Below are 56227 nucleotides of genomic sequence, written 5' to 3'. Positions count from 1 at the left end.
GCCGCCGCCCGAGGAGGAAGACGATGACGAGGACGACGAGGACGAGCTCGACGAAGAAGACGAAGACGACGAGCTGGAGCTGGAGACATTGCCCGAGGAGCTCGACACATTGCCGGACGAGCTCGAGACATTGCCCGAGGAACTGGAGACGTTGCCCGACGAGCTGGAGACGGCACCCGTCGAGGACGAGACCCCGCCAGTGCTGCTCGACACGTTGCCCGAGGAGCTCGACACCCCGCCGGTGCTGCTCGAAACAGCGCCGGTCGACGAGGACACGTTGCCGGACGACGACACCGCTCCGGTCGAGGACGAGACATTGCCCGACGAGGACACCGCGCCCGTGGACGACGAAACATTGCCCGAGGTGCTGGTGCTTGAAACCTGGCCAGTGCTGCTCGACACCTGTCCGGTGGAAGAGGTCACCGTGCCCGACGAGGAGGTGGTGGTCGAGCTGATCTGACCCGAGGACGAGGTGGTCGAGGTCGAATTGTCGATGTCGATATCGACCACGACGCCGCTCGATCCGCTGCTGCTGCTGCCGCCCGAGGTCGAGGTGGTGGTCGAGACCGACACATCGCCCGACGACGACCCGCCGCCGCCGAAGAAGCCGCCGAAGAAGCCACCGCCAAAGCCGAAACCGCCGCCAAAGCCGCCGCCGAAGCCGCCACCCCAGCCGCCACCGGCACCGCCGCCGCCCGAAATCGGCGGGAGCGGGGGAAGCGGCGCGGGCATATAGGCGACCTGCGCGATCGGCGGACACTCATTGGCGTCGTAATAGGCTTCGACCGCACCGGCCGGACGGCTGGCCGCGCCCGCAGCCACTGCGCCCGCCGGGCCAACCGGCTGACACTCGATGGTGCGCTCGACAATGCGGCGACGGCGCTGCTCAGGCTCGGGGATCACGCGTTCGCGCGTCTTGATGTAGCGTGCGCCCGTGACCGGATCGACCTTGACCAGCTTGGGGTCGATGTTGGTCGAGAAGTCCGGCGCGGTGGTGTTCATCGGCTCGGCCATGCGCACGGCGCCGCCTTGCAACAATGCCACACCCGCAGCAGCGGCGGAGAGCTTCGCGATGGCCAGTTTGAGCGACATAGTCGTTAACCCTGTTGTCTGTGCGGTGGGTGCGGACAGCCCGCACCTCCCCCAAATCCAGCCTTCTATTGATGTCAGATGCCGCCGAGGGGCAATCCGGTTAACCGTGTTGCAGCCCGCCGGAGTCCCGGAATCGGGCCGGAATCATGGGATTTCGGGCGGGCTGTCCCGAACTGGCACCGAAAAACGGGGTGTGTTAGCCGCAGGGTTAACGCTGCGCCGGCTGGCGGAGCAAACGACTCAGTCTTCGAACAACCCGGACTGGGCCGGGGGTGATTCTCTGGGCGGTTGCAGTTCCAGATGCGCCCATCCGGCATCGTTGAGCACCCGCCCGCGCGCGGTGCGGGCCACCAGACCCAGCTGGATGAGGTAGGGTTCGACCACCTCCTCCACCGTGTCGCGCGGTTCGGCGAGGCCCGCCGCGAGGGTCTCGATTCCCACCGGGCCGCCCTTGTAGGTCGTCGCGATCATGGTGAGGTAGCGCCGGTCCATGAGGTCAAGGCCCAGCCGGTCGATCTCCAGCCGGGTCAGCGCCTCGTCCGCCACCGCGCGGGTGACGGTGCTGCTGCCCGCGACATCGGCGAAGTCGCGCACGCGCCTGAGCAGTCGGCCTGCGACCCGCGGCGTCCCGCGCGAACGGCGGGCGATCTCGTGCGCCCCGTCGGGCGCGATGGCGAGGCCCATCAGCCCCGCCGCGCGGGTGACGACGCGCTCCAGCTCTTCATGGGTGTAGAAGTTGAGCCTGACCGGGATGCCGAAGCGGTCGCGCAAGGGCGTGGTCAGCAGCCCCTGCCGCGTGGTCGCCCCGATCAGGGTGAAGGGTGGCAGGTCGATGCGGACGCTGCGCGCACTCGGCCCCTCGCCGATAATGAGATCAAGCGCGCGATCCTCCATCGCGGGATAGAGCACTTCCTCGACGACAGGCGAGAGGCGGTGGATCTCGTCGATGAACAGCACGTCATGCGGTTCGAGATTGGTGAGCAGCGCGGCAAGATCGCCCGCCTTGGCGATGACGGGGCCGGAGGTGGCGCGGAAGCCGACGCCCAGCTCGCCCGCAATGATCTGCGCCAGCGTGGTCTTGCCGAGGCCCGGGGGGCCGAAGAACAAGGTATGATCCATCGCCTCCCCCCGCGCGCGCGCGGCGGCGATGAAGACGGCGAGGTTGCCCTTGGCGGCTTCCTGCCCGACGAACTCGGCCAAGCGGCGCGGGCGGAGCGCGGCGTCGGGGTCGCCGGGTTGGCGGGTGGGGGAGTGGAGGGGGTCAGTCACGAACAGGCGGCCACCAGGGGCGTTGGACTGATAAGAAGATGTCGCGCATTTTCTGAAAATCAGGATCTTCCTCAGCATCATCATCGATGAAGAGCAGTGCTTCTACAACCCGCAGCCTCGGTAGCACTTTAGGCAATTCAGCAGTCTCATCACGAGCAAAAGGGAAAAGAGCACCACAAAGCTGCTTCACCTTTGAAGCTTGCAACTGGTATTCTGCAATGTTCCTAAGGATTCCGATGCGATAAACGTCCTCCTCACTTACGAGAGACGATAATCTCGAATCTAGCGTTTGTATTTGACGCAAAAGCTCGGCCACAAGTCGGTTGGCACCTTCATGATCCGAAACCTCAATGAACGATCTTAGCTCGCTAGGAAGGTCACCCGGAAAAACGGGTGGAGACCACTGGCCGGTCAACCTTCTCGACCCGCTCCCTTTCATGATCCGACGCGCCTCGGACAACGCCCGCACAACATCGTCGGCATAACTTGTAGCGCTTGAAAGCACCAATGGCAGTGTGGCTAGCCGCCCTTCGTAGGCGCGACGCACTCGGCGGCTTTCCACTTTTTCGCTGTGCTCGATTTGCTGAGAAATCTTTGAAACAGTCCAATAAGCACCAATCAGGGCCAAGACGGAACCAATCAAAGCCTGCCACTTCTGGAGCCAATTACTCAACGAAGGCGAATGTGGCGCTGACCCAAAAATAGTCAACGCAACCAAAAAAAGACACCCAGAGACGATGTATATGGGATTGATTTGCCGCATCACCCAGCCGCCTTCTTCAGTGCCACGCGGATCAGCTCGCCCTCGCTCGCGCCTTCGCCCAGTTCTTCCAGCGCGCGGGCCACGGCCTGTGCCGCGACGGCAGGCTTGAAGCCGAGGTTCTCGAGTGCACTCGCCGCATCCGCGCCCTTGCTGCCTGCAGGGGCGGCGGCAGCCGAGACCGCAAACCCACCCGAGCCGCCCGGCATCCCGCCCGCCTTGTCCTTCAGCTCGTTGACGATCCGGCCCGCGAGCTTCGGCCCCACGCCCTGCGCCCGCGCCACCATCGCCGCGTCGCCCTTGCCGCAGGCGTCGCGCAGTTCTCCGGTGGAAAGGGCTGACAATATCGCGAGGCCCACCTTGCTACCCACGCCCTGCACGCCCGTCAGCAGCCGGAACCAGTCGCGCTCAGCCTGCTCGGCAAAGCCCAACAGGCGCATGTCGTTCTCGCTCACCTGCAATTCGGTGTGGACGGTGCAGGCCTCCCCCACCTCGCCCAGCGCGGCGAGGGTGCGGCTGGAGCAGTGCACCAGATACCCCACCCCGCCGACATCGACGATCGCCCAGTCCTCGCCGGTCGCATCGAGCCTGCCTGAGAGCTTCGCAATCATGTTTTGTTCCTGACCTAAGCTTGCCCAAGCGTCCAGCCTTTATGGACAGATGCCCACACTTGCGCCAAATGCGCGGGCCATGAGCTGGAACACCTTCGGGCGCGTGCTGCGCTTTACCACTTGGGGAGAGAGCCACGGGCCCGCATTGGGCGCGGTTGTCGACGGGTGCCCGCCTGGACTGGCGATCTCCGAGGAGTTCATCCAGCCCTTCCTCGACGCCCGCAAGCCGGGCACCAGCCGCTTCACCACCCAGCGGCGCGAGGATGATCTGGTGCGGATCCTCAGCGGCACCTTCGAGGGCAAGACCACCGGCACGCCCATTTCGCTGATGATCGAGAACACCGATCAGCGGAGCAAGGACTATTCCGAGATCGCCCAGCGCTACCGCCCGGGCCATGCCGACTACGCCTATGACGCCAAATACGGCATCCGCGACTATCGCGGCGGCGGACGCTCCTCAGCGCGCGAGACGGCGGCGCGGGTGGCGGCAGGCGCGGTGGCGCGGCTGGTGATCCCGGAGGTCACCATCACGGCTTACGTCTGCGAATTGGGCGGCGACCGGATCGACCCGGCGAACATCGACTATGCCGAGATCGCCAACAACCCCTTCTTCTGCCCTGACGCGGCGGCGGCAAAGCGTTGGGAAGAAAAGGTCGATGCCGCGCGCAAGGCCGGCTCCTCGCTCGGCGCGATCGTCGAATGCGTGGCGGAGGGCGTCCCCGCAGGCTGGGGCGCGCCGATCTATGCCAAGCTCGACAGCGACCTCGCCGCCGCGATGATGAGCATCAATGCGGTGAAAGGCGTCGAGATCGGCGACGGGTTCGAAGCCGCGCGCCTCACCGGGGAAGAAAACGCCGACCGGATGCGCCCCGGCCCCGATGGCAAGCCGATCTACCTCGCCAATCACGCAGGCGGCACCGCGGGCGGCATCTCGACCGGGCAGCCGGTGGTGTGCCGCGTGGCGTTCAAGCCGACATCCTCGATCCTGACCCCGGTGGAATCGATCAATTCCGCCGGTGAAGCAGTGGAAGTCGTCACCAAGGGCCGCCACGACCCCTGCGTGGGAATCCGCGGCACCCCGGTGGTCGAGGCGATGATGGCGCTGGTGCTGGCCGATCACAAGCTGCTGCACCGCGGGCAGGTGGGTTAGCGCCCCAACTCCTTGGGCGGCACATAGCCGGGATCGTGAGTGAAGGGGAGCGGCCTACCCTCGCGCAGAGCCGCCAGCACCGCCGCGAAATCGGTCCGGCAGCGGAAGCCGAGGTCGCGCTCAATCGCGGTAGGGTCGTAGACCCGCCCGATGCTCTGCGGCAGCACCCAGCCGCGAGCGGCGTAGAGCGCAGGCGCCTCGGGGAAGCGTTCCGCGATCAGCCCCGCCGCGTCGGTCTTCAGCCGCGCGGCATCGGCGCGGGTGAAGGGCGGCGGGGCGCTCACAACATAGAGCCCCCAGCCCAGCCTCGGCGCGGCGTCGAGCGCGGCGAGGTGGGCGGCGGCGCAGTCCTCCACCGTCAGGCGGCGGTTCAGGAACTCGTTGGCCTTGAGGTTCTCGCCCGCGGGGACGGCGTGGGTGTCGTCGTCCTCGGGGAAGAAGCGCGAGACCCTGAGGGCGATCACCGGCAACCCGTGGAGGTCGTGGTACAGGCGGCACAGTTCCTCGGTCGCGCGCTTGGTCACACCATAGATGTTGCGCGGTTGCAGGGGCCCGCTGGTCTCGTCGAGCCACACCGCTTCTGCCGCCACCTCGTCGCGGATCGCGCGGGTGATCATCAGCGAGGTGGTGGAGGTGAAGACGAAACGCCCCGCCCCGTGCCGCACCGCCGCCTCGAGCAGGTTCAACGTTCCGGTGACATTGACGTCGACGAAGGCGCTCGCCGGGTAGCGCACGATATCGGGCTTGTGCAGCGCGCCCGCGTGGACAACGGCCTCGAAGCCGCTTTCGGCGAATAGCCGTTCGATCAGACCCGCGTCGGCGACGCTCCCAAGCACATCGGTGTGAAGCCCCGGAGCAATGTCGAGCCCGGTCACCTCGTGCCCCGCGCGTTCCAGCAGCGGCGCAAGAAAGCGGCCCAGCCAGCCCGACGATCCGGTGAGGAGAACCCGCATGGCCCACGCCTATCATCGCCCGCGAGCGGGGCAAGAGCATCAATGAACGTCAAATCCGATTGGTTCCCGCCGCACTCATTGAAAAAACCGATTTTCGCAATCGCACAAATCAACTTTTGTGCGGCGCAGCAGGCACTATGTAGGCGGCGTCAAGTTTCCTCTCAACCACCCAGAACAAGGACAAACTCCCATGGGTATCATCGGTTCGACCCTCAAGCCGTTCACCGCCACCGCCTTCCAGAAGGGCAAGGACTTCTTCACCGTCACCGACGCGGATCTCGCGGGCAAGTGGTCGGTGTTCTTCTTCTACCCGGCCGACTTCACCTTCGTGTGCCCGACCGAACTGGAAGACATGGGCGAGAAGTACGCCACGCTTCAGGCGATGGGCGTCGAAGTCTACGCCGTCTCGACCGACACGCACTTCAGCCACAAGGCGTGGAGCGACACTTCGGACAAGATCGGCAAGCTGACCTTCCCGTTCCTGGGCGACCAGAACCACGTGCTGTCGAACAACTTCGGCGTGCTGCGTGAAGGCGTGGGCCTTGCTGACCGCGCGACCTTCGTGGTCGATCCCGACGGCGTGATCCAGATCATGGAAATCACCTGCGAAGGCGTGGGCCGCAATGCCAACGAACTGACCCGCAAGATCAAGGCCGCGCAGTATGTGCGCGCCAACCCCGGTCAGGTCTGCCCGGCGGCGTGGGAAGAAGGCGCGGACACCCTCGCCCCCTCGCTCGACCTGGTCGGCAAGATCTAAGCCACAAGGCTGACACGATCGGCAGGGCGCGCCGTCTCCCCCTCCCCCAAGGCCGCCCTGCCGTCAAATCCCGAGGTTCTCCAATCCCCTCGGGTCGTAGCCGGAACCGGATGTTCCTGCCCCTCCCCCCCTTTGACGGGCACAGCATCCGGTTCCGCGTTACCTATCGACGGATCGCATCAATTTGACTGCGCGGCCGCTTTGCCCGCGCCCGGAGGATTCCCATGCTCGACGCCGCCATGCAGGCCCAGCTCAAGACCTATCTCGCCAACCTTCGCGAGGGCATCGAACTGGTCGCTTCGCTCGATGAGAGCGAGAAGTCGCGCCAGACCCGCCAGCTGATCGAACAGATCGCGGGCCTCCACGACCTCGTCACCGCGCGCTTCGACGGCGCCGACGCCCGCAAGCCCAGCTTCGTGATCCGCCGCGCGAGCGATGCGGAGAAGTGGGTGCGTTTCGCAGGGCTCCCGATGGGCCACGAATTCACCTCGCTGGTGCTCGCGCTGCTGTGGGCCGGCGGGCACCCGCCCAAGGTCGATGCCGACCTGATCGAGCAGGTGCGCGCGCTGGAGGGCGATTATCACTTCGAGATGTTCTTCTCGCTGTCGTGCCACAACTGCCCCGACGTGGTGCAGGCGCTCACCCTGATGGCGCTCGAAAACCCGCGCATCACCGCCACCCTGATCGAAGGCGGCACCTTCCAGCAGGAAGTCGAGGCGCGCGACATCATGGCCGTGCCCGCGACCTTCCTTAACGGCGAGCCGTTCTACAACGGCAAGATGGAACTGGCCGAGATTCTGGCGAAGCTCGACAAGAATGCTGACGCCAAGCAGGCCGAGAAGCTCGCCGCCAAGGCGCCTTTCGAGGTGCTGGTGATCGGCGGCGGCCCGGCGGGTGCGGCAGCGGCGGTCTATACCGCGCGCAAGGGTTTCCGCACCGGCATCGCGGCGGAGCGCTTCGGCGGCCAGCTGATGGACACGCTCGGGATCGAGAACCTCCCCGGCACACCCTACACCGAAGGGCCGAAGCTGACCGACAGCCTGAAGAAGCACGTCGGCGAATACGAGATCGACCTGATGGACTTGGCCCGCGCGGTGGAGCTGCGCGCGGCGAAGGACGTCGGCGGCTACCATGAAGTCGTGATGGCTAACGGCGCGAGCCTCAAGGCGCGCTCGCTGATCCTCTCGACCGGCGCGCGCTGGCGCAACCTCGGCGTGCCGGGTGAGGCGGAGTATCGCAACAAGGGCGTCGCCTATTGCCCGCACTGCGATGGCCCGCTGTTCAAGGGCAAGCGCATCGCGGTGATCGGCGGCGGCAATTCGGGCGTCGAGGCGGCGATCGACCTTGCCGGGATTGTCGGCCACGTGACGCTGATCGAGTTCGACACCAAGCTGCGCGCCGACGAAGTGCTCCAGCGCAAGCTGCGCTCGATGCCGAACGTCGAGATCATCACCAACGGCCAGACCACCGAAATTCTCGGTGAAGGCGGCAAGGTGAGCGGCCTCGTGGTCAAGAACCGCGCCAATGGCGACGAGCGGCGCATCGACCTTGAAGGTGTGTTCGTCCAGATCGGTCTTGTGCCGAATACCGAATGGCTGCGCGAGACGGGTCTCGAATTGAGCAAGTTCGGCGAAATCGTGATCGACGATCACGGCGCGACCTCCATCCCCGGCATCTACGCCGCGGGTGACTGCACCACCGTGCCGCACAAGCAGATCGTCGTCGCCATGGGCGAAGGCGCAAAGGCGGGTCTGGGAGCGTTCGACTTCCTGATCCGCAACGAGCCGGTCGAAGAGGTAGCGCAGGCGGCTTAACTAGCCGCGGGCCCACCCCCGGCCCCTCCCGCAGGCGGGAGGGGAGAACCAGCGCTACGCAGTCCCCCTCCCGCCTGCGGGAGGGGTTAGGGGTGGGCCCGAAACAGCCTGCCCTTTTTCTTTGCCCTCCGCCCCACTAATCGCCCCAATCAATCAAAAAACGCGCATTAATCGATTGGACGCACCATCCCGAAAGCGTCATCCTCTCCCCATAGACTTTGCCCCAAGGGCGAGTCTGACCGTTCATCGTTGAGAGGAGAGAACCATCATGGACGCCAAAACCGGAGATATCAGCGGCGGTTGCCCGTTCCACGGCAGCACCGAAATGCGCAGCCTGCTGGGCCGCACCAACCGTGACTGGTGGCCCGAGGCCATCCAGCTCGACATCCTCACCGAAGGCGGGCGCAGCGCGAACCCCTATGGCGAGAATTTCGACTATGCCGAAGCGTTCAACGCGCTCGATTACAAGGCATTGAAGGCCGATCTCACCGCGCTGATGACCGACAGCCAGCCGTGGTGGCCGGCGGATTACGGCCACTACGGCCCGTTCTTCATCCGCATGGCCTGGCACGCGGCGGGCACCTATCGCACCGGCGACGGGCGCGGTGGTTCCTCGAGCGGGCAGCAGCGCTTTGCGCCGCTCAACTCCTGGCCCGATAACGGCAACCTCGACAAGGCGCGCCGCCTGCTGTGGCCGATCAAGCAGAAATACGGCAAGAACATCAGCTGGGCTGACCTGTTCATCCTCGCGGGCAATGTCGCGATCGAAAGCATGGGCGGGCCCGTCTTCGGCTTTGGCGGCGGCCGCGCCGACGTGTTCGAACCGGAGTCGGTCTACTGGGGCACCGAGGAGCAATGGGTCAACGAAGGCGTTGCCACCCGCATCCAGCCCAAGGAAGGCAAGGCGCTCGATAACCCGCTGGCCGCGATCCAGATGGGCCTCATCTACGTCAATCCCGAAGGGCCGCAGGGCAACCCGCATGACCCCGAAGGCATGGCCCGCGATATGCGCGAGACCTTCGCCCGCATGGCGATGAACGACGAGGAAACCGTGGCGCTCACCGCCGGCGGCCACGCCTTCGGCAAAGCCCACGGCGCGCACCCCTCCGACACCTTCGGCGGCGCGCCGGAGAGCGAAGCCCTGCACCTGATGGGCTTCGGCTGGCTCAATGACGAGGCCGAGATCGCGGCGGGCAACATCACCACCTCGGGGATCGAGGGCAGCTGGTCGAACAACCCGACCAAGTGGGGCGGCGACTATTTCCGCATCCTGTTCAAGTACGACTTCGAACTGGTGAAGTCGCCCGCCGGTGCCCACCAGTGGACGCCGATCAACCCCGATCCCGAAGACATGGCCCCCGACGCGCGCGATCCCAACAAGCGCGTGCCGACGATGATGACCACCGCCGACATGGCGCTCAAGAACGATCCGGAATATCGCAAGATTTCCGAGAAGTTCCTGAACGATCAGGCCGCGCTCGACGATGCCTTCGCCCGCGCGTGGTTCAAGCTGTGCCACCGCGATATGGGGCCGAAGATCCGCTACCTCGGGCCGGAAGTTCCGGCGGAAACGCTGATCTGGCAGGATCCGGTTCCGGCGGGCACCACGCCTTCGGATGCCGATGTCGCCGCGTTCAAGGCCGCGATCCTTGGGAGCGGGCTGACCGTCAGCGAACTCGTCAAGGCAGCCTGGGCCTCGGCCTCGACCTATCGCAACTCCGACCATCGCGGCGGGGCCAATGGCGCGCGCGTCAGGCTTGCCCCGCAGAAGGACTGGGCGGCGAACGATCCGGAGGAACTCAGCCGTGTGCTGGGCGTGATCGACGCCCATCGCGGCAACCTTTCGATGGCCGATGCGATCGTGCTGGCAGGCAGCGCGGCGGTCGAGAAGGCCGCGCGCGATGCGGGGCATGACGTGACCGTGCCGTTCCTCGGCGGGCGCGGCGATGCCGGTGACGAACACACCGATGCGGCGAGCTTCGAACCGCTGGAGCCGTTTGCCGATGGCTTCCGCAACTACCTCAAGACCAAGGCCGATGTCCGCACCGAGGAAATGCTGATCGACAAGGCGCACCTGCTCGGCCTGTCGATCCCCGAAATGGCGGTGCTGGTCGCAGGGATGCGGGTGCTCGGCGCGAACAGCGGCAACCGCAAGCACGGGGTGCTGACCGACAGCGTCGGCACGCTCACGCCGGACTTCTTCCGCAACCTCCTCGACATGGGCACCAAGTGGGCGCCGGTCGAAGGCTCGGGCGACGAGGAATATGTCGGCACCGACCGGGCAACCGGCGCGGAAAAGTGGCGCGCGACCCGGGCTGACCTGGTGTTCGGCTCGAACTCGATGCTGCGCGCGCAGGCCGAGGTCTATGCCGAAGCCGGGAACGAGGGCAAGTTCGTGTGCGACTTCATCTCGGCCTGGAACAAGGTGATGAACGCCGACCGCTTCGACGTGAGCTACGCCAAGTATCACTGACGCGCAGCGCGCCTGAAACACGAAAGCCCCCGGCAGCGATGCCGGGGGCTCTTGCTTTGTCTCAGCCCGCGCTTTCCACCCAGTCATCCCCCAGCTGGCTGGTCGACACCATCGCGCCCAGTTCCCAGACGTTGGTGTAGCCATAGCCGTGCAGGTTGATGAAGGTCTGGATGTTCAGCGCCATGTCCACCCGCTTGGTGACAATCGGCGCGCGGTTATCGGTGAAGTTGTTGTTGCAGTAGATGTAGATCGGCCGGTCGGGGTTTGCGCCGATCACCTCGGCGAGCGCGGCATCGGTGAAGTCGCTGATCGGCAGATTGACAGCGCCCCTGATATGGCCCTGCGCAAAGGCCCAGGGCGACCGGGCATCGAGCAGCAACGCGCCCTCTTGCCGGGCCTTTTCGGCGAATTCTTCCCAGCTTAGCAGCTTGTCGCGGCGCACCGGCTCCAATGCCGCCGCGCGGGCCAGAAAACCGGCATAGTCGATCTGCGGATTGCTGGGCGCGGCTTCCTGCGCCAGCGCGGGGCCGGGCAAGACAAGGCACAGCGCGCCTGCGCAGGACAGGGCCGCCTTGCGAAACTCGGCGATGGGCGGTTGGGCACATGTCATGCGGCGGCTCCCCTTGCGTCAGAAGCACAAGCTGCCGGGCCGCCGATGAGCGCGCGCTGAACGCGGGGGATCTCGGCGCGGCCTGCCGCTGCGCGCCGCTCAGATCCAGCGCGCGTCGCGCAAGGGCGCAACCTGCGCGCGGGCGACCGGGGCTTCGATCCCGCGCGGCAAGCGCAGGCGGACATTGCGCCCCTCGCGCAGCACTTCCTCGACCGCGCCGCGCGCGACCCACCAGCTGCGGTGCACCTGCATCCCCTCGATCTCGCCCACCAGCGCCACCGCATCGCGCAGCCGCATCAGCACCAGCGCCGATCCCAGCATGGTGTGCACGCGGACGTAGTGATCTTCCATCTCCAGCGCGATGATCTGGCTCCCCAGCTCGGGCGGCAGCTGGTCGAGCAGCGGATGCGGCGCGCTTGCTGCCAGTGGGGGCGGGGCGGTCGGCGCGGGGATGGTTGCGGGTTCGCTGACCGGCGCAGGCGGGGCGGCTGGCTGGGACACGGGCATGGGCGCGGCGGCAGGAGGTGCTTCGGCAGGGCGGCCCTGCACCACATTGAACAGCACCGTCACCGCGCTCCCGATCACCAGCACCGAGAAATAGGTGCCCACCAGCACCTCCAGCCCCGGCCAGCGCCATTCGCCGCTCGGCAACATATTCACCGCCAGCACCGCAAAGGTCATCGGCACTGTCGCCACCAGACAGGTCGCCGTCAGCATCCCCCAGCGCGGCAGGGCCAGCGCCCGCTCGCCCCAGCAGACTATCGCCTGCATCGGGCGGTAGCAGGCATAGCCGAGCCAGGCGAAGCCGAGCCAGGTCACCAGCCGTTCGGGCAAGGGTGCTGCAATGCTGCCGAAGGGGCCGATGATCGCGAGGAACACCCCGATCACGCTCATCACCGCCAGATCAATGATGATCCGGCGCAGCAGCGCGTGGCGGGGCGAGGGCGTTGGGGCCGTCATGCGCCCATTCCTGACGGCCCGTTCGCGCTTCGTAAAGTGGCAGGCCGCAGGAAAGGCGGACATTTCACGCATGGGAGAGCCCGCCCGCGAAGGGACGATTGCCCGCGAGCGGGGCTGCGGCACTCCGGGGGTCAGACACAGCCACCAGCTATCGGGAGCCTGACCATGACCACCCTCGCCCTGCCCTTTGCCACCCGCCGCACGAATGCCGCCGCTGCCGCCAAGCCGGGCTTTGACATTGGCCCGGCTGCACGCACCGCGATCAGCCTCGCCTGCTTCACGATGAGCTTTGCGATCATCTGGGCGCTGGGCCGCGCCGCGCTGGGGCTGGCACCGGATGTCAGCGCCTATGCCAAGCTGCCGATCATCATCCACGTTGCCGCCGTGCTCCCCACCATCCCGCTGGGCGGCTGGCTGCTGCTCGCGAAGAAAGGCACCGCGCTCCACAAGCAGCTCGGCAAGCTGTGGCTGGTGCTGATGCTGGTTACCGCCAGCTCGGCGATCTTCATCCAGTCGAGCGGGAGCTTCAGCTGGATTCACCTCTTCGTGCCGCTGACCTTTCACGCCGCCTGGAAGGTGATGGCGACCGCGCGGGCCGGGAACATCGCCGCGCACAAGGCGCACCTGGTGCGCACCTATCTGACCGCGCTGATGATCCCCGGTATCGCCGCCTTCCTGATCCCGGGCCGACTGATGCAGGTGCTGCTGCTGGGCTGACACTTGCGCCGCGCGAAGCGGGGGTTAGGGTGCGCAGCCATGCGTATCCTGACCCCCCTGCTCCTTGCCGGAGCCGCCTTGCTTCTCCCCGCCGCGCTCGCCGCCGAGGAGACCCCCAACCCCGCCGCGACCACCCCAGAGGCCACCCGCGGCATCGGACCCGGCGCGCGGCCCGTCGGCGCGCCGTGGAGCCGCTCGCCGGTGGTTGCCCCGCATGGCATGGCCGCCACCGCTCACCCGCTCGCAACGCAAATCGCGCTCGACATTCTCAAGGCCGGCGGATCGGCGGTCGATGCCGCGATTGCCGCCAATGCCGCGCTTGGGCTGATGGAACCGACCGGCAACGGCATCGGCGGGGATCTGTTCGCGATTGTCTATGATCCCAAGACCGGCCAGCTGATCGGCATCAACGGATCGGGCCGCTCGCCCGCCGGGCAGACGCTCGATCAGCTCAAGGCCAAGCTCCCCGCAGGGGCGACCTCGATCCCTCCGGTTGGCCCGCTTCCGGTGACGATCCCCGGCACGGTCGATGCGTGGTTCGATCTCCACGCCCGCTTCGGCAAGCTGCCGATGGCAGACGTGCTCGCCCCCACCATCCGCTACGCGCGCGAAGGCCACCCGGTCGCTCCCGTGATCGCGATGTACATGGAACGCGGCCTGAAGAATTACGAACGCCAGCTGAAGAAGAACCCGTTCGAATTCGACAATGCCCGCAAGGTCTATTTCAAGGATGGCCGCGCGCCGCGCGCCGGAGAGATGTTCCGCAATCCCGATCTGGCCAGCACGCTGGAAGCCATTGCCACAGGTGGGCGCGATGCCTTCTACAAGGGCCAGCTTGCCAAGGTCATGGCCGACTACCTCCAGCGGCAGGGCAGCGCCTTCACGCTCGCCGATTTCGAACGCCATGACAGCGCCTGGGTCGATGTCGCCTGCGTCCATTATCGCAAGGGCTACGAGCTGTGCGAGCTGCCGCCCAACTCGCAAGGCTTCGCCGCGCTGCAAATGGTCAACATCCTGAAGAATATCGACCTTGCCCAGTGGGAGCGCGGATCGCCGGAGGTCATCCACTATATCACCGAGGCCAAGCGCCTCGCCTTCGAGGATGCCGCGCGCTTTTACGCCGACCCGGCCTTTGCCAAGGTGCCTGCCGAGCTGCTGACCGATGAATATGGCAAGCAGCGCTTTGCCCTGATTGACCCGGCCAAGGCGACCGACAAGTTCTCCCCCGGCGCGCTGGTCGCCCCCAAGCTGGAGGGCGAAGGCGACACCACCTACCTCACCGTCGCCGACAATTCGGGCATGATGGTGAGCCTCATCCAGTCGAACTATCGCGGCATGGGCGGCGGGCTGGTGCCCGATGGCCTCGGCTTCATGTTCCAGGACCGGGGCGAGCTCTACAGCCTCGATCCCGCGCACCCCAACGCCTATGCGCCCGCCAAGCGCCCGTTCCAGACGATCATCCCGGCCTTCATCAAGAAGGACGGCAAGCCGTGGATGAGCTTCGGGCTGATGGGCGGCGGGATGCAGCCGCAGGGCCATGTGCAGGTGCTGATCAACCTCGTCGATTACGGGATGAACCTGCAAGAGGCGGGCGATGCCGCGCGGCTCCACCATGATGGCGGCCGCCAGCCGACCGATGCGTTGGCGGGCAGTGAGACCGATACGGTGGCGCTCGACACGCTGGGCGTGTTGCAGGTCGAGCCCGGCATCTCCGGCGCGACGGTCGCTGCGCTGCGCGAAATGGGCCACAATGTCGAAGTGGAGACCACCGGCATCCCCTTCGGCGGCTATCAGGCCATCGCCCGCGATCCGGTGACCGGGGTCTACACCGGCGCGACCGAGATGCGTAAGGACGGGCAGGCGAGCGGTTACTGATCGCTCGCCCTTTGCCCCAAAGCGTTAACGGGGCTTTCACCGGATGCGGCTAAAGCGCTGAAATCGAGTAGCGATTTCTGACAGGGCCGCATCCATGTCGTTGATTGACCCGCTTTCGGTGCCACAACTGGCGGCGCGCTATCCGCGAGCGCCGGGGCGTGTGCGCCACACCCTGACAGGCCACCGGCTGCTGGGCTACGACGCGCTGGCCGAAGCCGCACGCGCCATGCCGCCCGCGCACGTCGAGACGCGGGTGGGCAACGCGGTTGACGGCGAGGGCTTCCGCAAGGTGGAAGGCGCTGCTCCCCCGGACGAGACAATCGCCGCAGGCGGCACTTTGCCGCAATGGACGATGCTACGTTATATCGAGCAATTGCCGGCCTACCGCGCGCTGCTGATGGAGCTGCTTGGCGAACTGGCGCCGGTGATCGGCCCGGCAACCGGCGCGCCGCGCGATGTGAAGGGCTTCATCTTCATCTCCGGCCCCGGCACCCACACCCCGTTCCACTTCGATGCCGAATACAACATCTTGTTCCAGATTGCCGGCGACAAGATCTTCGCGGCCTATCCGCCCGCTCCGCCCTTCCTCGATCTGGCGCAGCGCGAGGCCTATCACCGGGCGGGCGAGAATATGCTCGACTGGACGCCTGACTTTGCCGCAGCGGGCGAGCAGCACCTGCTTGGCCCGGGTGATGCGCTGTTCGTTCCCCACGCCGCGCCGCATTGGGTGCGGGCGGGGGATCAACCCTCCGTCTCCCTGTCGGTGACCTGGCAGTGCCGCACCAGCCGCGCGGTGGCCGATGCGCTGCGGCTCAACCCGCTGCTGCGGCGGGTGGGCCTGCCCCCGTTCGATCCGGCGCGGCGCCGCTCGGCCCCGTGGGTGCGGGCGGCGGCGGGGCGGGTCGGGCACAGGGTCGGCCTGCTGTGAAACCGCTCGGCGCATCCGAATTGGCTATCGATCCGGCCCCGGTGCGGCGCTCCGCCAGCGCGGTCTGTAGCGTTGGCAGCCTGTCGGTCGCGCTGTTGCGACCCGCCGGGCTGACGCCTGCCGACCGTGCCCATTGGGCCGCGCTTTCGGCTTGCGCTGCGCCGGGCAATATCTTTGCCGCCGACTGGTTCATGGCGCCCGCCATCCGCCACTGCGCGCGCGACTGGTCGTTGCGGCTTGCCGTGGTGCGCGAAGCCTCGGGCGTGTGGCTCGGGGTGCTGCCGTTGACACAGGAGGCGCAGATCGGGCGCTGGCCTGTGCCCACCTTCCACAGCTGGAAGGCCGCCAACCAGTTCATCGGCACCCCGTTGGTGCGCGCCGGGGCGGAGCGGGCGTTCTGGCAGGCCTTGCTCGATCACCTCGACCGCCATCCGGGGCTGGTGCTGGGCCTGTGCTGCGATACCCTGCCGCTCGACGATCCGGCGCATCTTGCGCTCGTCAGCCTGTGTGCGGAGCAGCGGCGCGCCTTGCACACCTGCCACAGCTTCACCCGCCCCGCGCAGCTGGCCAGCCCCGCGCCCGATCCGGCGGCGCGGCGCAAGCTCGACAAGCGGCTCGACACGCTCGCGCGCAAGCTGGCGCAGGCCCACGGCCCGGTGCGACTGGTGCGCCACGATCATCCCGAGGATTGCGAACCGTGGCTGGCCGCCTTTCTCGCGCTGGAGCGCGCCGGATGGAAGGGGCGCGCGGCCTCCGCGCTGGCGTGCCAGGCGGCAACCGCCAGCCTGTTTCGCGACGTCATCCGCCGCAGCCAGCGGGCGGGCGCGGCGCGGCTTGTCAGCCTGAGCGCGGGCGAGAAAATCGTCGCGATGTCGAGCTGGTTTGTGGCCGACGGCCATGGCTATGGCTTCAAGATGGCCTTCGACGAGAGCTTGCGCGCCTTTGCGCCGGGACGCTTGCTGATGCGGGAGGTGGCCGGGATCGCGCAGGGCGAAGGCCTCCGCCTGTTCGACACCTGCGCTGCGCCGGACGCGCCCGGCGATCCGCTCTGGCCCGACCGCCGCGCCTTTGCCACGCAGGCCGTGGCGATCGGCGGGCGGGCGCGGCAGGCCGTGTTCGACCGGCTGATGCGGGCGCGTCGTCTGGCGCGTTAGGCGGGAAGCGCGAGGTGTTTCGCCCCCGCCACGGCCTGCCAGCTGGCGATTTCCTCGATCACCGCTTCATCGAGCGCATGGATCAGATCGGCGGTCGCGGCATAGGTCAGCGCGCTGGGCGTCCCCGACACAAGCAGCCGGGTGCGCGCCTCGATCTCGCGCAGCTTGCCCGCCGCCACCCGCGAGATCGCGCTGAAACGCTCGAATTCGCCGAAATAGCGGATGCCCGAAAGGTTCGCGCCCAGCGTCGGGAAGGCGACCCCGCAGAAGGTGAAGAACGGCGACAGGTCGCTGGCGAGATGCTTGGGCACGATGCCCATGACCCCCGCCCCCTTCAGCACCAGATAGGCCGTCACCGCCAGCACGGCGAAACCGAAACAGGCCTCGGCCGCCTTGTCGAGCCGATGGTGGACCCGCGCCAGCCGCTGGGCCTTGTCTTCGTGGTAGCGGGCCTGTCCGCCCACATAGGGCAGAACCACGCCGCACAGTCCGGCGCGCAGATAATCGCGGGTCAGCGCCACTTGCGGAAGTCCGACGTCGCGCAGGGCATGACGGGCGAAATGTTCGGGCCAGGCCGCGCCTGGCGTTCCCCCGTGCCCGTGCCCGTGCCCCGCGCCGTGATCCCCGCGCGGCCAGCGCCCGGTTGACCGGGCGACCCCCAGCAGCAGCAGCGAGGGCGCGTGGCGCAGATATTCCGCCACGCGTCGCATCGCGAACCAGCGCCGGTGCCATCCGCGCCGGGCGCCCGCGGCGGTCACCCCGAGGATCGCGCCGAGCAGCGCCAGTTCGACCAGCGCGAAGACCCATTTGTAATCGGCCATGCCCGCCGGCAGGAACAGGATCCCGACCATCACCGCCAGCGCCGCCAGCACGAAGTTGACGATCATCCCGCTGCGATAGGCATCGGCCAGACGGTTGGCGATCCCGTCGGCCCAGACGAAGGTCGGCAGCAAGGCATCGGCCAGTTGCCGCGTCACCGCCGGGTCGGCCCCCGGCATCGCCGCCGCCGCGGCGATCACCTCGGCACCGGTGCCGCTCGCAATCGCCTCGGGGGCTTCATAATCGACCCTGACCGAGCCAAGCCACCCGCCGCCGCCGAACCCCCGTTCGATCCGGCGGTAGAGCCCGAAAGCGCGGCTGGAACGGGGCTTCCAGGTCTCGCCCGCCAGCGCCGACGGCTCCCACCCCTCGACCACCACGGCGGCGCGGATGATCGCTTCGAGCCGGGCCGTATCGGGCGCTGCCTCGGGGTCGAAGGGCTGGGCAAGCTCTTCGGGCCGGGTCAGGATGCGCCATGCCGCAGGCCGGGCCGGGTCGATCAGCAGCACCGGCGCGCCCATCGCCAGCGCGGCAGCGACGGTATGCCCCGTTCCGCCCGGCAGATTGGCGACCTTGCCGTCCCACACCGCAATCACGAGATCGACCCGCTCGATCATCACCCGCCCGGCGAGCGCGACATTGTCCGATGCCAGCGCCGTAAAGGCGCGCGCTGTGTCCTGATCGGACGGATCGGCAAGGCTCGCGCGCCATAGCGCTGCAATCTCGGCGTCGCGGTCGGCGAGCTCGAACCGCTGCGCGCGGTCAATCACGGCGCGGATCGCCGCCGCCTTGGCCTCGACCGCAGGGTCTTGCGCCGGTCGCCCGGCGAGCAGCGCCTCGGCATCGGCGAGCGAGGCGGGATGGGCATTGATCGCGCAGTTGAGGCTTGCGCCAAACGGCAACGGCACCGCCAGCTCCCAGCCCTGCGCCAGCGCGCATTCGGCCGCGACCTGATCGGTGCCGTCGACCAGCAGGCTGTGCAGCCGCACCGCCCCGCGCGTACCGGGCAGGGCGGCGGCGAGCCTGTCGATCTCGGCAAACAGCGCTCTCAGGGCTTCGGCAATCGCCGGGGCGTGGGCGCGGTAGGCGGGGTTGGTGGCGCGGTGCCCGGTCACTCCGAGCGCCAGATGCGGCTGCCAGCTGTCGCGGATCAGGGCGGGCAGGCCAGCAGCAGCATTCGGCATGGTTGCACCCCTTCCCCCCAAGCCCCAGACGCGCCGCGCATGCCGCACCGGGACGGCCTTGCTTAAGCGCGAGACCGCACCCGACACAAGCGCGCAAGTGCGCCCTCGGCAAGGTTTGACCCTTCCCCGGCAAAAGCGCATAATCGCCAGCGGCTTGGGGGAGCGAAATGATGGGCAGACTGGCGCGCAAAATCATGGGGGGATGGCTCGCTCTGGGTCTCGCCATTGCCCTGCCCTCCGCCGCCGCCACCGCACAGGATGCGCCCGTGCCGCGCGTCTATCCGCCGACCGGCTTCGAACGCGCCCCCACCAACCCCGATCCCGAACGCCTCGCGCGCGATACCGCCGCCGCCGATGCCGCCGAGGCGGCGTGCGATGCAGGCGATCTTGCCGGATGCACCCGCTACGGCGCGGCGTTCGAGACCGGCGCAGGCCGTGCACAAAACCGCCCGGTCGCCGAACTGCTCTACCGTCAGGCCTGCAACGGGGCCGAGGCCGAGGGCTGCTATCGCCTCGCCGAATTGCTGCGCTTTGCCGATAATCGCGCGGCGTGGCGGGTTTCGGCCGATCTCTATGTCCGCGCCTGCCAGCTGGGCTGGGCGGCGGGGTGCGACGAGCAGGCCAATGATATCGAGGGCGGCGTGTTCGGCGTCTCCGATCCCGAGGGCGCTGCGGCGATGCGCCGCGCCAATTGCGCGCGCGGCAGTGCCGCAAGCTGCCAGCGGCTTGGCGAGCTGCTGACCGCCCCCTTCGCCACGCCCGCCGAAAAGGCCGAAGGTCGCGCGCTGTTCGATCGGGAATGCCGCGCCGGGGCAGTGGAGGCGTGCAGCTCTGCTGCGGGCTTTGCGCAGGACGACGAAGGCGGCCCCGGCCCGCGCACCCGCACCTATCAGGGGCTGGGCTGCGGCGCGGGCAATGCCTGGGCCTGCGACGCACTGGGCAAGGCGGTGCTGCGCGGCGAGTGGGACGGCGGCGCGGCACAGGCGGGGGTTGATCCGCGCCTTGTCGCCATCCGGTTGTTCGACCGCGCCTGCGCCATCGACAGCTGGCGCTGCGACACCGCGCGGGCGGTGCGCGACGAAGCGGCGCTGAACGCCGATTGCCTGCAAGGCGCGGTAGTCGCCTGCCTGCTGCTGGCGCGGGTCTATGAACAGGAGGGCGGCCCTCTCGAAGACCTGCCGCGCGGCGCATGGCTGCGCGGGATGGCCTGCGAAGTCGGCGATCCGGCTGCCGACCGAGGCGAGACCTGCGCCCGCGCGGGCGAGCGGGCGCTGGGGCATATCGAGGCCGGGGTCACCGCCTTCGACCCGCGCCGGGTCGAAAGCTGGCTGGTGAGCGGATGCGACGCCGGATCGCGCGAGGCCTGCCTCAAGCTTGGCGACGGGCTGGCGCAGGGCACGATCCTTGCGGCAGACGTGCCGCGCGCGCTGACGCTGTTCGGGACGCTGTGCGAACAGGGCTATCGCGATGGCTGCGACCGGCTGAGGGGCGCCAGCCGTCTTACGCCCGACGCACCGCTTCTGGTGGCCGCAGACGATAGCCCCCCGCCCGAATATTCCGACGAGGAAATGGCGGCGATGGCCGCGGCCCACATGGAAGACCAGCGCCGCCGGGAAGAGGAGCAGAACGCCAGAGCCTGCACCACCACCGACGTCGAATTTCGCGGCACGCGCTATATCGATGTGATCTGCGTGCAGGTGACGGCGGTGATCAACGGCTTTGTCGCCAAGGTCGGCAGCGCGCCGTGGCAGGCGCTGCTGTGGCGGCCCGAAAAGATGGGGCAGCGCACACTCACCCGCGACCAGCGGGTGCTGTGCGGCGGCGCGGTGATCCGACCGGGCTGGATCCTCACCGCCGCGCACTGCCTGACCGACACCGTCGACGGGGTGCGCTATCCGGTGCGAACCAGCGGTCACCGCATCCGGCTGGGGGTGTTCAACCCGATCGCGGACGAAGGCTTCAGCTATCCGATCCTGAATGTGATCCAGCATCCCGATTACAAGCGCGACAAGTTCGTCTTCGACATTGCGCTCGTCCAGTATGATCCGGCCCGCGGCCAGAAGCTGGGGGTGGTGCGGCCGGTTGCGCAGATCCGGCTCGATCGCAAGGCCGCCGAAGCGCGCCCGATCCCGGCGCGGATGGCGGTCTATACTTTCGGCTGGGGCCGCACCGCGCTGGAAGGCGGCGCACCGCCCGACCGGCTGCGCGGGGCGCGGCTCGAACTGCTCGACAATCAGGCCTGCGGCAACCTCACCGGCTTTTCCGCCGATCGGCGCGACATCGTGCTGTGCGGCGCAGGGCCGCGCGGCCAGCAGGCGTGCTACGGTGACAGCGGCGGGCCGCTCATCACCTATGGCGAGGCCGACAAGGTGCCGACCGTGATCGGGGTGGTGAGCGCCGGAATCAAATGCGGGACGACCGGAGTGGCGAGCCGCTTCACCCGCATCGGCCATAAGCGCGTGCAAGCGTGGCTTAGGTCGATCCTGCCGGATCTTATGCGGCCCTAAGCCACGCCCGCGCGGTGTTTCACGTGAAACATCGCGCGGGCGGGACTGGTGTATCCTTGGCGAACTTACTCGGCGGCGGCGGCGGTCGCGTCGGCAGCGGGCGCGCCCATGCCGATCGGGTTGCCGGTGGGGTCGAGCTCTTCTTCGGCCGGAGTGGCCGCATCGGCCGGCGCCATCATCTCGGGCTCGGCTGCAGTCGGCTCGGCAGCGGGTGCTTCTTCCTTCTTGCCGCCACAGGCAGCGAGCGCCAGCGAACCGGCGGCGACCAGAGCGAACTTCGCGATCATCTTCATAGCTGTACCCCCTCGAACGCGCCCCCGATTGGGCGCGGATGCGAGTGCTATCATGACCCGAGGCGGGAAAGCAATTCGCCGAATGCAGGCTCGCCGCGCAGCGGATCGAGCAGCGGATCGCGCGGCGCCCACAGCAGCCCCGGATCGCCCTCGCCAACCGCCCGGTCAAGCAGCGCCAGCGCCGCCGCCTTGTCCCCCTGCTGCGCCTTGACCTGCGCCTGCTGGTAGAGCGCGGCATCGCCATAATCGGCAAGGATCTGCGCCATCGCCTTGGCCGAGCCGGCGGTATCGCCCAGCCGCGCAGCGGCCGCGGCAGTGGCGGTCAGGCGGAAGATCGGCGTGCGCTCCTTCTCCGCCAGCGCCAGCGCGCCCGCCGCATCGCCCTGCGCCAGGCGCGCCACCGCCATCGCATAATAGGCGCTGGCAAGCGTCGGGTTGAGCGCCAGCGCGCGCTCCATCCGGCTGATGACCTTGGGATAATCATGCGCCATCAGCGCCACGAAGCCCGCCGAACGGAAGGCGCGGGCGTTGAGCGGGTCGAGCTCCAGCGCGGTCTCGATCAGCCGCCCGGCGCGCTCGTGTTCGGCGCCATAGGAATAGAAGGTCGCCACCTGTCGCAGCACATCGCCATCGCCCGCGCCCAGCCGCTCGGCTGCCTGATAGGACGGCAGGGCCGCCGCGCGCTTCAATTGCCCGTTGTTGAGCGCAAAGCCCAAGGCAAGGTGCCCCTGCGCCAACCGCTCCTCCAGCGCGATGGCGCGCTTGGCGGCGGTGATCGCCTCGGCAAACAGCCGCCGCGTCTCGCCCGCATCGCTGGCTGCCACCGCGAGGTTGAGCAGCATCGTCGCGCGCATCGCATGGGCGGCGGCGTAATCGGGATCGGCGGCAATCGCGGCCTCGAACTGGGCAAGACCGCTCAGGTCGGAATCGCCGCCCGCGCCCAGATCATAGAGCGCCATGCCGCGCAGGAAGGCCTCATAGGCCTCGACGCTTTGCGTGCCGCCAATGTCGGCTTGCGTGGCGAGCGACTGCTTGGCTTCGGTTTCGGAGGCGATCTTCGCGACCAGCGACAGCGCCACCTTCCCCGCGATTTCGGACTGCACCGCGAAGACATCTTCGAGCGTGCCGTCATACTGGTCGGACCAGACCACTTCGCCGTTCTCGACCGTTACCAGATCGGCCTGAACCCGCACCTTGGCGGTGTCGCGTTGCACCGCGCCGCGCAGGACATGGGCCACGCCCAGCTTTCGGCCGAGGGCGAATTCGTCCTCGCCCTCCACCGAGGATGAGGTAGGCGCGACGACCTTGAGGCGCGGATTGCGCGCGAGGATAGTGCGCAATTCGCGCGCGAGACCATCGGAGAAATACTTCTTTTCCGGGTCGCCGGTCTCATTGGCGAAGGGCAGCACCACCATCGAGGTTGTCGCATTGGCAGGCGAGCCGAACAGGCCGAACTGCCACGCGCCCAGCAACCCCGCCGCGCCGACCGCGCCCGCGCCGCCGATCATCACGGTGCGCCGGGATATCCCGGCACGCGGCGCAGGTGCCGCAGGGGATGGGGCGCGCACAGGTGTCGTGGCCGGTGCGCCCTCGCCCACCCGCGCCTTCACCGCCACCAGAATCCGCGCCGCCTCGGGGCTGACGGGCGATCCGTCCCAGCCGGAGATGTCGAGCAACTGGAACTGCCGGAAGCCGAGCGGGGCCATCGTTCCGTCGATGGTCAGCGGCACCAGACACCCGCGCTCGCGCCCGCGCTGCGCCTCGTCGCGCACCCAGTGCGAATCCACCGACGTCGCCGACCACAGCACCACCACGGCCGCCGCGCCTTCCAGCGCGGTTTCGGTGGTCTGGAGATAGTTCTCGCCCCCCTCCAGCCGCCCATCCCACCAGGCATCATAGCCTGCGCCTTCGAGCAGTTCGATGACCGGGCGCGCGCGCGCCAGATCGCCGCGCGAATAGCTGACGAACAGCAGCGGGCGAGCGGTGCCTGCGGTGTCGTCGTCGCTTGCCACTGAAACCGCCCCTCCCCGCAAAAGCCCTGATCCGCTTGCTACATCCAACCGCGGCGAGCGCCAAGCGGTGATGCGCGCAAAGGCGCTTGCGACCCCTGCGCCGATTCCGCTTGACCGGCGCGCGGCATGGTATAATTACGATATCATAATTATATCGCCCATGGAGATTCGTCATGTCCCCTGCTGATACCCCTGCCCTGAACCGCAGCCGCGAAGTCCCGGCCTCCACCCAAAGCGGCTATGTCATGCTGCTGGTCAGCCTTGCGCTGGTGTCAGCGGCGGCGTGGATGTTCTTCGACACGCTGGCCGCCGATGGCGAGCCTGCGGGTCTGATGCTGCTCGGCTCGCTGCTCACCGGCATCATCGGCCTGTTCATCCTCACCGGCTTCTACATGATCAACCCGAACGAGGCCGCCGCGATCCAGCTGTTCGGCGCCTACAAGGGCACCGACCGCAACGAAGGCCTGCGCTGGGTGCTGCCGTGGCTCGGCAAGACCAAGATCGCGGTGCGCGCCAACAACGTCATTTCGCAGACCATCAAGGTCAACGACGCGCGCGGCAACCCGATCGAAATGGCTGCTCAGGTCGTGTGGCGCGTCACCGACACCGCGCAGGCGTTGTTCGATGTCGATGACTACCGTGAATTCGTCACCGCCCAGATCGAGGCCGCGGTGCGTTCGATCGGATCGCGCTATCCCTATGACGACATCGAGCATCACGAGATCACCCTGCGCGGCAACCATGATGAAGTCAGCGCCGAACTGCGCATCGCGCTGATCGAGCGGCTGTCGGTGGCGGGGATCACGGTCGACGAATGCGGCCTCACCCACCTTGCCTATGCTCCCGAAATCGCCGGGGCCATGCTGCGCCGCCAGCAGGCCGAAGCGGTGATCGCCGCGCGCAAGAAGCTGGTCGAAGGCGCGGTGACGATGGTCGAAATGGCGCTCACCCAGCTGTCCGAGAAGAACGTCGTCGAACTCGACGACGAACGCCGCGCAACGATGGTGTCGAACCTGATGGTGGTGCTGTGCGGCGAGCGCGAGACGCAGCCCGTGGTCAACGCCGGGTCGCTCTACTGATCCGGCCATGTCCGCCAAGAAGGCCTTTCCCCTGCGCCTCGATCCGGCGCTTCACGATGCGGTGCAGCGGCTTGCCGATGCCGAGCTGCGCAGCGTGAACGCCGAGATCGAGGTGCTGCTGCGCGAGGCGCTGGCGCGGCGCGGGGTGAAGGTGGAGCGCAGCCAGCCCGCACGCCGCGGAAGGCCGCCTGCTGTGTCAGTCGAAGGAAGTGATGATGCGTGACAAGGAAAAGCCGTTCATTCTGACCCGCGGGCCGCTCGGCAGCTTCAATATCACCCCGCGCAACGCGCAAGGCTGGCGCTTGATGCTCGGCTGGATCGCCCTGTCCCTGCCGATCATGGGAGCCTTTGCGCTGTTCAGCGAAAGCCAGCACAGCGACAGGATGTTCGCGGCGGGCCTGGTCGGCTTCCTCGTCGCGATGGGGGTCTGGACGATCGGCGGGATCATGTGGATGAAGGCGCGCGCCGAGGTGGTCGACATCGAAAAGCTGCTGCGGGAAAAGCGCGAAATGGAACGCAAGCGGCGCCGCTGAGGCGGCGCGTCCGGCAAGGATTGCACAGGGTAATGCCCCGCAATGCTTGCTCTTTCAGGCTAACAGGCTAACGCTGGCCACGGTCGGCAGGCATTGCCGGCCACTCCTTTCGAGGTCGTGGAACTGCGCGGCAACAGCGCAGCCCGTAGGAGATAAGAATGCGCAGGAAGGACAAGCCTTTCGTGCTGTACAGCCGAGGGCCGCTCAGCTTTACCATCGTGCCGCGCGGGCTTGCGGGATGGGTTCAGTTTGCGCTGTGGCTGGCATCGCTCGCACCCTTGGTCATCTGGTTCGAAGATCACATCACCAGCCCTGCCGGGCAGGCGACTTTCGGCAGCGCGGTTGCGCTGTTTGTCGCCGGGATGCTGATCTGGTTCGTGTGCGGGCTGTGGTGGATGCTCGGTCATGCCGAGGTGGTCGACCTGTCGGAGCACCTGCGCGACAAGCAGCGCGCGCGCCGCAAGGAGCAACGGCGGCAGGATGGTTCCGACAACCCCTAGGAACAGGGGCCGCCCCTGCTGCGTTCAGGCCTCATGCCAACCCGCCTGATCCTTGGCGCAGCCGCGCTCGCCCAGCCGCTCGCCGCACAGGCCATCGCCGCTCAGGACACACAGAGCGCAGCGCTACCGGCTTCGCCCGCCGAGGAACGGGTGCTTGAAGGCGACAATATCGTCACTCTCATCGTCAACGGCCAGCCCCTCCGGCTTGAAGTCAGCGCCGAGAGGTTCGGGCCGCCGGTGATCAATCCCGACGTCGCTGCAAGGCTGATGCTGGTGCCCGAGACACGGCGCGGATGGCGCTTCGGGCCGGTGGTGGTCGATGGCGAGGCGGCCACGGCTGCCGCCGACTGGGGCGCAGGGCCGGTGCCGCTGACCATCGCCTGGTCGGATCGTCCGGCCTCAGGCAAGGCCGACGGCGTGATCGGTGTCCACCACCTGCCCGAACAGCGGGTGACCTTCATCCTTGGCCCGGCAGCAGACGGCGAAGCCCGCGTGCGCTTCCCGCTGGTGCGCGCGGGCGGACGCAGCAATCTGCGGGTCGGCACCGAAGTCGTGGTCGGCAAGAAGCGGCTGACGATGATCTTTGTCCCCGAACGGCCGCAGAACCTCATCACTGCCCCCACCGCCAACTTCATCGCAACGCATCAGGAAGGCGGGTTCGAACCGGCCTCGGACGGCAGCGTCACGATGGACTTCGGCGTCCTGCGCCCGACCCGGATGATGCGGATTGCCGAGCCGATCATGCTCGGCCCGCTCGCTGTGGAGCGCTTTGCCGTGCGGGTGGAGGACTATGGCGAGCCCAAGCGCGTGGGCGAAATCGGGCCAGGCGATCCGCGCTTCGAGAAAGGGCACATCCTTGTCAGTCGCCGCAAGGGGCGGGGGAAGCCTGACCTCCTCACCCGCATCGGCCGCGACCAGATCGCGCATTGTTCGGCGATCACCTATGATTTCGCCGCTGCCGAGATCAGCTTGTCCTGTGCCGCGCCGCCGCCATCGCCCGTCGACTAGCCGCGCGCGATGACAAAGCGCCGCGCCATGTCGCAGGGCGCATCGGGGGCAATCACGCGGCAGGTGCAATCCGGGGCGACCAGCCTGCGATAGAGCTGGGTGAAGACCGCCGCATACCAGTGGAACAGGCTGTCGGATGGAGGCAGATCATCCCCCGCCGACCCGCGGTCGATCGAAAAGGCCCAGGCCCCGTCCGGCGTGAAGGTGCCTGCCCCCACGAACGTCCAGGCGTGCTTGCCGATCGCCGCCATCAGCAAGGGCGCGGCAAGCACAGCGGGGCAGTGCCGCAGCAGCCACACCGCCGCCGGCGGGATCCGATGCGCGATGATGTAATCCGCCGTCCGGGCGCCTGCTTCCTCGGCGATGACGAAAGCCCCCATCGGATCGTGCAGCGCGAGCCAGCGGTGGAGCCGCAAGGCTTCGACCTCGGGGATCATGTGCCGTCCCGATGGGAGGTTGACGATCTGCGCATCGGCCAGAATCGCCGAGGTTTCGGCATGGCCCAGCCGCTCCTCCATCACTTCGACCGCCTTGAGCACCGCGTTCGGCCCGATCAGCGCCCCGCCCCGGCGCCGTCCGAGAATGCGCCCCTCAATCGACATCGATCCGATCCCGCTTGCGGCTCTCACTGCGTTCCTGCCCGCGAGCCTTCATCTGCTCGCGCACCGCATCGCGGCGGGCCTGCGCCTGCGCCGCCTTGTCGGCATTGGTTTCCCAGTCGGTCGCCGCCGCAATCGTGCCCTGCCGGCTTTCATCGAAATGCCAGTCGAGCTGCTTCTTGGTCTGCGGCCCCCAATATCCCGCTTTACCGAGATCGTAGAAGGTGCGCTTGAAGCCCGCGCGCAGGAAGGCCCACAGGCACCCCAGCAGATAGCGCCGCCGGAACCCCGTGCCGCGCCACGGATAGTGGAACAGCGCCTTCCTCATGTAGAAGCGCCGGTAGTTCTTCATCACTCCGTCGAGCAGTTCCCCGCGCTCCATCGCGGCGGGTTTCATGATCGGTGTGACGAAGTTGTACTTCGAGAAATCGTGAACCTCGACCTTGTCCTTCAGCGTCTCGAACAGCGGGGTGTAGGGCCAGGGCGTGTACATCGCCCAGTTGGCCAGATCGGGCTGCCAGTCCCACGCCATCTGGAAGGTGTCCTCCAGCGTTTCGGGGGTTTCGTTGTCGAGCCCGACGATGAACTGCGCCTCGACGAAAATGTCCGCCTCGCGCAGCAGCCGGATCGCCTCCTTGTTCTCCTCGACCTTGGTTTCCTTGTTGAACCGGTCGAGCTTCATCTGCGCGGCGGCCTCGGTGCCGAGGCTGACATGGACGAGCCCCGCCTTGCGGTAGAAGGGCAGCAGCTCGCGGTCGCGGTAGATGTCGGTAACGCGGGTGTTGATCCCCCACTTCACCTTGTCGGGCAGGCCGCGGTCGATCAGCTCCTGGCAGAACTCGATGAATTTCTTGCGGTTGATGCTCGGTTCTTCGTCCGCCAGGATGAAGAAGCCGACGCCGTGCTTTTCGTGCAGCTCCTGAATTTCATCGACCACGTCCTTGGGATCGCGCACGCGGTAATCGCGCCAGAACTTCCACTGCGAACAGAAGGAACAGGTAAAGGGGCAACCGCGCGCAAGGTTGGGGATGGCAACGCGGGTGCCCAGGGGGATGTAGGTGTACTGCTTCCAGTCGAGCACATCCCAATCAGGCTTGATCGTCGCCATGTCCTTGATCGTTTCGGCGGCCTCGGTGGCGATCACCTTGTCGCCGTCTCGGAAGGCAAGGCCGCGGATGCTGGCGCGGTCCTGCGGCCAGCGGCCCTCGGCAATCGCGGTGCACAATTCGACCGCGATATTCTCGCCCTCCCCGCGCACGATCACATCAATATGCGGCGCTTCGGCGAGCACCTGCTGATACATGAAAGTGGCGTGCACCCCGCCCAGCACCCTGACCGCCTTGGGCACATGGAGCGCCGCGATTTCGAGCACGCGCTCGGCTGCGTAGATCGACGGGGTGATCGCGGTGACGCCGACAAAATCGGGCTGCAATTCCTCCATCCGCCGGGCGAGCTCATCGTCCGGCACATTCTCGGTCATCGTATCAATGAAGGTGATGTCGTCGAAACCTGCCCGGCGCAGCGGCCCGGACAGATAGGCCACCCAGGCGGGCGGCCATGTCCCGGCAATCTCGGCCCCGCCGGAACGGTAGTTGGGATGAACGAACAGAATGCGCATGGGCCGAATCCCCCCTCTTGAGTGCGCTCAAGGTGGGGGACTTGGGGCGCGGGGGCTTTGCGCTGGATCAAATGTGAAAGGTCAGCCCTTCGCCGCGTGCTCCGCACGCGCGATTTCGTGGAGCCAATCGGCGTGACGCGGCGCCTGCTTGGTCTCAGACCATTCCTCCAGCATCACCGGGGCGACACGGGCGAGTTCGGCGTATTGCTCGGGGGTGCCGATGTCGGCGGCGAGCTCCACCCGGTGCCCGTTGGGATCGAAGAAGTAGATCGACTTGAAGATGCCGTGATGCGTCGGGCCGAGCACGTCGATCCCTTGCGCCTCGATATGCGCCTTGGCCGCCAGCAGCGCCTCTTCCGAAGGCACCTTCAGCGCGAGGTGCTGCACCCATGCGGGGGTGTTGGGGTCTTTCCCCATTTCGGGCTGATTGGGCAGCTCGAAGAAGGCGAGGATGTTGCCGTTCCCCGCATCGAGGAAGATGTGCATATAGGGATCATATTCGCCGGTCGAGGGCACGTGATCCTCGGCAAAGGCGGTGGTGTAGGTCATGCCGAGCACGCGGGCGTACCACTCCACCGTCTCCTTCGCGTCCTTGCAGCGATAGGCGGCGTGGTGGATCCCGGCGAGGTTTACGGGGTGGGTGGTCATGCTCTCATTCCTCTCCTTTCGTCATTGCGAGCGTAGCGAAGCAATCCATGGACTAACCTTGTGTCCGGACGCGACGGCAGTCCATGGATTGCCGCGTCGCCTTCGGCTCCTAGCAATGACGAAGTGAAACCTACTCCGCCGGTTCCTCGACGTTCAACACCCCGCGGATGATCTGGTCGCGTTCCATGCTTTCGAACAGGGCCTTGAAGTTGCCCTCGCCGAAGCCTTCGTCGCCCTTGCGCTGGATGAATTCGAAGAACACCGGCCCGACCTGCGCCTGCGCGAAGATTTGCAAGAGGAGGCGGGGGGAGCCGCCTTCCGTGGTGCCGTCGAGCAGGATGCCGCGCATCTTGAGCGCCTCGACATCCTCGCCGTGGCCGGGCAGGCGGCCTTCGAGCATTTCGTAATAGGTCGCGGGCGGCGCGGTCATGAAGGGCACGCCGAGCTTCTGGAGACGGTCCCAGCAGGTGACGAGATCATCGCAGATCAGCGCGATGTGCTGGATGCCCTCGCCGTTGAAGGCGCGCAGGAACTCCTCGATCTGGCCCTTGCCGCCTTCGCCTTCCTCGTTGAGCGGGATGCGGATCTTGCCGTCGGGCGCGGTCAGGGCCTTGGAGGTGAGGCCGGTATATTCGCCCTTGATGTCGAAGAAGCGGATCTCGCGGAAGTTGAACAGGGTCTCGTAATAGTCGGCCCAATACTTCATCCGCCCGCCATAGACGTTGTGGGTGAGGTGATCGATGGTGTGGAAGCCCGCGCCTTCGGGGCGACGCTCGACGCCGGGGAGATACTCGAAGTCGATGTCGTAGATGGTGAGGCCGTTGCCGCCTTGCGCGCCCTCGTAGCGGTCGACCAGATAGAGGATCGCCCCGCCGATGCCGCGGATCGCGGGGATGCGCAGTTCCATCACGCCGGTCTGGACGGCGACCGGCTCGGCGCCCTTGGCGATCAGGTGGTCATAGGCCTTGGCCGCATCGCGCACGCGGAACGCCATCCCGCAGGCCGAAGGGCCGTGCTCGCGCGCGAAATACCACGCGGCCGAGCGCGGCTCGTAATTGGCGATCAGGTTGATGCCGCCCTGCCGCCACAGGTGGACGTCCTTCGACCGGTGCTGCGCCACGCGGGTGAAGCCCATGGCCTCGAACACCGGTTCGAGCACGCCCTTCTCCGGCGCGCAGAACTCGACGAATTCGAACCCGTCGAGACCGGCGGGATTGTCGAACAGGTCTTGGCTCTGGATGTTCATGGCGGGAATCCCCTGTGCTCCGAAGATAGTTTCAATTGAAACCATCTACCCGAAAGCGACGATTCGCGCAAGCAATTGCCAGCGCCCCGCGAAGCGGGCAGTCTCGCGCCATAAAGGGAGAGAGGCGATGATCAGAACGAAGGGCATCAACCACATCGCGCTAGTGTGCCGCGACATGGCCGAGACCACCCGGTTCTACACCGAGGTGCTGCATATGCCGCTGTTCAAGACGGTCGAGCTGCCCGATGGCGGCCAGCATTTCTTTTTCGATGCGGGCGGGGGCAATGCGGTCGCCTTCTTCTGGTGGAAGGACGCGCCGCCCGCCGCACCGGGGATCGCTTCGGTGAAGAAGTTTCCCTTCGACGCCAAGACCGCCGTGGGCTCGATGAACCACTTGGCCTTCGACATGGAGGAGGCGGAGTTGGAGGCGGCGTTGGAGCGACTTCAGGAAGCAGGCGTGCCGCACACCCACATGGTGTTCAACCACGATGACAGCCCCTCGGGCTATGCCCGCGAGATGCATGACGGCGTGTTCGTGCGCTCGGTCTATTTCACCGACCCCAACGGCATCATGCTGGAATTCGCCGCGACCACCCGCAGTTTCGGGCCGGACGACATCCGCCACGAACCTGCCACGCTGGCGGAGGACGCCTGATGCCGCGCCTGCGCGAAGTGCCCTTGGGCGAGGCGGACGAGAAAGTCGCCCTGCCGCTCTACCGACAGCTGTTCGGGGAGCGTGACCCCGTCACCGAACCCGGCACCGCCACCGGCACGCGCGGCGACTGGTGGAGCGTCTTCGCGAACTCCCCCGATACCCTGCGCCACGCCGCGCAGGGCTTTGCCTATTACCGCTCGCCGGAGCGCAAGCTCGATCCGGTGTTGCGCGAGCTGGGCCAGACCTGGGCGGGGTGGGCGACCGGCTCGCAATTCGTCTTCTCGCAGCACTGCAAGAGCTTGCGGGGGCTGGGGGTGAGCGAGGCCAAGATTGCGGCACTGCCCGTGTGGCAGACGTCCGATGTGTTCGACGCGAAGGAGCGCCTCGTCCTCGCCTATGCCGACCGGCTGGTATGCCACGGCGGGCGCGTGCCGGACGCGCTCTTCGCGGAAGTAAAAGCGGCGTTCAGCGACGAGGAAGTGCTCGAGCTGACCTACATCACCTGCCTCTACCACATGCACGCGATCATGAGCCGCGCGCTGCGCACCGAGTTCGATGACCGCGATGATCCGGTGGTGGAAGTCGCCGCGCCGGAGGGCTTCGACGCGCTTGATTTTCTGGGTGGCGAGCGGCGGTAACCTCAAACTCCGTTCGCCCTGAGCCTGTCGAAGGGCCGTCCTTTTCTTGAGCCTTGCGCGGGGTTCAAAAGAAAGAACGGTGCTTCGACAGGCTCAGCACGAACGGGTTTGAATCAAACGACCTTCCCCACCGTCCGCCCGCGCTCGTCCTGCGTCAGGGTGAGGCGCTTGCCGAAGGGTTCGCCGCTTTCGAAGGCCTCGCCGGTGGCAGCATCCGACAGGTCGGCATTGCCCACCACCCGTTCGCCCGCGTCGCTGCGGCCGATGAAGATCGCCTCGGCGCCCTTGGGCCCGCGGTTGATGGTGTAGGTCTCGACCACCGCCGCAGGCACCGGCTCCTTGGCGAGCGGCACCTTGTCGGTCGCCTTGGGGAGCACGGCGAAGCGGTCATTGCCTGACCAGTCGGCAGGCTCGGTGGAGTAGATGCCGGTGGCGTATTTGCTCATCCAGCCGCCGTTCGCGCCGACCAGCGCGAAGCTGCCCCGATCGCCGCGCACCTTCTGCACGGCTTCCGCGATGGCGTGGGCCGAGTAGTTGTTCCCCGCCCCGCCGAAGAACGGCAACCCGCCCGTCAGCGTCAGCCCGCGCGGGTCGTCGGCGGTGAGGCCGAAATGGTCGCATTGGTTGAACACGGGGATCGCGAAGCAGGAGTAGAAATCGATATAGCGGACGTCTTCGATCCCCTTGCCCGCCCGCTCCAGCGCCTTATCGACGCTGGCGAGGCTCGCCGGGTTGCCCGCAAGGTCAGGCCGCTGCGAGAGCTTCAGCTCGGTCGCGGCCGTGACGGCGTGGATGTGCACCCACCTGTCCTCCGGCACGCCCAACTCGCGCGCAAGGCCTGCGCTTGCGACGATCACCGCCGCCGCCTGGTTCACCTGATCGCGCGCGACGGTCATGCGTGGATAGGGTTCGGCGACGATGCGGTTGCGATCGGTGACGGTGGCGAGTTCCTCCGCGCTGCGCTCGACCGGCGCGGCCGAGTGCGGATTGGCCGCCGCCACCCGCGTGAAGGGCGCGAACAGCTTGCCGATTTCGAGGCGGTATTCCTCCAGGCCCATCCCCAGCCGGTGCCGCCGCGCGTTCTCGGCCAGCGCATAGAGCGGGATCGCCCCGCTCGCGCCGTGCATGAAGAGGGCGGGCTCCATCAGTTCCTCGACCCCGAAACCCTGATCCTCGAAATCGCCCTCGATCTCTTCCGACCAGTCCGGGATTTCGCCCTTCGCCGACAAAGCGAGCACGGTCGAGATCGCCTCCGAGCCGACGATCACCGCACAGCGGCTGTCGCCCGCCGCGATGGCCGAGGCAAACTCACCCACCAGTTGCTGGTTGGTCTGGCCGCCGGTGGTGGTCAGGATCGCGCGCTTCGGATCCGCGCCCACCCGCTTGGCAATCGCGCGCGGCACATTGTTCGCAGCCCCGAAAGGCGGCTTCCTGTCCGGCCGCGACATCTCGAAGGCGCGGATCGCGGCGAGGGTGTCGATTGCGGCTGCCACCGACCCAGAAGCGCCGCTATCCGCAATCGCCCCGGCCAGCGCCCGTCCGGCGAGGTCCATATAGGAGAGGGCTTCGTAGCCGGGCTCGCCCACCCTCTCCGAATATTGGCCGACCCCGATGATGACCGGGGTGTTGTCAGCAACCTTAGTCGACAAAGTCTTCGACCCGCTCGACGATGATCGCCGGGGCCATGCCGCCCGCCGCGCACATGGTGACGAGGCCATAGCGCCCGCCGCGGCGCTCCAGCTCGTCGACCACGGTGCCGATCAGGATCGAGCCGGTCGCGCCGATGGGGTGGCCCAGCGCGATCGAGCCGCCGTTGACGTTGACCTTGTCCCAATCGAGTTCGAGATCGCGCACGAACTTGGCGGCGACCACCGCGAAGGCCTCGTTGATTTCGTAGAGGTCGATGTCGTCCTTGGTGAGGCCGGCCTTGGCCAGAACCTTCTTCGCCGCCGGGACGGGCGCGTTGAGCATCAGCGTCGGATCATCGCCCATGTTGGCGGTGGCGACGATGCGAGCGCGGGGCTTCAGACCATGCTTCTGGGCATAGTCCTTCGAGGTGATCAGCACCGCCGCGGCGCCATCGACCACGCCCGAGGAGTTCCCCGCATGGTGGAAATGCTTGATCTCGAGATCGGGATACTTGGCGTTGATCAGCTTGCGGAAGGTCGTGCCCTCGGCGTCCAAAGGCACGTCGGCGATCTTGGGGAAGGCCGGTTCCAGCTTGGCGAGGTCTTCGCGGGTGGTCTGCGGGCGCGGATATTCCTCGCGGTCGAGCAGCACCGTGCCGTCGTCGGCCACAACAGGGACGACCGACTTGGCAAAGCGGTTCTCGGCAATCGCCTCGGCGGCGCGCTGCTGCGAGCGGTAGCCGACCTCGTCCAATTCCTCGCGGGTGAAGCCTTCCTTGCTCGCAATCGCATCGCCGCAGATGCCCTGGTGCGACTGCGGGTGCACCTTCTGGAGCCGCTCGTTGTAGCTCCCCATCATCGGCGGCTTGATCCCGGCGCGCATCTTCTCCTGGCTCATCGCGGCGGTGAGGCTCATCATCTCGGTGCCGCCGGCGACGACGCAATCCTCCATCCCGCTCATCACCTGCGCGGCGGCGAGCGCGACGCTGGTGATGCCGCCGCCGCAGAAGCGGTCGAGCGTGGTGCCGGACGAGGTGATGTCATAGCCCGCATCGAGCGCGGCCATGCGGCCCATGTCGCCCGCCTGCATCCCGTCCTGCGTCGAGACCGACCAGATCACATCGTCGACCGTCGCGGTGTCGAGATTGTTGCGGTCCTTGATCGCCTTGAGCACCGTCGCGGCGAGGTGCTGCGGGTGGCACGCGGCGAGCGCGCCCTTGCCCTGCTTGCCGATCCCGCGCGGGGTGCGCACTGCGTCGATGATGTAAGCCTCGGCCATGGTGTTCCTCTCCCGGAGTAGCGAAAATGCGGTTGACGGTCACGTAAACCGGCTGCACCACTCGCACAAGAATTGCGTTTCGAAACGTAATGCCATTTTCGATAGGAGAGAGAGCCCGTGAGCGAGACCGCTGCCCCTGAAGTGCTGACCGAAGTCGAGGACGGCGTCCTCATCGTCACCATCAACCGTCCCGACGCCAAGAACGCCATGACCCGCGCTGCGGCGGAGGGAATCGCGGCGGCGATGGACCGGCTCGACGCCGAGGACGATCTGCGCGTCGGCATCCTCACGGGCGCGGGCGGCACCTTCTGCTCGGGGATGGATCTCAAGGGATTCCTGCGCGGCGAGCGTCCGACCGTGGAAGGTCGCGGGTTCGGCGGCGTGGTCGAAGCCCCGCCCAAGAAGCCGCTGATCGCTGCGGTCGAGGGCTATGCGCTGGCCGGCGGGCTTGAGTTGATGATCGCCTGCGACCTCGTGGTCGCCAACGCGGGCGCGAGGTTCGGCATCCCCGAAGTGAAGCGCGGCCTTGTGGCGGCAGCGGGCGGCGTGATGATGCTCCCCGACCAGATCCCCCAGCGCGTCGCGATGGAGCTGGCGCTGACCGGCGACTTCATCGACGCGCCCCGCGCCTTCCAGCTTGGCCTGATCAACGAAGTGACCGAAGGCTCCGCGCTCGACGCCGCCAAGGCACTCGCGGCGCGCATCGCCGCGAACGGCCCGCTGGCGGTCCGCGTCTCGAAGCAGATCGTCAAGGAATCGCGCGGCTGGGCGATGGATGAACGCTACGCCAAGCAGGGCCAGCTGATCGGCCCCGTCTTCGTCAGCCATGACGCCCGCGAGGGCGCCGCCGCCTTCGCCGAAAAGCGCAAGCCCAACTGGACCGGCAAGTAAGCGAAACGGGCATCGAGAACCCGACATGTCAAAGTGGGTCCTGCTGTTCGTGGTCTACATCGCGCCCGACGACGCGGTGAACTGGGATGGTCCGTGGGAAGCGGGCGTCCCGATCGTGCGGGAGGAGTTTTACGACAGTCAGGCCGAGTGCCTGCGGGTCGGGGCCGAGCTGAAGCGCAGTCTCCAGGAGGGGATGCGCGCACCAATCCGCTACCAATGCATTGAAGTTCCAGCGTCGCTCCCCGAGGGCGCGCCGAGATAGTCAGGAGAGAGCAATGTCCGTCCTCAACGTGCCTCAGCCCGCCTTCATGGAAGACGAGGAAATCGCCATTTTCGCCGACGCGGTCGGCAAGTTCTACCAGCAGCACGCCCCGCAGAAGCGCGTCGAGAAGTGGCGCGAGGATGGCCAGGTCGAGCGCGAATTCTGGCGCGAGGCGGGCCAGGCCGGCCTGCTCGGCGTCTCCGTGCCGAGCGAATATGGCGGCCACGGTGGTGACTTCCGGCATGACCTCGTCGTCATCGACCAGCAGGCCAAGCACGGGGTCGACGGCTTTGCCGCCTCGCTCCACAACACCGTGATCCTGCCCTATCTGGTGCGCCACGGGACCGAGGAGCAGAAGCAGAAGTATCTGCCCCGCCTCGTCAGCGGCGATCTCGTCAGCGCGATCGCCATGACCGAACCGGGCGTGGGCTCCGACTTGCAGTCGATCACCACCACGGCGGTAAAGGACGGCAACGGCTACCGCATCAGCGGGTCGAAGACCTATATCTCGAGCGGCCAGATCGCCGACTTCATCATCGTCGTCGCCAAGACCGACCCGAACGAGCGCGCCAAGGGCATCTCGCTGATGCTGCTCGAAACCGAGGGCGCGGAAGGGTTCCAGCGCGGGCGCAAGCTCGACAAGATCGGGATGGACGCAGCCGACACCTCGGAGCTGTTCTTCGACAATGTCTTCGTGCCGGCCGAAAACGTGCTCGGCGGGGTCGAGGGGCGCGGCTTCTACCAGCTGATGGGCGAGCTGCCGCAGGAGCGCCTGATCATCGCCGTGGGCGCGATCAACGGGATCGAGAAGGCGCTCGAGACCACGATGGACTACGTCAAGAACCGCAAGGCCTTCGGCCAGACGATCTGGGATTTCCAGAACACGCAGTTCGTGATGGCTGACCTGAAGGCCCGCAGCACCGCCGCGCGCGTCTTCGTCAATGATTGCATCGCGCGGCACCTGAAGGGCGAGCTCGACGTGGCCACCGCCTGCATGGCCAAGTATTGGGTGACCGAGCTTCAGGGCGAGGTCGTCGACAAGTGCCTGCAGTTCCACGGCGGGGCCGGGTTCATCAACGACTACCCGATCGCGCGGATGTACCGCGACAGCCGCATCACCCGGATCTTCGGCGGATCGAACGAAGTGATGAAGATGGTGATCGCGCGGGGGATGTGATTTTGTTGGCGGGCCCGCCTCCGCGGGCCCGTCCTCGGTGCTGTTCCCGCCGCTGACGCGGCGGGGCACCTGCGGGGCGGCCGCGTGGCCTTGCGGTCGCTGCGCGACCGGAACAGCGCTAAAATAGACTTAGGAAAAGGCGGCCCAGAAACGGGCCGCCTTTTTCGTGCCAGTCCCCACCTCACTGTAAGCGCTGGTTCGACGCCGAAGGCGTCGCGAGCGCACGCGCGCGAGCCGCAGGTGCTCCGTAGCGAAGCGAAGGAGATCCGGCCTCAAGTAGCGAAGCGGTAGGCCGACAAAGACTCACCGAGGACGTGCCCGCGGAGGCGGGCACGCATACAAAAAAACGGGCACGCATACAAAAAAGAAAGGGCGGCCCGGTCGCCCGAGCCGCCCCCTCTCCCGCTCCGTTTTCCGGAGCTAACCGTTACGCCCGCCTCAGAACTTGGCGCGCAGCGTCACGCCGTACTGGCGCGGCGGCAGCGTGAAGGCCGAACGCGAGTTGGCCGCACCCGAACCGCGCAGCGTGGTGTTGAAGGTCACCCCGCGCACCACTTCGTCGGTGAGGTTGTTGACCCAGCCTTCGATCGAATACTTGCCTTCTGCAAAGCGAAGCCCGGCGCGCAGGTTGACGAAGGCCTTGCCGTCCTGGATGTCGGCGATGATCGGCGCCGAAGCGTCGACCGCAGCCTGCACCTGTGCCTGGGTGGCACCCGCAGCGACAGTCGGCAGGATCTTCGCCTGGGTCGAGGTGCGCTGATCGCCTTCCATGCGCACCTGGCCCGAGATGAAGAACTCGGTCGTGTCGTTGAGCGGCTTTTCCCACATGGCCCCGGCCAGCGCGACCACCTGCGGCGCGTTGGTCAGATCGTTGCCGCACAACGCCACCACCTGCACCGAGGTCTGCGTGCCGGCGCAATTGTCCGGGTAGCTCGCTTCGAGGAAGGTCGCCGCCAGGTTCAGCGTCAGCCCGTCAGCCGGACGGATGAGGCTTTCGATTTCGACACCCTTCGTTTCGGCAATCGGAACGTTGAAGGTGGCGAAGGCGGTGCCGGTGAATTCGAGCACCTGGAAGTTGCTGAACTCCTCATAGAACGCCGCGACGTTGAGCGTCAGCCCGCCGCCCGGAGTCTGCGCCTTGACGCCCAGTTCGTAGGCATCGACCTCTTCCGAAAGGAAGGTCGGATCGGCACCGCCGACCGCAGCGGTGGTATCAAGGTTGATCCCGCCCGCCTTGTAGCCGTGGGTGAAGCTGGCATAGCTGCTGACAAACGGGCTGAATTCATAGCCGAGCTTGACGGTGTAGATCAGCTCCTCGTCCTTGAAGTTGGACTGGAAGGTGCGCACCAGCGGCAGAGCGGCAGCCTGCGGCAGATCCGCCGGGGCAAGGAAGCCGAAGCAGCCCAGCGCGACGAAGGTCGGCCGCAGGGCGGCCGGCACGACCGCCGGGCCGGTGCCGGCCCCGATCGCGTTGAGCGTAGCCGGGCAGATCGTGTTGGTGTTGGACAGCTGCCTGAAGCCGCCCGACTTGTCTTCCCACGAATAGCGCGCGCCGACCGTCAGTTCGAGGCCGTCGGCGATTTCGAGCGAGTTGTGCGTGAAGACCGCGTAGCTCTTGGCATCCTGCGTGAAGTTGTTGGCAGTGCGCGAGCCAGCCGGATCGACGCCGGTGAACAGCGTCAGCGGGTTGGCACCGAGCGCGCCCCCGGTCGGCACGAACAGCAATGCGCCGGCGTTCTCCCCGTAATCCGCGCCCAGCGAGAAGCGCGAGGTCTGGCTCAGGCTTTCATCCGAGTAGAACCCGCCCACCATGTAGTTGAGCGCGCCTTCCATCGCCTCGCCCTGCAGGCGCAGTTCCGCCGTCCAGGTGTCGATTTCGAGGTTGAGCGCGTCGACATTGAAAATGTCGAGCCCGGTGAAGTCGGTGTCATACTTCTCGAAGCTCTTGTACTTGCGGTACGAGCCGATGAAGATGAGGTCGGCATTGTCGGACAGCGGGAATTCGACTTCACCGGTGAAACCGTAGTTGTCGATGTCAGCCACGGGCACCGAGTTGGCCGAGACCGTCCGGTTGTCCATCGCCCGTTCGAAGCCGCGCTGATCGTTGGGGTTGGTGGCGACGAGCGGCTGGCCATTGCCACCATTCGCGCCCAGACCGACCGCCGCATAGGCCCCGCCGGTCACCAGCGGCGACTGCCACAGCTCGATCGCGCCGCAGCAGCTCGACTTGCTCTTGGAGTAGTCGGCGATGAGACGGCCGCGCAGGCCGCTTTCGGTGTCCCAGCCCAGCTGGCCGCGCACCAGCCATTGATCGACCGTGTTGGTCTCGCCGATCTTGGCGCCGGTGCGGTTGACGACATCAAGGAAGCCGTCACGCTCACGGTAGGCACCGGTAAGGCGCAGCGCGAGGGTATCCTGCACCAGCGGCACGTTGACCGCACCCTGGAGGCTCTTCTCGTCGAAATTGCCGTATTCCGCATTCACGAAGCCGCTGAATTCGGTGACATCGGGGCGGGCGTTGGTGATGTTGAGCGCGCCTGCCGACGTATTGCGGCCGAACAGCGTGCCCTGCGGGCCGCGCAGCACTTCGACGCGTTCGACGTCGACGAATTCGGACAGCGCCACGCCGGGGCGCGACTGGTAGGCGCCGTCGATGAAGATGCCGACCGCGCTTTCGAAGCCGATATTGTTCGAGGTCGTCCCGACGCCGCGCACGCGCAGCACCACCGAGCCAGAGGCGAGCTGCGCCTGCGAACTGGTGAAGGACGGAGCCAGCGCGGCGACTTGCTGGATGTTGACCACGCGCTGCGCTTCAAGCTGCTGCGGAGAGATTGCCGTCACCGCCAGCGGAATGTCCTGCACGTCCTGCGCACGGCGGGTGGCGGTCACGATGATGACGTTGTCGTCCCGAACCTCGGGCGTGTCATCCGTATCCTGAGCAAAGGCGGGGGTAGTGAGTGCACTGCAGGCCATCAGGCCGCAGGCAAGCTTTGCGAACTTGCGCGTCATGGTTTCCCTCTCTCCACATACCAGCCGGTCTGTTGCCGGTCTTGGGTTAGCGGAGCGAAACCTATCAGGGTCGCGCGCCCTAACAAGAGTTACAGGTAACAAATGGCGGACAGTAGCAAAAATGCCACATAGTCTATTGCGGCGCAGCATACATTCGCGATTGCGGCATTGATGCGTAACTATGTTTCTTGCCCAAGAGCATGGCTCGCCGCGATCCGGCTCTGGCGCGCCTGGGCAAAGTCAGTTGCAGTTTGCTATTCAAGACTCGCTTTTCCCGCGAGGCTGTGGTTACATCAATGTCAACAAGGGAGAGAGAGGCCCGCCATGCTAGCCACACCGCCAGACTTCGACGTGCTGATCGTCGGTGCCGGGATTTCCGGCATCGGGATGGCCGCCCACATGGAAATGAAGGCGCCGCATCATTCCTATTGCATCGTCGAGCGCCGCGACAATCTCGGGGGAACGTGGGATCTGTTCCGCTATCCCGGCATCCGTTCGGACAGCGATATGCACACGCTGGGCTTCGATTTCGAGCCGTGGCGGCACGAGAAGTCGATCGCCGATGCGCCGGCGATCCTCGAATATCTCGACCGGATCGTGGATGAACGCGGCATCCGCCAGCACATCCGCTTCGGCCACAAGGTCATCAGCGCCGACTTCCATCACGATGACGCCCGCTGGCACGTCGAGATGGAAAAGGCCGATGGTTCGCGCACCCACCTCACCGCCAATTTCCTGTATCTCGGCGCGGGCTATTACGATTACGACGAGCCCTATGACCCCGGCTTCGACTTCGGCGAGTTCGAAGGCCAGATCGTTCACCCGCAGTTCTGGCCCGAGAACCTCGATTACACGGACAAGAATGTCGTCGTGATCGGCTCGGGCGCAACGGCGGTGACGATCGTGCCGTCGATGGCGCGCGAGGCGGCGCACGTCACCATGCTCCAGCGCACGCCAACCTGGATGTTCACGCGCCCGGCCAAGGATGCGATCGCCAATTTCCTGCGCGCCGTGCTGCCGGAAAAGCTCGCCTACCGGATCACCCGGTTCAAGAACATCAAGATGCAGGACTTCAGCTTCAAGCTGGCGCGCGACAAGCCGGAGAAGGTGAAAGAAGCGCTCTACAAGAAGATCGAAGCCTCGCTCGGGCCGGGCTACGACAAGTCCGCCTTCACCCCGCCCTACAACCCGTGGGAGCAGCGGCTGTGTCTGGTGCCGGACGAGGATCTGTTCAAGGCGATGAAGGCTGGCAAGGCCGATGTCGTCACCGGCCATATCGCCAAGTTCGAAAAGGGCGGGGTGCGCCTGACGAATGGCAAGTTCCTGCCCGCCGACATCGTGGTGACCGCCACCGGCCTCAAGCTGGCCGTGGCCGGCAAGATCGACGTCAGGGTCGATGGCGAGACCGTCAAGTTCAACGAGCGGTTCTATTACAAGGGCTGTATGTTCTCTAACCTGCCCAACCTTGCGGTGGTGTTCGGCTACTTGAACGCCAGCTGGACCCTGCGCGCGGACATCAATTCGGACTATGTGTGCCGGGTGCTCGAACACATGCGCCAGACCGGCGCGACCATCGCCACCCCGGTGCTGACCCCCGAAGGCGAGGCCGCGATCACCGAGGACGATGTGTTCGATTTCTCGAGCGGCTACATCCAGCGCGGCAAGCACATCATGCCGCGCAATTCGGTGAGCTACCCGTGGCGATTGAACCAGGAATATGTCGTCGACAGGAAGCGGATGAAGGAAGACCCGCTGACCGACGGCATCCTCACCTTCACCCGCGCGGGCGCCAATGCGCGCGGGGTGGACGAACAGCTGGAGGCGGCGGAGTAGGTTCAAACCTCGTCATTGCGAGGTGCCTTAGGCGACGAAGCAATCCATGGCCTGCTGTTTGGGCAGCCGCAGCCTTGGCCCGTGGATTGCCGCGCTGCTTCCCGGCTCGCAATGACGAAACTCTTTTGCTCTGGCTCAGCTTCGCCTAACCATTGCCCCATGACCTCTCCCGAAAAGATCTGGACCGCCGGACTTGTCGTCATCGGCGACGAAATCCTCTCCGGCCGCACGCAGGACAAGAACATCGCGCAGGTCGCGAGCTGGTTGCAGGTGCAGGGCATCCGCCTTGCCGAAGTGCGGGTGGTGCCGGATGTGGAGAGCCGGATCGTCGAGGCGGTCAACGCCCTGCGCGCTGCCTATGACTACCTCTTCACCACCGGCGGGATCGGGCCGACGCATGATGACATCACGGTCGACGCCATCGCCGCCGCGCTGGGCGTGCCGGTGGTCATCCATCCGGATGCGCGGGCGCTGCTCGAACGCTATTACGCCACCCGCGGCGGGCTGAACGAAGGGCGCCTCAGGATGGCGCGGGTGCCCGAAGGTTCCGACCTCATCCCCAACCGGATGTCGGGCGCACCCGGCATCCGGCGCGGCAATATCTTCGTGATGGCGGGCGTGCCGCACATTACCGCCGGGATGCTCGACGCCCTGACCGGCGAGCTGGAAGGCGGGCTGCCGCTGCTGTCCGAGACCATCGGCTGCTGGGTCGCCGAAAGTGAAGTCGCCGACTTGCTGCGCACCTGCGAGGCCGCGCACGAGGGCTGCCAGATCGGTTCCTACCCCTTCTTCCGCGAAGGACGGGTGGGCGCGAATTTCGTGGTTCGTTCGGTCAGTGCCGAAGCGCTCAAGGCCTGCTGCGACAGCGTGACCGACGGCCTTGCGGCGCTCGGCTACGAAACCACCGCCGGGGGGATTTGACCGGCGGGAGACATCATCACCCGGTCTTAACCCTCTTGCCCTAAGCTGCGACCCGCGATGACACGGGTCTTCATCACCATCGACACCGAGTATTCCTCGGGTCTCTACACCGGGCCGGGCACGGCTGACCGGGCTGACAACTTCGCCCGCTCGATTGCCTGCAACACCCCGCAAGGCCCGGCCGGGATCGCCCACAAGCTCGATCTGCTTGGCCGCCACGGGCAGAAGGCGGTGTTCTTCGTCGATCCCATGCCAGCCCTCGTCTGGGGCGTGGCCGCGATCGAGGATATCGTCGCGCCCATCATCGCCGCCGGGCAGGACGTGCAGCTCCATTGCCATACCGAGTGGCTGGGACTGGCAGGCGCGGCCAATCCGCTGCCCTCCGGCGCGACGGGGCACAACCTCGCCGATTTCACCTTCGAGGATCAATGCGCGATCCTCGACTACGCCCGCACCACGCTGATGGCGGCCGGTGCGCCTGCCCCGGTCGCCTTCCGGGCGGGCAATTACGGCGCGGACGACAACACCCTGCGCGCGCTCGCGGCGCTCGACATCGCCTATGACACCAGCCACTGCCCCGCGCTGGTCGGCGCCAGCGCGTGTCGCATCAGCCTTGGTGCCGAGGTGCACGATCCGCTGGCGCACATGGGCGTGATCGAAGTCCCCGTCGGCTCCATCGGCGCTATGGGCGGCGGGCAGCGCCACGCGCAGATCACCGCCCTGTCGCTTGGCGAAATGCTCGCCGCGATCGCCCATGCCCGCGATGAAGGGCGCGAGAGCTTCACGCTCGTCAGCCACTCCTTCGAACTGATCAACCGCCGCAAGCTGGCAGCCAACCGCGTGGTGCGCCACCGCTTTACCGGCCTCGTCAAGGCGCTGGCCGCGATGCCCGGCGTGACGACCGCGACCTATGCCGACGCCCCGCCCGCCGTGCCTTGCGCTGACCGGATCAGTCAGCCGCTCCCGCCAAGCGCGCTGCGCACCGGGCGGCGCATGGCCGAGCAGTTCGTCTCCAACACCCTTTACGGAGCGCTGTGAGCGTGTCGGGCGCGGCCATCGACTTCACCATCGGCTCGCGCCGCCTGCTGAGCGTGCCGCGCCAGCTGACGACCTGGGCCTTCACGCTCGAAGACGTGCTGGCCGGTGCCCTTCCCCCGCCATCGCCCAGTGGGCCGGACGGGGTACGGGTGCTCTCGGCCCCCACCGATCAGCTGGCCGCCGTGACCGCGCGCTATCCCGGCTTTATCGCGGGCGGGCGGCAGGATTACCGTCGCCACTACATCGACATGGGCCAGTCCTTCGACGACTACATGGCGCAGTTTTCGGGCAAGACCCGCTCGACCCTGCGGCGCAAGGCAAGGAAGCTCGCCGACGAGACGCCGGGCGGCTACACCGTCACCGAACACCGCACCCCCGCTGAAATCGAGGCCTTCGTCGCTGCTGCCCTGCCTTTGTCGGCGCGCACCTATCAGGCGCGGCTGCTCGATGCGGGCCTGCCCGATAGCCCTGCCGCGCGCCGCGCCATGCTGGAGGCGGCCGAGGCTGACCGGATGCGCGCCTATCTGCTCCACGCAGGCGGCGCGCCTGTCGCCTACCTCTCGCTCCCGGTGACGGGCGCAACGCTGGTCTATGCCCACCTCGGCTATGATCCGGACTGGGCGCGGCTGTCGGTCGGCACCGTGCTCCAGATGGACGCGCTCGAACGGTTGTTTGCCGAACAGCGCTATCGCTGGTTCGACTTCACCGAGGGCGAAGGCGCGCACAAGGCGATGTTCGGCACGCATAGCGCGGCCTGCACCAGCCTCGTCCTGCTCGAACCGACGCTTGCCAACCGGACATTGCTGAGCGCGCGCGCCGGGTTTGACGCCAGTGTCACCGCCGCCAAGGCGTTTGCCGAAAGGTCAGGGGCGCTGGGACGGGTCCGCGCCCTGCTCCGCGCCTGAGCCGCGGGCTGCGCTCTGCCGGTTGCTTTCCTGCGCCCGCACCCGTGCGACCATGGCCTTGCGTTCGGAGGGCGTGCCGCTGAGCGATCCGTAGCGCAGCGCCACATAGAGCCACACCGCCACCACCACGCCCAGCACCGCGCTGCCTGCCAGGCCTAGGCGCAGGTCGTAGCTCAGCAGCAGGCCTTCAACGCCCAGCGCCATCGCGGCGACGAGCCACTTGGGGCTGACCGGCAAGCCATCATCGGAAGGAGCGACCATCGACAAACCTCATCACAAGCGCGCGGGAGAAAGGGGAGGAGAGGGGCCGCGCGCTCCCCTGTCAGATGGGACAACGCGCGGGTAAGACAAGGGGTCCGAATGACTTATGTCGCAAAGGAAAAGGGGCCGGAAGCACCTGGCTTCCGACCCCTCTCTATCCGTTGACCGGATCGGCGGGAAGCGGCTTACGCGCCTTCCACTTCCGACAGGTCGACCTTGAGGCCCGGGCCCATCGACGAGGTCAGCGAGACCTTGCGGACATACTTGCCCTTGGCGCCCGAGGGCTTCGACTTCACCACCGCGTCGGTCAGCGCCTTGAAGTTCGCCTTCAGCGCGTCGTCCGAGAAGCTGAGCTTGCCGATCCCCGAGTGGATGATGCCCTGCTTTTCGACGCGGAACTCGACCTGGCCGCTCTTGGCGTCCTTGACGGCCTGCGCCACGTTCGGGGTCACGGTGCCCAGCTTGGGGTTCGGCATCAGGCCCTTGGGGCCGAGGATCTTGCCGAGACGGCCGACCACGCCCATCATGTCGGGCGAGGCGATGACGCGGCCGTAATCGAGGTTGCCGGCCATCATGTCTTCCATGAGGTCTTCGGCCCCGACCTTGTCGGCACCGGCAGCGAGCGCCTTTTCAGCATTCTCGCCGCGGGCGAACACCGCGACCTTCACGTCCTTGCCGGTGCCCGAGGGCAGCGACACCATGCCGCGCACCATCTGGTCGGCGTGACGCGGATCGACGCCGAGGTTCATGGCGACTTCGACGGTTTCGTCGAACTTGCCCTTGAACTGACGCAGCACGCTCAGCGCTTCTTCGAAGTTGTAGAGCTTTTCGCGATCGAGGCTGGCGAGGATCTTCGCCTTCTTGGTGATCTTGGTCATGTGCTTAGCCCTCCACCACTTCGAGGCCCATCGAGCGGGCCGAGCCGGCGATGATCTTGATCGCCTGATCGATGTCGTTTGCGTTCAGATCGGCCATCTTGGCTTCGGCGATTTCGCGCAGCTGCGAGGTCTTGATGGTTCCGGCCGAGACCTTGCCCGGCTCCTTCGAGCCCGACTTGAGGTTGGCGGCCTTCTTGATGAAGTAGGTCGCCGGCGCGGTCTTGGTGACGAAGGTGAAGGAACGGTCGCCGTAGACGGTGATGACCGTCGGGATCGGCATACCCTTTTCCATTTCCTGCGTGGCGGCGTTGAACGCCTTGCAGAATTCCATGATGTTCACGCCGCGCTGACCCAGCGCCGGGCCGATCGGCGGCGAGGGGGTGGCAGAGCCCGCGGGCACCTGCAGCTTGATATAGCCTTCAATCTTCTTGGCCATGAGGCCTTGCTCCTGTTCGCACTCTTGCCGGACTGTTTCCAACCCGGCTCATGTTAAGCGGTCAAGCGCCGCGGCTTAGTGCAATGCCGCAGCTCCCGCACGGAATCACCCGGAGCTCTGCCCGGGCGAAGGCGCGCGGTTAGAGGCAAGCGCGCCAAAAAGCAACCTCTGCGCATCGCGGCGCGCGGCGCGGTATATTTTTCGGCGCATCTTCAATCGTTAACCGCGCCGTGCTACGTCACCCCCCTTTGCTTTTGCGGGGCCAATCCATGATCACCATTGCTATCCGTGTGCGTGAAATCGTTTCGAGCAATGTCGACACGCTCGTCAGCAAGGCGGGCGATCAGCGCAAGATGCTGCGGCTGCTGCAATCGGAGATCGAGGAAACCCTGATTACGCTCCACGGCGATGCCGCCAAGGCGCGGCGCCAGCAGGCGCGGCTTTCGGATGCGGCCGCGCGCATGGCCGAAGGCGCGGAAAGCTGGACGGAAAAGGCCAAGGTGGCGCTCGATCACAAGCGCGAGGATCTCGCCCGCGCCGCGCTGCTCACCCGCGAGGCCGAACGCGCCAAGGCCGCCGACGCCGCCAAGGATGCCGCCGCGCTCGAAGCCCAGATTACCGAAGCCGCCGATGTGATCGCCGCGCTCGAAGCCAAACGCACCGCGATCATCGCGCGCATCGCTGACCTGGCGCAGGCCGAAAAGGCCGCCGCACCGGTCGCCGACAACCCGCTCGACAAGCGGATCGACCGCATCGACGCGCTCGAACGCCGCGCAGGCTTTGCCGATGCGCCCGCCGAAACCCCTTCGCCGACGTCGCTCGACGAGGAAATCGCCGAACTTCAGAAGGCGAGTGCGATCGAGGCGGAGCTGGCGGCGCTCAAGGCTGGCAGCGCGCCTGCCAAGAAGGCCGCCGGCAAGAAGCGCTAACTCTAGCCCTCGGGCACCGCACGCGGCACCCGCAGCCCCTTGGTGCGGCTGGTGAGGTGGAACGCCTTGCACAGCGCGCACTTGTAGGCGCGCAAGGTCACATCCGCGCGCACGGCGACCTGCTCGGCCTCCTCACGGGACGCAAAGCGGCGCTTCTTCTGGCAGATGCCGGGGCGGGTTTTCACGAAAAGAGCGCCGCCGGAAAGCGAAGCGGCTGTTCGGCTTCGCCAGAAGCCGCAAGGCCGACCGGCCGCCCGCAGGTGCTCTGGCGCGCAGCGCCAGAAACAGCGCCGAGGACGTGCCCGCGGAGGCGGGCACGCCAACAAGGCATCATTACTTCGACAATTCGACGTGCTCGAAATCGAGCTCCACCGGGGTGGCGCGGCCGAAGATCGACACGCTGACCTTGACCTTGGCCTTGTCGAAATCGAGCTCTTCCACGATCCCGTTGAAGCTGGCGAACGGGCCGTCGAGCACCTTGACCGAATCGCCAATCTCGTAATCGACGCTGATGTCGCGCTTGGGGGTCGCCTTGGCTTCTTCGACGCCGCCGAAATAGCGCGCCGCTTCACGTTCGGAAATCGCCTGCGGCTTGTTGCCCGAACCGAGGAAGCCGGTCACCTTGGGGGTGTTCTTGACCAGGTGGTAGATGTCGTCGGTCATGTTCAGCTTGGCGAGCACGTAGCCGGGCATGAACTTGCGTTCGACCTGCACCTTCTTGCCGCGCTTCACTTCGGTCACGGTTTCGGTCGGAACCTGCACTTCCTCGACGCCTTCGGACAGGCCAAGGCGCTCGGCCTCGGAAATGATCGCGTCGCGCACCTTGTTCTCGAAACCGGAATAAGCGTGAGTGATGTACCAGCGAGCCATGGGAAATCCTTGGAGAAAGAGAGTGTTGCGGGCAGCGCCAGGCGCTGCGCCAGCTTATTGCAGCAGGCCGATCAGCGCCTTCACGATCAGGCCGAACAGGCTGTCCACGCCGAGGAAGAAGACCGACAGGATCACCATGAAGATGAACACGAAGATCGCGGTGCGCACGGTTTCTTCGCGGGTCGGCCAGACGATCTTGTTCGTCTCGGCGCGCACCTGATTGAAGAACTCGCCGGGCGAGGTCTTGCGCTTCTTTTCTTCTGCCCCGTCCTTGGGAGCGATCATCTTGTCGGCCATGTCAGCCCGTATCCTTCGCGTAATGCCTGTGGTCTTGCCGGTCGGCTTTCAGGTAGGGGCCCGCGCCGCCCGGGACAAGGTCGCCGGAGGGGCTGGATGATCTGCCGATGTCGGAAAAGACGAAAGCCCCTTACGCGCTGGGCGGGGCGAATGCAAGAATGCTTGGGGCCAAGGCGCAGCGCGCCGCAGCCCCTTGCAGGCCTCAGTGCAACCCGAAAAGGCGGGCAATCAGGCCCGGCTCGGCCTGCATCGGCCGCAGCGGCCCGTGAATCGCCATGCGCCGCGCCGGATCGCGGGTCGGACGCGGGCTGACCCAATGATCGGGACGCGAGGAACGGAAGGTATAGGCGCTCATCCTGGTCTCCTGTGCAAGGGCTCGAACTCGTTTCGTCGACAGGAATACACGGCTCGCCTTGCGATAGGATGAACGGCACCTCGGTAAAAGGCCACAAGGCTCAGCGGAGAAGGCAGAGAAGGTTCTGGGATTATATCAGGAAGGCATTGCCCTTCCTGATATCCGGACAAGCGACGCATTCGTTCCGCCATACCGTCGTTGACAGCATGAAGGGCGCAGGGGTCTCGCCCGAGATCAGAGCAGATTTCGCCGGCCATAAGCTTTCGAACGAAACCCAAGGTCGGTATTCAAAGAGGCACGTAGAGCTTTTACGGGACGCGACAAAGGCGATCCCCAAAGTGACCTCGCATCTGGTGCCCTTCCCGGTTAGGTTGCTCCCGAAGCGCCTTCGCGCCGCACAAAAGGCCAGGGCAAAACCGCTGACAACATAGCGCAGTGCAGCTGCCACACCATCAGCGTGGGCAGTAATTCCGCTACGATGCCAAGCTGTTCAACGCCTTATGGATGACGGTGTATCGCACAGGCCAGCGAGGAAGGGGCGGCAGAGTTGAGCCAGAACTCTATCAATTGAAGCCGAACCGCTCACGATGCCATGCAAGCTGGCGTCGATGCGCGTCATCGAGCGGCAGCGGTCGGACGCGCTCCGGTTCCAGCAGGGCTAGAGCGGCTTCGCTCAGCATCGGCTTAACCAGCGCGTGCCCTTCATCGTCGAAACTCACGAGGCCCCGATCGAACGCTGCATCCCAATGCGCAGCTAGCAGCAGTCCGTTGAAGACATCTAATCGCTCTTCATCACTGCGACATTCTGCCCACGGAACGATGTGGCTTGCCCGGAGAAGCGGCTCATCGCTGATGCCGGTGAGCGGGCAGCCCCCGCCCCAATAGTCCAGCAATGCCCGGCGGAAATAGCCCTGGGGCGCGACGATCAGCAGGGCCCATCGATCCTCATGCCAGCCATCCCGTCCGCGCGCGTGCACGTGATAGTTCTTCAGTTGCGTCGGGCTGAGATCGGCGCACAGCTTGGCCTCGATCACGACGCCAGCCATCGAGCCGTCTTCCAGCTCAAGTTCCACCAGAATATCAATCCGCCCGCCTTCTTCGACAGGGTGCTCCGCCGCAGCCGTGATGTCCATTATCCGAAGCTGATCGAGGAAACTCGCGGAGCGGCCTGCAACGTTGAATGCCGCCCGGACAAAGGCCTCCGCACGCCCGAACCTCCGCGTCCGCGAACCTTCGGTCAGAAAATGCACGAAGCCGCCGGTGATCTGCGGCTCGTGGAACCATGCCCAGCGGTGCGGCTCTGTAGTGAGGCATAGGATAGATGACGATCGCGCGTGTCCGGCGCGGCTCGCCCGCGCGCCGCGCGGCAAGGATGCGGTTGATGATGGGCACGAAGAAGCAAAGCGATTTGCCCGAACCGGTACCGGTCGTGACAATGTAGTTGCGGCTTTGCAGCGCCTTCATCAGCGCCTGCTCCTGATGCAGGTGCAAGCTGATTGGGGTGCGAGGAGAGCCAAGCGAGAAGACGGTCTCGAGATCGCGGTCGACCACACCCTGCCGGGCAAGTTCGGCGATCGAACGCCCGCGCTTGAATTCCGGGTTGAGCCCGATCAGAGGCTCGGGCCAGAATTTGCCCCCCTCATAGACGGCATCAATCTGGCTGCGCAGATCTTCAGCGCGGATCGAGGTGAACGAACGCGTGAACTTCTCGTATCTGGCGATCAGATCAGCATCGAGTTCGAAAACGTTCATGACAACCCCTTGAGTACTTTGACCATCATAGCCGCCATTGCGCGAATTGCAGCGAGTAATCTGGGATAACTAGACCACGGCCCGGCCCGCGGCAGACAGCCTTTCGCGCATCATAGCGCGCAACTCCTCCGGCCCATCGATCCTCACCTCGCCACCCCAAGTGAAGAGGTGCTCGGCGATCTCGCGCAGGCCGCCGGAATTGAAGCGCACGACCAGCTCCTTGCCGTCCTGCTCGATCACCTGCAGCGGATGGAAACGCCAATTGCGCGCGCGCTGCGCGCTTTCGGGAGCAACGCGCAGGACGATGTCGTGTCCCTCCTCGCGCCAGATGCCGAAGCTTGCGCTCATCCACTCATCGAGGTCCCAATCCTCGCCCGCCGCGCCGGGCTGATTGCTGACCCGCGCTTCGGTGATCCGATCGAGGCGATAGGGTGCTGGCTCCAGATCACGGCCCGGAATCTTGCCGATCAGGTAGGTCGCAGGCCCGTGGATGAGGCCGAGCGGAATAACCCGTCGCCACTTCGGCTCCACTGCACCATCGGCGAGGTAATCGAATTCGAGGCACATCCCTGCCATCATCGCGCCCTGAACTTGCGCAACGGTCTCAGGCGAGTGTTCGATCATCGGACCAGCGGGGACATGATGTCGCTGAAGGCGGACAAGCGGATCGAGGTCGGGCGCCATGCGGCTTTTCACTTCGCGCCTGAGCCCCGCCTGCACCTTGCCGAGAAGACTTTCGAGCAGCGTTGCCTGCGCCGATCCCGCCTTGCGCGCCGTATCGGCGAGCGATTGCAGGGCGGCAATCTCGGCGACATTGGGCTGGGTGAACGGCGACGGCAGCGCGCCTGGGATGCGAAAACGCTTGTGGCGGTCGTCGACGCTTTCCTCGAGATCGAAGTGGACGAGGATGAGATCACGCAGCCGCTCGGCGGTGCGACGGTTGGCGCCGATCACCGCGGCCATCTCGTCGAGCGTAAGACCTTCGGCGCTTTCCCCGAGCGCCTTTACCAGTGTCAGCAGCCGGTCGAGCTTTGCGTTACGTGCCATCAGCGCGGTACCCCACTGTCATCACTGGCGGCACAGGCGCAATCATCTCGGGCGGCATGACCAGCCCGCGGAGTGCTTCCACGAGAACCTTCTCGTCCAGCGAGACGTCCGCCGTCGCGATCCTGAGCCGCTCGCTGCCGCCGGCCATGCCGAACTGTGCACGCTCGGCGCAGCCCTGCCCCGGCAGACCCGGATAGAGCAGCATCAGCTCAGCCGTGCGGTAAAGCCGGGCGTAGGCCATCAGCTGATAGACATCGGACTGGCTCACCCCGTGCTTGCGGTCGAGCGGGTCGAGGCTCAGCTTCTTCCACTTGGTGTCGATGATGGCCACGATCTCCCGGCCACGCCGTAGCATGATATCGGGCTTGGTGCGGAACACCTCGCCGCTTTCGAGATGCGCACCGGTGAAGGTGCCAAGGCAGGCGCGGTGGCCGCCCTGGTCGATCACCTCGATCCCGCTCCCCACCAGCGCCCGGCGGAGTAGCACCGCGATGTATTTCTCAAACAGGTCGTTCATCGGGAACAGCAGGGTCAGACCCTCGGGGGCCTTGGTCTGATGATGCGTGGCCTGCCAGTCGCGCTGGAGCAGCAGGCGGGCGAGCCGGAACAGCGCCTCCCAGCGCCGATTGGTGCGATCGATCCGCACAGCTTGCCACGGTAGTCGCGTGATAGGCATCAACGGGATATCAGCCAAGGCATGACGAAGTTCGTCGAGCTTGCGCCGGGTGCCGAGCGAGCGCGTGTGACGCGCAAGGAACACGGTCGCTGCCGCCATGATCCGCATCAACGGCGTGTCCGCCTCCAACTGATCGAAGCGGCAGGCGAGCCGGTCGGGGCGCACCGCATTCCGGGTGAACTGGCGGGTCACATCAAGCCGGCCGCGCAGGGCAGAGAGGTCCTCCTCGCATTGACGATAGGCCCGCGGCAGGCCGCGCCTCACCTCGGCGAGCAGCCGCGTGGCAAAGGCATCGATCAGGATTTCAAGGAGGGTATTCTTCTGCCGCGCGATGGCGGCTTCGGCCCCGATATCGAGGTTGAGGCCGAGCGCCACGTCGAGCATCCGCACGAGCCGATCGCGGACCTTGCCCTCGGGTTCCCCAAGCGCAGTGTCAGGATCGACCTTCGGCAGGATCTCGAGGCTGCATCCCTTGGCCGAGACCATCCCCACCATCTGGCGGGCAATGATCCTGTCACGGCCAAGGACGAGGATATTGGTCGCATCATCATGCGCCAGCGGGTGCTCACAGGCAGCGGCATGGAGCGCATGGGCGTGCTCGCGGGTCAGTCCGCGCTCGCCGAACTTGGCGTGCCCCCACTCGTGGATCGTCAGGTGCGTCACGGCGCGAAGACCTCATGCACCGCGCGAGCGTGGTCGGCCGCCTCTCCGGTGAAGCAGGCCAGCCACCCGCGCCAGGAGCAGGCAGCGAAGCGCACCCGATTGCCTGCGACGATGCCGTGAAAGTCCTCGATCTCGCGGCGGTGGGCGAGGAAAGCTTCCTGTGGATTGCGGCAAGCATCCAGCGGCTCGGCGTAGAGATAGACCAGCACGGGCGACAGGCCCGACCGAGAGCTTTCGGTTGCAAGGCCGAGCGCGTGCTTCACCAGCTGCGCGGCATCGAGATGCTTGTAGCGCCGAGGTTCGGCCCGCAGCAGGTCGCGCATGGCGCACCAGCCCTGCATGCCCTCACCCCAAACATCGCGGTCATAGGCCTCGGCCAGCTCTGCAACCTTGCTGTCGCGATAGGGCTCGTAGCGCTTGGACTCGATGCCAATCAGGTGGGTCTCGGTCCACACCACCGCATCGAGCCACGGATGACGCCCGCCGCTCCAAGGGAAGCGCAGTTCGCGCTCGATCTCCACGACGGTGACAGGGCCGCCAAGGTCTGCGACGGGTGGGAAGAACGGGCAATCACCGGGCCGGTCCAGAAACCACCCAAAGCCATTCGCTGCCAAGGCCGCACTGCTCTGCGGGCTGGCGAACTTGCCGCTGGCGATCTCGTTGCCCGCAGCACGCCCATAGATTGCGCGCACCTTATCCTCGGGCACGCCGGGCAGAAAGATCGGCTGCGCCCCGCTCAAGCTTGGTCCTCCAGATCGGAGGACGATGCGGCGCGCGCGGACACGAGCCGGGTATAGGCCCCCTCATCGAAGTAGGAGCGCACCCGCCAACTCTTTAGCGGTTCCCCGCCCTCGCCCATCGGATCCTCGATAATCTCGCAGGTTAGGAAATTGCAGCCCTTGTCCTTCTCGCCTAGCACGGCTGCGAGCCGGTTCCAGTCGTCGAAGAAGTACTCCTGCAGGAGCGGGATCACCTTGTCGCGCATCACCGCATCAGCGTCAGCCTTGGTCTGGCAGCCGATGAAGAACGCGTGACCTATGCGGTGATCGCGGTCGACGAGGTATTCGATCCGTCGGTTCATGGTGTTGAGGACGTCGCTGAGCGGAAGCCCGGTCGAGTTCTCCGCAGCGACGAAGGCCGCGATCGACGTGTCGGGCGCCATTTCCTCGAACCGGAACCGCCGGCGCAGCGCGGTATCGAGCAGGGCAATCGACCGGTCGGCCGTGTTCATGGTGCCGATGATGTGGAGGTTGGCGGGCACGCCAAACTCGCGCTTCGAATAGGGCAGCCGGACCTTCAGCGCATTCGGCATACCGAGGCGCTTGTCGGGTTCGATTAGCGTGATCAGCTCGCCGAACACCTTGGATACGTTTGCGCGGTTGATCTCGTCGATGATCAGGACGTGCGGCAAAAGATCACCGCCGTCCTGGCCGATATCGCCCTCGCCATCAGATGCGCTGTTGAGCAAGCGCTCGAGGACCTGCAGGTTCAGCCGTGTTCGTGGCAGCTCATAGATCGTGTCGAGGCTGAAGCGTGTATCGGGGCTGAGCTCCCCCACCGGTACGCCGTCCGGATCGCTCCACAGCCAAGCCACCTTCCGGCGGTGCGAGTATCGGCCGTCCGGGCGCGGCGCATATTCGTAGTCCCCTTCGACGATCCCGATCGCCCTGAAGGCATTCAGACCCTTCGATGCAACGATAATGTCGCCGATCTTCAACTGATTGCGAAAGCGGTCGGGGGACTTCACCATGCCCATCTGGGAAGTGATGCGTTCATCCGGGAATCGGGCCTCCAGTTCGGCAAAGATGGCGTCGCGATTGGCAAACCGCGGATCGCTCCAATCAACGTCCCTGAACCCGAAGATCGCATAGCCTTGTTCAAGCGAGTCCTCGAAGACCCAGGCACTGTGCGGATCGTTCGACTGGCCCAGCGACATCTTGAATATGGCGCGATCATCGAGCGCGACGCGCTCGGCGCCGCGCTTCACTCGCATCTGTGCTCTTTCGGCAATCCGAGCGAAGACACCGCTCTCGGGCTTGAGGTTGAAGCCGCCAGTCTCGCTCGTGCCGTCAGCTTCTGGCCTCAGTCCCTCAACAAATTCTTCGTAGCTGAAGCTTTGGTGGAAGGTGACCATTTCGATCTGGCGGGCGTCCACCAGTTCACGGTACCGCAGCATCAAGGCGTCACGGCCCTCGGCCGTATCGGGATAGGCCGCCGCACCGTCACACAGGCGAACCGCCTCGAGTGCAGTACGGTAGGTTTTGCCCGTTCCCGGCGGGCCATAGAGGATGAGGTTCGTGGGTTGCATGGTCGGCATCTCGTCGCTTGCACCGGCACCGAACAGCCGGTCGCGCCAGAAGGGATCGTTCAGAAACAGGGCGTGGTCTTGAGGCTCGCCATCGAGCAGGAACCGCCGCAACTGATCGGCGTAAACGCTGTCGCCGGGCTCGCGCAGCTTCCAGACCGCGTCGTTGTTGGTGTAGAAGAACCAGGTGCGCGGTTCCGGCAACACCTGCCAGTCGACACCGACACGGAGGCCATCCTCACTTATCTCAGTGATGGTGCCCTCGGCGCGGAAACGCAGCGCGGTGACAATCCCCGTCCCGACATCGAAAGGTAGATCGCGGGCGCGGGGCACGAAGTCCTTGAGGAAAATCC

At 66.2% G+C, this 56227-nt stretch carries 54 protein-coding genes (2 of these 54 only partly in view); 24 read left to right on the top strand and 30 right to left on the bottom strand.

Annotated elements, in window-relative coordinates; all coding sequences use genetic code 11:
- The 4 genes from PS060_RS07940 to ruvA all read right to left on the bottom strand — a co-directional run.
- Window positions 1–1092, bottom strand: partial view of a hypothetical protein gene (locus PS060_RS07940; RefSeq protein ID WP_273986693.1) — the 5' portion only. The gene continues 390 nt to the left of window position 1, outside the view; 1092 of the gene's 1482 nt are visible here — the first part of the coding sequence; it begins with the start codon at window positions 1090–1092; its stop codon lies off the left edge, out of view.
- 240 nt (window positions 1093–1332) lie between these two features.
- Window positions 1333–2361 carry a Holliday junction branch migration DNA helicase RuvB gene (ruvB, locus tag PS060_RS07935; RefSeq protein WP_273986691.1) on the bottom strand — a complete coding sequence of 343 codons (1029 nt, stop codon included), beginning with the start codon at window positions 2359–2361 and terminating at the stop codon, window positions 1333–1335.
- Window positions 2354–3124, bottom strand: coding sequence for a hypothetical protein (locus PS060_RS07930; RefSeq protein ID WP_273986690.1), 771 nt, complete (start codon window positions 3122–3124; stop codon window positions 2354–2356). Before PS060_RS07930 ends, ruvB begins: the two co-directional genes overlap by 8 nt.
- Window positions 3124–3732 (bottom strand): Holliday junction branch migration protein RuvA, encoded by a 609-nt coding sequence (gene ruvA / locus PS060_RS07925; RefSeq protein WP_273986689.1) that lies wholly within the window; start codon window positions 3730–3732, stop codon window positions 3124–3126. The genes PS060_RS07930 and ruvA overlap by 1 nt, the downstream gene beginning before the upstream one ends.
- Before the next feature lie 79 nt (window positions 3733–3811).
- Between ruvA and aroC the strand changes: the two genes are divergently transcribed.
- Window positions 3812–4882, top strand: coding sequence for a chorismate synthase (gene aroC, locus PS060_RS07920; RefSeq protein WP_273986688.1), 1071 nt, complete (start codon window positions 3812–3814; stop codon window positions 4880–4882).
- Here the strand turns inward: aroC and PS060_RS07915 are convergent.
- Window positions 4879–5835, bottom strand: coding sequence for an NAD-dependent epimerase/dehydratase family protein (locus PS060_RS07915; RefSeq protein WP_273986687.1), 957 nt, complete (start codon window positions 5833–5835; stop codon window positions 4879–4881). The two genes, aroC and PS060_RS07915, sit on opposite strands and share 4 nt — an antisense overlap.
- Window positions 5836–6025: 190 nt before the next feature.
- Between PS060_RS07915 and ahpC the strand changes: the two genes are divergently transcribed.
- The 3 genes from ahpC to katG all read left to right on the top strand — a co-directional run bounded on the left by ahpC (window position 6026) and on the right by katG (window position 10879).
- Window positions 6026–6592 (top strand): alkyl hydroperoxide reductase subunit C, encoded by a 567-nt coding sequence (gene ahpC, locus PS060_RS07910; protein WP_273986685.1) that lies wholly within the window; start codon window positions 6026–6028, stop codon window positions 6590–6592.
- Window positions 6593–6816: 224 nt separating this feature from the next.
- Entirely contained in the window at window positions 6817–8406 is a 1590-nt protein-coding gene (ahpF, locus tag PS060_RS07905; protein WP_273986683.1) for an alkyl hydroperoxide reductase subunit F, read from the top strand.
- A gap of 268 nt (window positions 8407–8674) precedes the next feature.
- Window positions 8675–10879 carry a catalase/peroxidase HPI gene (gene katG, locus PS060_RS07900; protein ID WP_273986682.1) on the top strand — a complete coding sequence of 735 codons (2205 nt, stop codon included), beginning with the start codon at window positions 8675–8677 and terminating at the stop codon, window positions 10877–10879.
- Between the two features lie 61 nt (window positions 10880–10940).
- Here the strand turns inward: katG and PS060_RS07895 are convergent, their stop codons facing one another.
- Together PS060_RS07895 and PS060_RS07890 are read right to left on the bottom strand one after the other, a co-directional pair.
- Window positions 10941–11489, bottom strand: a complete 549-nt coding sequence (locus PS060_RS07895) for a rhodanese-like domain-containing protein (RefSeq protein WP_273986681.1) — start codon at window positions 11487–11489, stop codon at window positions 10941–10943.
- Between the two features lie 99 nt (window positions 11490–11588).
- The gene (locus PS060_RS07890) at window positions 11589–12449 is read right to left on the bottom strand and encodes a LytTR family DNA-binding domain-containing protein (protein WP_273986680.1); all 861 of its coding nucleotides are present in this window, start codon (window positions 12447–12449) and stop codon (window positions 11589–11591) included.
- Window positions 12450–12614: 165 nt separating this feature from the next.
- On the opposite strand from PS060_RS07890, the gene PS060_RS07885 reads away from it, so the two are divergent.
- The 4 genes from PS060_RS07885 to PS060_RS07870 all read left to right on the top strand — a co-directional run bounded on the left by PS060_RS07885 (window position 12615) and on the right by PS060_RS07870 (window position 17123).
- Window positions 12615–13166 (top strand): DUF2306 domain-containing protein, encoded by a 552-nt coding sequence (locus tag PS060_RS07885; RefSeq protein WP_273986678.1) that lies wholly within the window; start codon window positions 12615–12617, stop codon window positions 13164–13166.
- Window positions 13167–13205: 39 nt separating this feature from the next.
- Window positions 13206–15041 carry a gamma-glutamyltransferase family protein gene (locus PS060_RS07880; RefSeq protein WP_273986677.1) on the top strand — a complete coding sequence of 612 codons (1836 nt, stop codon included), beginning with the start codon at window positions 13206–13208 and terminating at the stop codon, window positions 15039–15041.
- 94 nt (window positions 15042–15135) lie between these two features.
- A complete protein-coding gene (locus PS060_RS07875; RefSeq protein ID WP_273986676.1) occupies window positions 15136–15969 on the top strand; it encodes a JmjC domain-containing protein in 834 nt (277 codons plus the stop codon).
- The gene (locus PS060_RS07870; protein WP_273986675.1) at window positions 15966–17123 is read left to right on the top strand and encodes a GNAT family N-acetyltransferase; all 1158 of its coding nucleotides are present in this window, start codon (window positions 15966–15968) and stop codon (window positions 17121–17123) included. Before PS060_RS07875 ends, PS060_RS07870 begins: the two co-directional genes overlap by 4 nt.
- On the opposite strand, the gene PS060_RS07865 is transcribed toward PS060_RS07870, so the two are convergent.
- On the bottom strand, window positions 17120–19126 hold the full coding sequence (locus PS060_RS07865) for a hypothetical protein (protein WP_273986674.1): 2007 nt from the start codon (window positions 19124–19126) through the stop codon (window positions 17120–17122). The genes PS060_RS07870 and PS060_RS07865 overlap by 4 nt on opposite strands.
- Before the next feature lie 194 nt (window positions 19127–19320).
- Here PS060_RS07865 and PS060_RS07860 point away from each other — a divergent pair, with 194 nt between their 5' ends.
- A complete protein-coding gene (locus PS060_RS07860) occupies window positions 19321–21633 on the top strand; it encodes a trypsin-like serine protease (RefSeq protein WP_273986673.1) in 2313 nt (770 codons plus the stop codon).
- Between the two features lie 65 nt (window positions 21634–21698).
- On the opposite strand, the gene PS060_RS07855 is transcribed toward PS060_RS07860, so the two are convergent.
- Both PS060_RS07855 and PS060_RS07850 read right to left on the bottom strand, forming a co-directional pair.
- Window positions 21699–21926, bottom strand: a complete 228-nt coding sequence (locus PS060_RS07855; RefSeq protein ID WP_273986672.1) for a hypothetical protein — start codon at window positions 21924–21926, stop codon at window positions 21699–21701.
- Window positions 21927–21976: 50 nt separating this feature from the next.
- Entirely contained in the window at window positions 21977–23938 is a 1962-nt protein-coding gene (locus PS060_RS07850) for a TIR domain-containing protein (protein WP_273986670.1), read from the bottom strand.
- Between the two features lie 173 nt (window positions 23939–24111).
- Between PS060_RS07850 and PS060_RS07845 the strand changes: the two genes are divergently transcribed.
- The 5 genes from PS060_RS07845 (at window position 24112) to PS060_RS07825 (ending at window position 27058) form a co-directional block, all read left to right on the top strand.
- Window positions 24112–25017 (top strand): SPFH domain-containing protein, encoded by a 906-nt coding sequence (locus tag PS060_RS07845; protein WP_273986668.1) that lies wholly within the window; start codon window positions 24112–24114, stop codon window positions 25015–25017.
- A 7-nt stretch (window positions 25018–25024) separates the two neighbouring features.
- Window positions 25025–25240: an Arc family DNA-binding protein gene (locus tag PS060_RS07840; protein WP_273986667.1), complete on the top strand. Its 216-nt coding sequence runs from the start codon at window positions 25025–25027 to the stop codon at window positions 25238–25240.
- On the top strand, window positions 25230–25550 hold the full coding sequence (locus tag PS060_RS07835) for a hypothetical protein (RefSeq protein ID WP_273986666.1): 321 nt from the start codon (window positions 25230–25232) through the stop codon (window positions 25548–25550). Before PS060_RS07840 ends, PS060_RS07835 begins: the two co-directional genes overlap by 11 nt.
- A 158-nt stretch (window positions 25551–25708) precedes the next feature.
- On the top strand, window positions 25709–26050 hold the full coding sequence (locus PS060_RS07830) for a hypothetical protein (RefSeq protein ID WP_273986664.1): 342 nt from the start codon (window positions 25709–25711) through the stop codon (window positions 26048–26050).
- Between the two features lie 33 nt (window positions 26051–26083).
- Window positions 26084–27058, top strand: a complete 975-nt coding sequence (locus PS060_RS07825; RefSeq protein ID WP_273986663.1) for a hypothetical protein — start codon at window positions 26084–26086, stop codon at window positions 27056–27058.
- Here the strand turns inward: PS060_RS07825 and bchJ are convergent.
- The 4 genes from bchJ to hppD form a co-directional block, all read right to left on the bottom strand.
- The gene (gene bchJ, locus PS060_RS07820; protein ID WP_273986662.1) at window positions 27055–27660 is read right to left on the bottom strand and encodes a bacteriochlorophyll 4-vinyl reductase; all 606 of its coding nucleotides are present in this window, start codon (window positions 27658–27660) and stop codon (window positions 27055–27057) included. The genes PS060_RS07825 and bchJ overlap by 4 nt on opposite strands.
- Entirely contained in the window at window positions 27650–29275 is a 1626-nt protein-coding gene (bchE, locus tag PS060_RS07815) for a magnesium-protoporphyrin IX monomethyl ester anaerobic oxidative cyclase (protein WP_273986661.1), read from the bottom strand. The genes bchJ and bchE overlap by 11 nt, the downstream gene beginning before the upstream one ends.
- An 81-nt stretch (window positions 29276–29356) precedes the next feature.
- Window positions 29357–29923 (bottom strand): VOC family protein, encoded by a 567-nt coding sequence (locus PS060_RS07810; protein WP_273986660.1) that lies wholly within the window; start codon window positions 29921–29923, stop codon window positions 29357–29359.
- A gap of 130 nt (window positions 29924–30053) precedes the next feature.
- Window positions 30054–31169: a 4-hydroxyphenylpyruvate dioxygenase gene (gene hppD, locus PS060_RS07805; protein WP_273986658.1), complete on the bottom strand. Its 1116-nt coding sequence runs from the start codon at window positions 31167–31169 to the stop codon at window positions 30054–30056.
- A gap of 127 nt (window positions 31170–31296) precedes the next feature.
- Between hppD and PS060_RS07800 the strand changes: the two genes are divergently transcribed.
- Together PS060_RS07800 and PS060_RS07795 are read left to right on the top strand one after the other, a co-directional pair.
- Complete coding sequence (locus PS060_RS07800; protein ID WP_273986657.1) at window positions 31297–31824, top strand: VOC family protein; 528 nt, start codon at window positions 31297–31299, stop codon at window positions 31822–31824.
- Window positions 31824–32462 (top strand): carboxymuconolactone decarboxylase family protein, encoded by a 639-nt coding sequence (locus PS060_RS07795; protein WP_273986656.1) that lies wholly within the window; start codon window positions 31824–31826, stop codon window positions 32460–32462. Before PS060_RS07800 ends, PS060_RS07795 begins: the two co-directional genes overlap by 1 nt.
- A gap of 113 nt (window positions 32463–32575) precedes the next feature.
- On the opposite strand, the gene PS060_RS07790 is transcribed toward PS060_RS07795, so the two are convergent.
- Together PS060_RS07790 and PS060_RS07785 are read right to left on the bottom strand one after the other, a co-directional pair.
- Complete coding sequence (locus tag PS060_RS07790) at window positions 32576–34111, bottom strand: acetyl-CoA acetyltransferase (RefSeq protein WP_273986654.1); 1536 nt, start codon at window positions 34109–34111, stop codon at window positions 32576–32578.
- Window positions 34101–35369, bottom strand: coding sequence for an acetyl-CoA C-acetyltransferase (locus tag PS060_RS07785; protein ID WP_273986652.1), 1269 nt, complete (start codon window positions 35367–35369; stop codon window positions 34101–34103). Before PS060_RS07785 ends, PS060_RS07790 begins: the two co-directional genes overlap by 11 nt.
- A gap of 117 nt (window positions 35370–35486) precedes the next feature.
- On the opposite strand from PS060_RS07785, the gene PS060_RS07780 reads away from it, so the two are divergent.
- The 3 genes from PS060_RS07780 to PS060_RS07770 are packed head-to-tail and all read left to right on the top strand — an operon-like array spanning window position 35487 to window position 37699.
- Window positions 35487–36260 carry a crotonase/enoyl-CoA hydratase family protein gene (locus tag PS060_RS07780; protein ID WP_273986650.1) on the top strand — a complete coding sequence of 258 codons (774 nt, stop codon included), beginning with the start codon at window positions 35487–35489 and terminating at the stop codon, window positions 36258–36260.
- A 25-nt stretch (window positions 36261–36285) separates the two neighbouring features.
- Window positions 36286–36522, top strand: a complete 237-nt coding sequence (locus PS060_RS07775; RefSeq protein ID WP_273986648.1) for a hypothetical protein — start codon at window positions 36286–36288, stop codon at window positions 36520–36522.
- A gap of 13 nt (window positions 36523–36535) precedes the next feature.
- Window positions 36536–37699 (top strand): acyl-CoA dehydrogenase family protein, encoded by a 1164-nt coding sequence (locus tag PS060_RS07770; protein WP_273986647.1) that lies wholly within the window; start codon window positions 36536–36538, stop codon window positions 37697–37699.
- Between the two features lie 438 nt (window positions 37700–38137).
- On the opposite strand, the gene PS060_RS07765 is transcribed toward PS060_RS07770, so the two are convergent.
- Window positions 38138–40672, bottom strand: a complete 2535-nt coding sequence (locus tag PS060_RS07765) for a TonB-dependent receptor (RefSeq protein WP_273986645.1) — start codon at window positions 40670–40672, stop codon at window positions 38138–38140.
- A gap of 360 nt (window positions 40673–41032) precedes the next feature.
- Between PS060_RS07765 and PS060_RS07760 the strand changes: the two genes are divergently transcribed.
- From PS060_RS07760 to PS060_RS07745, 4 genes are all read left to right on the top strand, one after another.
- Entirely contained in the window at window positions 41033–42541 is a 1509-nt protein-coding gene (locus tag PS060_RS07760; protein ID WP_273986642.1) for a flavin-containing monooxygenase, read from the top strand.
- Between the two features lie 159 nt (window positions 42542–42700).
- The gene (locus PS060_RS07755; protein WP_273986641.1) at window positions 42701–43462 is read left to right on the top strand and encodes a competence/damage-inducible protein A; all 762 of its coding nucleotides are present in this window, start codon (window positions 42701–42703) and stop codon (window positions 43460–43462) included.
- 57 nt (window positions 43463–43519) lie between these two features.
- Window positions 43520–44500 carry a polysaccharide deacetylase family protein gene (locus tag PS060_RS07750; protein ID WP_273986640.1) on the top strand — a complete coding sequence of 327 codons (981 nt, stop codon included), beginning with the start codon at window positions 43520–43522 and terminating at the stop codon, window positions 44498–44500.
- Between the two features lie 2 nt (window positions 44501–44502).
- The gene (locus PS060_RS07745) at window positions 44503–45405 is read left to right on the top strand and encodes a GNAT family N-acetyltransferase (protein ID WP_273986639.1); all 903 of its coding nucleotides are present in this window, start codon (window positions 44503–44505) and stop codon (window positions 45403–45405) included.
- Here PS060_RS07745 and PS060_RS07740 read toward each other — a convergent pair.
- From PS060_RS07740 to rplK, 3 genes are all read right to left on the bottom strand, one after another.
- Complete coding sequence (locus PS060_RS07740) at window positions 45364–45666, bottom strand: hypothetical protein (protein WP_273986638.1); 303 nt, start codon at window positions 45664–45666, stop codon at window positions 45364–45366. The genes PS060_RS07745 and PS060_RS07740 overlap by 42 nt on opposite strands.
- Window positions 45667–45851: 185 nt before the next feature.
- Window positions 45852–46544, bottom strand: a complete 693-nt coding sequence (gene rplA / locus PS060_RS07735; protein WP_273986636.1) for a 50S ribosomal protein L1 — start codon at window positions 46542–46544, stop codon at window positions 45852–45854.
- A 4-nt stretch (window positions 46545–46548) separates the two neighbouring features.
- Window positions 46549–46980 (bottom strand): 50S ribosomal protein L11, encoded by a 432-nt coding sequence (rplK, locus tag PS060_RS07730; protein ID WP_017664542.1) that lies wholly within the window; start codon window positions 46978–46980, stop codon window positions 46549–46551.
- Between the two features lie 269 nt (window positions 46981–47249).
- Here rplK and PS060_RS07725 point away from each other — a divergent pair, with 269 nt between their 5' ends.
- Complete coding sequence (locus tag PS060_RS07725) at window positions 47250–47909, top strand: PspA/IM30 family protein (protein ID WP_273986634.1); 660 nt, start codon at window positions 47250–47252, stop codon at window positions 47907–47909.
- 2 nt (window positions 47910–47911) lie between these two features.
- Here the strand turns inward: PS060_RS07725 and PS060_RS07720 are convergent, their stop codons facing one another.
- From PS060_RS07720 to PS060_RS07675, 10 genes are all read right to left on the bottom strand, one after another.
- The gene (locus PS060_RS07720) at window positions 47912–48094 is read right to left on the bottom strand and encodes a hypothetical protein (protein WP_273986633.1); all 183 of its coding nucleotides are present in this window, start codon (window positions 48092–48094) and stop codon (window positions 47912–47914) included.
- Between the two features lie 148 nt (window positions 48095–48242).
- Window positions 48243–48779 (bottom strand): transcription termination/antitermination protein NusG, encoded by a 537-nt coding sequence (nusG, locus tag PS060_RS07715; protein ID WP_273986632.1) that lies wholly within the window; start codon window positions 48777–48779, stop codon window positions 48243–48245.
- A gap of 54 nt (window positions 48780–48833) precedes the next feature.
- A complete protein-coding gene (secE, locus tag PS060_RS07710) occupies window positions 48834–49076 on the bottom strand; it encodes a preprotein translocase subunit SecE (protein WP_273986631.1) in 243 nt (80 codons plus the stop codon).
- A gap of 202 nt (window positions 49077–49278) precedes the next feature.
- Window positions 49279–49431, bottom strand: a complete 153-nt coding sequence (locus PS060_RS07705; protein WP_273986630.1) for a hypothetical protein — start codon at window positions 49429–49431, stop codon at window positions 49279–49281.
- 563 nt (window positions 49432–49994) lie between these two features.
- A complete protein-coding gene (locus tag PS060_RS07700) occupies window positions 49995–50564 on the bottom strand; it encodes an HNH endonuclease (protein ID WP_273986628.1) in 570 nt (189 codons plus the stop codon).
- Window positions 50512–51183, bottom strand: a complete 672-nt coding sequence (locus PS060_RS07695; RefSeq protein ID WP_273986626.1) for a DEAD/DEAH box helicase — start codon at window positions 51181–51183, stop codon at window positions 50512–50514. Before PS060_RS07695 ends, PS060_RS07700 begins: the two co-directional genes overlap by 53 nt.
- 69 nt (window positions 51184–51252) lie before the next feature.
- The gene (locus PS060_RS07690; protein ID WP_273986625.1) at window positions 51253–52230 is read right to left on the bottom strand and encodes a helix-turn-helix transcriptional regulator; all 978 of its coding nucleotides are present in this window, start codon (window positions 52228–52230) and stop codon (window positions 51253–51255) included.
- Entirely contained in the window at window positions 52220–53569 is a 1350-nt protein-coding gene (locus tag PS060_RS07685; RefSeq protein ID WP_273986624.1) for an McrC family protein, read from the bottom strand. Before PS060_RS07685 ends, PS060_RS07690 begins: the two co-directional genes overlap by 11 nt.
- Window positions 53566–54309 (bottom strand): PGN_0703 family putative restriction endonuclease, encoded by a 744-nt coding sequence (locus PS060_RS07680; RefSeq protein WP_273986623.1) that lies wholly within the window; start codon window positions 54307–54309, stop codon window positions 53566–53568. Before PS060_RS07680 ends, PS060_RS07685 begins: the two co-directional genes overlap by 4 nt.
- On the bottom strand, window positions 54306–56227 hold the 3' portion of the coding sequence (locus PS060_RS07675) for an AAA family ATPase (protein WP_273986622.1). It continues 1438 nt past the right edge of the window; the window shows 1922 of its 3360 coding nt (coding positions 1439–3360); its start codon lies off the right edge, out of view; the stop codon is at window positions 54306–54308. Before PS060_RS07675 ends, PS060_RS07680 begins: the two co-directional genes overlap by 4 nt.

The sequence above is a fragment of the Erythrobacter sp. BLCC-B19 genome (genome assembly GCF_028621955.1).
Classification (GTDB): domain Bacteria; phylum Pseudomonadota; class Alphaproteobacteria; order Sphingomonadales; family Sphingomonadaceae; genus Erythrobacter.
The sequence above is the reverse complement of the archived record's forward strand: the minus strand, read 5'-3'. Positions and strand labels throughout refer to the sequence as shown.

Bases quoted from the DNA above. Each gene is read 5' to 3' on its own strand.
- PS060_RS07690 (WP_273986625.1), bottom strand. From the start codon at position 52,230: ATGGCACGTAACGCAAAGCTCGACCGGCTGCTGACACTGGTAAAGGCG.
- nusG (WP_273986632.1), bottom strand. From the start codon at position 48,779: ATGGCTCGCTGGTACATCACTCACGCTTATTCCGGTTTCGAGAACAAG.
- PS060_RS07930 (WP_273986690.1), bottom strand. From the start codon at position 3,124: ATGCGGCAAATCAATCCCATATACATCGTCTCTGGGTGTCTTTTTTTG.
- PS060_RS07695 (WP_273986626.1), bottom strand. From the start codon at position 51,183: ATGAACGTTTTCGAACTCGATGCTGATCTGATCGCCAGATACGAGAAG.
- PS060_RS07800 (WP_273986657.1), top strand. From the start codon at position 31,297: ATGATCAGAACGAAGGGCATCAACCACATCGCGCTAGTGTGCCGCGAC.
- PS060_RS07760 (WP_273986642.1), top strand. From the start codon at position 41,033: ATGCTAGCCACACCGCCAGACTTCGACGTGCTGATCGTCGGTGCCGGG.
- PS060_RS07795 (WP_273986656.1), top strand. From the start codon at position 31,824: ATGCCGCGCCTGCGCGAAGTGCCCTTGGGCGAGGCGGACGAGAAAGTC.
- PS060_RS07700 (WP_273986628.1), bottom strand. From the start codon at position 50,564: ATGGACATCACGGCTGCGGCGGAGCACCCTGTCGAAGAAGGCGGGCGG.
- PS060_RS07750 (WP_273986640.1), top strand. From the start codon at position 43,520: ATGACACGGGTCTTCATCACCATCGACACCGAGTATTCCTCGGGTCTC.
- PS060_RS07740 (WP_273986638.1), bottom strand. From the start codon at position 45,666: ATGGTCGCTCCTTCCGATGATGGCTTGCCGGTCAGCCCCAAGTGGCTC.
- PS060_RS07775 (WP_273986648.1), top strand. From the start codon at position 36,286: ATGTCAAAGTGGGTCCTGCTGTTCGTGGTCTACATCGCGCCCGACGAC.
- bchJ (WP_273986662.1), bottom strand. From the start codon at position 27,660: ATGTCGATTGAGGGGCGCATTCTCGGACGGCGCCGGGGCGGGGCGCTG.
- aroC (WP_273986688.1), top strand. From the start codon at position 3,812: ATGAGCTGGAACACCTTCGGGCGCGTGCTGCGCTTTACCACTTGGGGA.
- rplK (WP_017664542.1), bottom strand. From the start codon at position 46,980: ATGGCCAAGAAGATTGAAGGCTATATCAAGCTGCAGGTGCCCGCGGGC.
- PS060_RS07725 (WP_273986634.1), top strand. From the start codon at position 47,250: ATGATCACCATTGCTATCCGTGTGCGTGAAATCGTTTCGAGCAATGTC.
- PS060_RS07810 (WP_273986660.1), bottom strand. From the start codon at position 29,923: ATGACCACCCACCCCGTAAACCTCGCCGGGATCCACCACGCCGCCTAT.
- PS060_RS07860 (WP_273986673.1), top strand. From the start codon at position 19,321: ATGGGGGGATGGCTCGCTCTGGGTCTCGCCATTGCCCTGCCCTCCGCC.
- katG (WP_273986682.1), top strand. From the start codon at position 8,675: ATGGACGCCAAAACCGGAGATATCAGCGGCGGTTGCCCGTTCCACGGC.
- PS060_RS07880 (WP_273986677.1), top strand. From the start codon at position 13,206: ATGCGTATCCTGACCCCCCTGCTCCTTGCCGGAGCCGCCTTGCTTCTC.
- PS060_RS07825 (WP_273986663.1), top strand. From the start codon at position 26,084: ATGCCAACCCGCCTGATCCTTGGCGCAGCCGCGCTCGCCCAGCCGCTC.
- PS060_RS07770 (WP_273986647.1), top strand. From the start codon at position 36,536: ATGTCCGTCCTCAACGTGCCTCAGCCCGCCTTCATGGAAGACGAGGAA.
- PS060_RS07895 (WP_273986681.1), bottom strand. From the start codon at position 11,489: ATGACATGTGCCCAACCGCCCATCGCCGAGTTTCGCAAGGCGGCCCTG.
- PS060_RS07830 (WP_273986664.1), top strand. From the start codon at position 25,709: ATGCGCAGGAAGGACAAGCCTTTCGTGCTGTACAGCCGAGGGCCGCTC.
- rplA (WP_273986636.1), bottom strand. From the start codon at position 46,544: ATGACCAAGATCACCAAGAAGGCGAAGATCCTCGCCAGCCTCGATCGC.
- PS060_RS07915 (WP_273986687.1), bottom strand. From the start codon at position 5,835: ATGCGGGTTCTCCTCACCGGATCGTCGGGCTGGCTGGGCCGCTTTCTT.
- secE (WP_273986631.1), bottom strand. From the start codon at position 49,076: ATGGCCGACAAGATGATCGCTCCCAAGGACGGGGCAGAAGAAAAGAAG.
- bchE (WP_273986661.1), bottom strand. From the start codon at position 29,275: ATGCGCATTCTGTTCGTTCATCCCAACTACCGTTCCGGCGGGGCCGAG.
- ahpC (WP_273986685.1), top strand. From the start codon at position 6,026: ATGGGTATCATCGGTTCGACCCTCAAGCCGTTCACCGCCACCGCCTTC.
- PS060_RS07835 (WP_273986666.1), top strand. From the start codon at position 25,230: ATGATGCGTGACAAGGAAAAGCCGTTCATTCTGACCCGCGGGCCGCTC.
- PS060_RS07755 (WP_273986641.1), top strand. From the start codon at position 42,701: ATGACCTCTCCCGAAAAGATCTGGACCGCCGGACTTGTCGTCATCGGC.
- PS060_RS07840 (WP_273986667.1), top strand. From the start codon at position 25,025: ATGTCCGCCAAGAAGGCCTTTCCCCTGCGCCTCGATCCGGCGCTTCAC.
- ahpF (WP_273986683.1), top strand. From the start codon at position 6,817: ATGCTCGACGCCGCCATGCAGGCCCAGCTCAAGACCTATCTCGCCAAC.
- PS060_RS07865 (WP_273986674.1), bottom strand. From the start codon at position 19,126: ATGCCGAATGCTGCTGCTGGCCTGCCCGCCCTGATCCGCGACAGCTGG.
- ruvA (WP_273986689.1), bottom strand. From the start codon at position 3,732: ATGATTGCGAAGCTCTCAGGCAGGCTCGATGCGACCGGCGAGGACTGG.
- hppD (WP_273986658.1), bottom strand. From the start codon at position 31,169: ATGAACATCCAGAGCCAAGACCTGTTCGACAATCCCGCCGGTCTCGAC.
- PS060_RS07705 (WP_273986630.1), bottom strand. From the start codon at position 49,431: ATGAGCGCCTATACCTTCCGTTCCTCGCGTCCCGATCATTGGGTCAGC.
- PS060_RS07885 (WP_273986678.1), top strand. From the start codon at position 12,615: ATGACCACCCTCGCCCTGCCCTTTGCCACCCGCCGCACGAATGCCGCC.
- PS060_RS07785 (WP_273986652.1), bottom strand. From the start codon at position 35,369: ATGGCCGAGGCTTACATCATCGACGCAGTGCGCACCCCGCGCGGGATC.
- PS060_RS07890 (WP_273986680.1), bottom strand. From the start codon at position 12,449: ATGACGGCCCCAACGCCCTCGCCCCGCCACGCGCTGCTGCGCCGGATC.
- PS060_RS07765 (WP_273986645.1), bottom strand. From the start codon at position 40,672: ATGGCCTGCAGTGCACTCACTACCCCCGCCTTTGCTCAGGATACGGAT.
- PS060_RS07845 (WP_273986668.1), top strand. From the start codon at position 24,112: ATGTCCCCTGCTGATACCCCTGCCCTGAACCGCAGCCGCGAAGTCCCG.
- PS060_RS07875 (WP_273986676.1), top strand. From the start codon at position 15,136: ATGTCGTTGATTGACCCGCTTTCGGTGCCACAACTGGCGGCGCGCTAT.
- PS060_RS07855 (WP_273986672.1), bottom strand. From the start codon at position 21,926: ATGAAGATGATCGCGAAGTTCGCTCTGGTCGCCGCCGGTTCGCTGGCG.